Origin of the sequence: Halobacteriovorax vibrionivorans (assembly GCF_003346865.1) — a bacterium.
Taxonomy (GTDB): Bacteria; Bdellovibrionota; Bacteriovoracia; order Bacteriovoracales; family Bacteriovoracaceae; genus Halobacteriovorax_A; species Halobacteriovorax_A vibrionivorans.
In genome coordinates, this window is the sequence record NZ_QDKL01000001.1 from 1 (window position 1) to 57671 (window position 57671).

The window sequence follows — 57671 nt, forward strand, 5'->3', positions numbered from 1 at the left end:
CATGGCCAGTAGGAAAAAGTATAAAGCCTCCTCGAGCATAGGCCGGATATATGGAAGCTTATTTTAAGACCTACTGACTTAATTTATCTTGTTTCAAGGGACGGATTCATATATGGAACTACAGTTTAAAATCGAAAGTCGCCTCCCCTAAATACTTACTCTACACCTTCACTCGGGAAACAGAAAATTCACATTTATTTTGCATGAACTCTACCCTTCTCCAACAATTAGTCCGCACACCAGCGATAGACTAATTTATATAGAAAATGACTTCTAAAGAATCATTTAACAAGGAGACAATTATGAAAAAGCTAAACATTAATACTAAAGAAAAGGGGTCAGTTTAACTGGCCTTTTTTTTATTTTGATCTAGTTTGCTTTATCACTTCCTCTAGCTAAAGAAAAAACACTATTTACCGCTTTAATGAGTTAGGATAGTTTTAAACAAAATGAAAGCAGGTAAAAAAATGAATGATCAAAGTAATCGCAAAAAGGACCCTTTAGAAGGTGTGACTTTAAAGATGATGTTAACAGATGTCATCAATCTCTTTGGCTGTAAAGATATCTATAAAATGACTGAGATTAATAGCTTCAATGATGAACCGCCGATGTTCAATAAAATTTTAAAATTTATTAGAAAGAATCCATGGGCCATTCAAAAGATTGAAAAGATGTATCGAGGGAATTTAGAGACGATAGAGAAAATGAAAAGCGATGGAACTATATCAAAAAAAGACCTAGCTCTAGGTAGTGGTACTGGTGGGCGTAAGACAAAATATTAAGAGGAACTAACTTGTCCAGAAATAAGAAAAAAAAGAATAATCTAAGGGCACAATATCGCCTTCTTCATGATGAGGCCCAAAGAAATGGTGAAGACTATTATAGAGATCCTGTGACAGGAGGTAGAGTCTCAACAGAGGCCCGCTTAAAGAGAATGAGAAAGTGCTGTAAAGATGGCTGTCGCCATTGCCCATGGGGTTTCAAAAAAAGAAGTTAATAGAAAATCAATCAAATAGATACAGGTACTAACTCTCTTACAATAGGAAAAAGAAAAGCACCTGTAATAAATAATTAGAGATTTCTCTTATTCATTTCAATAAGTACTAAACTTAAAGCAGATTGAATTTTAGATAAGTCGTGCTCATACTTGCGCTTCATATCAGCATGACGTCCAAGGCTTCCAAATGCCCCCAGAAGAGTGCTTTGAGAGTCCTCTACTCTGGCCTTTAAGTATGAAAGCTTTGATTCTGACGCCTTCATTAGTTCTTCTTTTAGAGTCAATAATGTCCTATCAGAACACATTGAAGCGTCGTAGATTAGAGTATAAGCGTCTTGTTTTGCCTTCTTAAGAGACATGACCTTTTCTTCTGACATATTGTAGAAACAGCTATTAGATGCAAATGCTTGTGATGTTAAGAGTATAACGCTTAAGATGATAATTGCTTTCATAAAGTATTCCTCATTTCTTTAATTTATAGTTTTCACCAACATATTAACGCAAAATCTATCCATATCAATTCAACTAACACTTCTTATAGGAGTGTCTATTATTTAGACATAAAAGAATAATATTCAATAAAAGTCCTCGATAGATTAATTAGTGGTAAAAAAGAACAAATGAAATTAGGGGGAATAAATGAAATCATTAATTATTGGACTATCTATTATTACATCACTTACTTCATCAGCACTTGGGGTAGATTTTGATAAAAATCTAGACATTGCAATCAGAAAAGCGGCGATTGCTACAGACCTTAAATTTAACTGTAGAGGATCCCTTCAGGAAAATAAATTGAGCTCACTTTGTGATCAAACAATCCGCGATGCAATTGAAGAAGGATTTAGTGATCAAGAAATCGTAGATTCAATTATGCGAGTACCAAATCGTGGAGATGAACGAGAAGCTCTACAATTTGAAGGCATTGAAGAAGCAATTGAAGAAGTTTATAGAAGCATGTAAGTTTAATGCCCTGATAAAACAGGGCCATCTTTTAAATGAAATAAAAACTATCCATTACCTTCGCGTGTTTCTCTTTCAACCATTTCTTCGAGTTTCTTATGAAGCTCTCTATTCTTTTTAGATACAACTTTATTGAAGATTGGAAGAAACTCTTTCTTTCTCTTTTTCATAACAGGGCCAATTAACTCAGACAAAAAGTAGTTCTGATTAACATTTAGAAGCTTGTCGTATACACGGCAAAGCTCTTTTGCCAGTTCAGGAGACCATTCATCAACTAATTCATCCGAACTTTTTCGAATAAGTGTTAGAAGTTTATTATCACCACTTCCCTTGATTTCTTTAACCGCCTTGAGATCTTTTATATATGCCTCTTTCATATTCGAGCCAAAGCTCTGGTATGACATTAGCATCAACGAAAAAGAGATTAGAATATATTTTAAATATCGTTTTAAAATCATTGTGGAACCTCCTGCAGTTGTTCCTTATATGAATCCGGTATCTGGTAATAGATGGCAATCGGCCTTCTAAGGCCACCGACGCGAGTTGGTTCATCATTGATAAAGTCACTTATGTATTCATTCTCAGATGCCTTAATTTCAATATGCCCAGGTGCCCCTCTTCTGACTCCATCGACTGTCGTATTACGATTTGAATTTATTTTTTCATAAACGATAATCGCACCAGGAGGAGCAGTCTCAGGAGTTAAGTGAGACATTTCAGGATAATCGAGAATATTTTCAAACCCATGTTTTCTAAGCCAATTCCCACCTTCCACAGCATCATCTGCATTACGACTCCATGGATATTCAGAGAAGTTTGCATAACGCTCACCCTCTTCGCCAGGATATGGATAGATCGCATGCTTAACATATGCTGCACACTTTGCTATTGATCTATTTGCTGGTTTGCTATTAGAAAAGCCACTTCTATTACAAAGCTCTCGTAAGCATTTAGATGCATTGTTTCTAATTCTTGTGATCGTATCACGCATACGAGGCTCTTGAGTTGCATTTGATATCGCCTCTTCTAAGACTTTGCGATTCTGTAATCGTATGGCCTCTTGCTTCTCTTCTAATTCTTTAGCATATTGAACTGCTTTCTCACCTAATCCATTTGTTATTCTATCTAATTCATCTTGATTAAATGGGGTGATAATTTTTGGTAAGTAAGATAGTAGATTATCTTGATTTGAACATTGTACTACGACTTCAGACGTCGTCTCTAAAATCTGAACAAGTCTATCGCAATATGCAAATGGAGTGTCCTGTACTTCACAAGAGCGAAGCGTTTCTAATGTCGTGGCCAGATATTGACTAAGCTTTTCTGGATTATCAATTAGTGATTCGACATGAGCTTCTAAACTATTTGGTTGAGCCAAAAAGTCATCAATACAAGAGCTCGTTGAAAGTCTTGGGTCAGAGTCATCTGTTGTCGTACAAATACCTTTTCCATCATCTCCTGGCCCAAAAATTAAAGGGTTACATCGAAAGAGATTGGCCCCTCCACATGAATTACGATATTTTTCTCCAAAGACTTCAAGATCTGCATTATTTCGAACAGAGCGAGACCAAGGAGCTTGGCATTTACTATTTTTGATAGTCGTCATCCAACCTCCGAAGTGACAATAAATTGTCGGATCATCTATTGAGGCGTATGCACTATCGATTATACTCTCTAAAAAATAGAGTTTATTAACTGTTAAATAGACTTTGATTTTTTCTTGCTCGTAATCAGTTTTTCTAGCTTGCTGATCTAGAGAATTTAAAAGATTAATATGTAGATCTTTACGTTGGGAAGTACTTAACTTTGAGTAAGCGACGCTTAATCTCTCTTGTGTCCATTCAAACTCACTTGCCAAGACAATAGAATTAAAGCCAATGAATAAAAATATAAGAACTATGTTCTTAATGTCTCTTCTCACATCTTCCCCACGAAATATCTCTGTATCTATTTCGGTCTAAATGTGAAAGAACTTTAATAAAACACTACACTATAGACGAATCCCAAGCTTAGGTAATTGAAATCACTAAGATTATTCTATTATCATTTTCATTATTGAATAAGTAGCGTTTGAATTTAGCTGTAAGTGCGCCTCAAATACTCTCTCCTCTATCCAAGTCATACCACGGCCATCAAAGCATGTGATTGTAATCCAGCCTTTAAAAGGAACAATACTAGAATCTGGGCTTATTGAGTATTCCTTCCCCCAATGAATATTTTCTAACTTCATGCCTACAGGAAAAAGACTTTCATCTTCACAACTAATTTTTTTTCGAAAATCTGGCGTTAGTGAAAATGACTTATCTAAATAATACATTTGAATTGTTGAAAAAGTGTAACCAGATGAGAAGTTTACAACTTCAAGGCTTAGCTGTTTATTATAGCTTAAGAAATAGTCTATCCTCTTTTTATTAAGATCCATATTGGAGCTAACTTTGGCACCTAGATAATCTAAGTAATGATGATTCTCCAAACCTGTTAGATGTCCCGTTTCATGAATAAGTAGCGCAACAATTTGACCAAAGTTAATAGCAGGAATATCTCTGTTATCTATATCTTCATATAATAAGTCACTATTAATAAAAATAGGGCCATCATTTGTTAGACCGGTAACAGCAAGTCTTACTCTATTTTCACCTTCAGTGTAGAATAATTTCCCACTGTCCTTTCCTGATAAAAATATTAATTTCTCACTATCTTTAGAATTAAGACGGGCAATATTTAAGATCTTTTTTAAATCTATTTCTTCTTGTTGTGTTAGCTCACAATTTAAAGAAAGTAGACAATCTTCGATATATAAAGGCAAATTTAAAAGTGCATTAGTAAAGTCTTGCTCTACGACACCCCCACCGTTTCCGACATAATCACCCATTCTTGCCACTATATCAGGAGTAATATTATTTGGTTTTTTATAACCAAAAGCATGTGGTGTACTTAATAAAATCAAAAAAATACATTTGTAGATAATTATTTTCATCATTGTTGCTTACCTTTTTTTACCAAAGTATGTGGAAAAAACTGAATATTGAGCTGATAAATTGAGTCTGCATTCTTATCTTTTGCAAAAGTGTGATTAAATTCCTGACAAAACTCTATAATCTTATCCTTAGCTTTTGAAATATCATCATCGCTAATGGCCAGTGTTAAAGAGCTAATTTGCCTTAGGGCCATTTCTATTTCATCAATGGACTCATGCCCTCTTGAAATCATTTCCTTATGATGAGAGCGAATGGCAGAAGAAGGAATCGTATCTCCTGTAGAGTAACCCTTTGTCGGTTTTTTTAAATTGCCATCCTTATCTCTTTTTAAAACACCCATTTTCACTAATTGTTCAATCGAACTCTTAACTTTAGAAGGTTGAACTTTTTTTCTTAGCTGATTTGAAATCCAATCATAATCTTCTCTAAAGTCTTCTAAGAGAACTAAGTTTTTAATAGCAAAGAAATGCCATTGTGAAATATATGAAAATTCATCTAAACTAATACGATTAAATGTACCATGAGATTTGAGTTTATTTAGATATTGTAAAGTCCTTGAGCAATCTTTATTTTTTCGTTTTTCTTTTTCAAGCTGAACAAGTAATTGCAAATACCTTGCTTCATCTTCAGACAAATCTAAATCAAAAGCAATAGAAGCAATCAAATCATGACTAGGAACTCTTTGTCCCTTTAAGACCATAGAAAGAATTGAAGAAGACTTATAACCGAGACGTGTGGCCCACTGCTCGAGTGTCTTTGGACGTGATTTAAAATGAGACGCTGGCGAGACTACATAATTTAAGTAGTCTAAAAAATTATCAAAATTTAAAGCTGATACTTTTTCCATTGCCAATTTTTCTTCTTATAAAAACACAAAGAGGGGGCCGAGGCCCCCCTACAACACAATCACTTATTAGTTACAAGCTGGTACGCTGTAGTCTAACTCGCTAGTTCTATAAACGTTAGTTCCACCTCTTGAAGTGTACTCAACGTCTAGAGTTCCATCTAATTCATATGAACGATTTTCAATTCCGTATTGAAGACATTTACCTAGTACACGGTCATCGCTATCTCTTGTGTATTCTCTTTCAAGACATACTTTAACAGTGTAATTAATTGCAGTTGTAAGAACACCTGTTTCAAAACCATTACATACGTAATCATAGTGTCCATCTGATTTTTTTCCACTGTCTGCAACCCATACCTTTGAGTATCCAGTACAATATTTAACAGGTGATAAAGTTCTTAGATTTTCACCGTCAGTACATACCTCAAGAATTGATCCAACATGACCTTGTGCCGAAAAGAATACTTCATCACCGATGATATTTCTTTGTGAAGCAAAAGTGTTAGCAGTAAATAAAATTGCGAATAGTGCGATTAGTTTCATAAATTCTCCCTAAATATAGTTTGTTAGTATCAAAAAGTTTTCTTTATAAAAACTTTAAACTTAATTTGTTGAAAAGAATTTATGAATTCAGAAAAATAATGACAAGTGATATTTTCACAAAAATAAAAATTATTTTTCACAAAAAAGAAAATCGCAATATTTTCAACATCTTACACGTGTCACTTTCACATTTTGTGAAAAAAAATGCTAAAAAAGTAAACTACTAGAATTACATCTTCTTGTGAAAGTGTGTGAAGAAAACAGAGGGATTTTTGCGCTCAAATAATTATTTAAGCCCGTATTTTGTTCTAAACAGGGAGCTCAATATTGAAGGTTGTGCCATGCCCTGGTTCGGAATCATAACTGATTGTTCCGTTATGCTCTTTGATAAAATTGAAAGATAGAGATAGGCCTAGGCCACTACCTTTTCCAAACTCTTTAGTTGTAAAATAAGGCTCAAAGACTTTCCTTTTGATTGCATCACTAATCCCAACACCCGAGTCGGAAACTTTAATTTGCACCTTTTCATTTGACTGAGAAAGAGTGACTTTAATCTCTTTATTATCACTTCCTTCAAGAGCATCTTTTGCGTTAGATAAGAGATTCATCATTACTTGCTGAATCTTTCCAGGATTACCATTGATTTTGATATCGCCTACTTGATTTTCAAGAGTAACCTCAATTCCATAATGATCATAGATTTGCTCAACCATAGCAATACAATCTTGAACGATCTGTGCAAGATTAAATTCTACCGTTTTCACATCATCTTTACGTGCAAAGGTTCTAAGTCCTTTAACGATATTTTCAATTTGATTTGCAGAGCCTTCGATCTTTTCAAATGAATTTATAATGCTTGCTTCATTTTTATTATTCTTATAACTTTCTCTCTTTAATCTCGTTAGATACCCTTTGATAATTGTTAATGGCCCATTTATTTCATGGCCAATCCCGGCGGCCAGCTCGCCAATAGCAGCAAGCTTTGAGCTATGAGTAATAACTTGATCCTTTTGTCTTAACTCATTTAATTGCGAGATAAGTTTTTGTTTAATTGGAATAATAATTTTAAAGAATTCGTAGATTAATAAGAGAATGATTAATGTGAAAAGTATAAACTCAACTTTACTTAGATTTAAAATTCTTGATTTTGAATAATCTGCAGACTCATAAACAATATGATTCATCGTTGCTAAGAAGCTTTCTGAATGATTGACGATATTGTTAAGACTATCCTTTTGGGTCTGGCAGTTATTGATTAAACAAACAACATCCTCTTCCATCATTTTTAACACAGGATCTAATGCTAAGTACTTATCTCTTATACTATCTGTGAATGCAGGAGCGATTTTGTGATCTTCACTACCATTTTTAAGATGCTCGTGTGTAGAAAAAAGAAGCTCTTTTGTTTTTAAGATGTCTTTACTAAGAGCGAGTTTTCTTTCTTCCCCACTTAAGGAATAAAGCAAAGATTGCTTAGCAAGTCTTTGGCTTAGCATACGCTGGCGGCCGGCCAAGTTAATTATCTCAGAATAACTTTCTTGCTGAAGAATAAAGTATTGAATTAATGCCTGGGCCAAGACAGTAAAAGCAACAATTGAAATAAAAGCTACGAGATACTTAAATGTAATACTTTTCTCGTTTTCAATTTTCATTATTAAAAAATGTCCTTCGTAAATGGATAGAGAACAAAAAATTTTGAATCTACACAAATATAATAGGTTTAGCTCTTATAACGAAAATTAAACTACTTATACAAGTTTATAAACTTAAATTTAGAAAAATATGATAAAAAAACGTGTCATAACCAAAGAAGTTATAGATTCCAGTGTACTACACGTTTTATGAACTAATACTAAAATTTAGCGAAGATCACTTCTCTCATATGCATCAGTCACAAAAATTTCAACGAGTGCATTAAGAGCATCTGTAACAGTGAAGATTCCGTACACCTTTCCATTTTCATCGAGGACAATTGCTGAGCCAACTTTATTATTTGAAAGTTGATAGGCCACTTCTCCAAGATTATCACCACGATAAACAGATAAAACAGATTCATTCATAAAGTCTCTTACTCTAATTGCTTCCTGCCAACCTTTCCCATACAAGGCCATCACGTCACGCTCTGAGATAATCCCTAAGATTTGCTCTCCATCACTTACTGGAAGGTGTCTGATATTATTTTCTTTCATAATACTAAAGGCCTGATCCAATAGAGCATTCTCGGAGATGACATGAAGGATAGGTGTTGTGAATTCTTCGACTTTAATATTTTTCATTTTAAGCTCCTTGTTTAATAAAATTCTATCACTTCAAGCTACAATTAATCTGAGCTATATCAGAGAATTCATTTAAATTAAGGCATAGTTCATACGAATAAGAAGCGTGTACTACACTCTATTTAATAAGCTATTGAAAACAAACGATATTTAATATTTGATTTGAGTTAAAGCGTTATGTATTTGTAATTTAAACGGCAAAACAATATAATCTGCTTATATGAAGACGGATAGAAAGAAAGTCATACTAGTTGCCGAAGACGAACCAATCTTAAATGAGATGTATGTTGAAGCATTTGAATCACTTGGTTATAAAACAGTTGGTGTTCATGACGGCCATCAGGCTCTGGCCTTTGCAAAAGAAAATCAAGTAGACTTTCTAGTTACAGACTTAAAAATGCCAAAAATGGATGGAATAACTCTTATCGAAGAGCTTAGAAAAATTCACCCAGAAATTCCACCTGTTCTTATTATTACTGGCTTTATCGATGAAGCAAATACTTTAAGGGCCAAAGAGTTAGGCGCTCTTGATCTCATGACAAAACCATTTGATTTCGACAATGTCATTGGAAAAATTGAAAAGACTTTTGATCAAGCCAGCTAAATTTTTTCTTAAAAATATTAAATTTCTTATCTAAAGCCTTATCAAACTTTCATATCTCTTAAGGCAAAATCTATAATTATCTGATTTTTATCATGTTTTAAACGCAATGTTCTGTAACACACCATATGTTGCTCAAACTAAATAAATTCAATAAGATACATGTATGCTAGATAAAACAAGAAAGAAAGTTGTAATTGCTGAAGATGAAACAACATTGAATGAAATATATGTGGAGATCCTAGAAGATCTCGGCCATGAAGCAGTGGGCTTTGAAGATGGTGCAACAGCACTTGATTACATATTGAAAAACGAAGTTGATTTTGTTGTAAGTGACTTAAAGATGCCTATAATGGACGGTTTGACACTTTTAAAAGAGTTAAGAAAGAGGCATCCATCGCATCCACCAGTGCTCATTATAACGGGTTATTTTAACCCACAAATAAGAAAGGATGCATTGGAATTTGGCGTTGTCGATCTCATTTCTAAGCCGTTTGATTTTGAAAAAATAAGTGAATACCTAGATCGCTAAAACTCACAGCTTAGCTGGAGGAGAATATGACAAAGCTCACTCCAATTTATAAGAAAGTAAGTAAAGTTTTGAATGATCAAAATACGGCAATAAAAGTATCTTCTTTTATCGTCACTTTAATTGCCTCATCGGTAATGTTTGGTTGGATAAAGAACATCCCTTCTTTGATTCAAGTACAACCAAACTTTGTTCCAATGCAATTTAACACGGCCCTTTGCTTCATCTTATCAGCTGCAACTATTTACTTTATATCTAATAAGAAAAGAATAAAGAGCATATTAATTCAGCATATCTTTGCAACAATATTATTTTTGATTTCTTTCACAAGCCTTCTTCAATATATAATCGGCATCAACTTAGGTATTGATCAATTATTTCTTGAACATTATATATTAGTGAAGTCAGAATTTCCCGGTAGAATGTCCCCTAATACGGCAACATGTTTTATTCTAATTTCGGCCTTATCTTTTGTCAGTTTACTCAAAGTTACAGAAAGAAGACTACTCGTTTTAAAGTTAATAATCACATCAATTATTATTGCTTTTTCTGCTACTTCGTTTCTTGGATATTTATTAGGAATTGATGTAACATTTGCTTGGCAAAAACATACGAGAATGGCCATTCATACATCTTTTCTTTTTCTTACCTTATCAAGTGGATTCTTTTACTATGTAATTAAAAGATTTAGACACCGTAGCTACTTCAACTGGCTACCAATACCCACTGCATTAGTTATTTTAGTATCATTTGTTATTGCTGCTCAATTTATTAAACAAAATGAGGCCCAAACAATAGAGCAAACGATCATACACGACTCACAAGATCTTGAGAGTAAGGTATTAATCGTCATTGAAGAAAATTTAAAAGCGATCGACAGGCTCTCTCAACGACTTTCATATACTGAAGGTATTAATGAGCAGAGATGGGAAAAAGATGCTAAAGACTATTACGACGACTTTAAATATTTTGAACAATTAGAGCTTTACTTAAATGATCCTCCAAGAAGGCTTTTCTATCCTAAGCGAGAGCTATCAATCAACTTAGACCAAAAAAGAGTCAAAGAATTAACACTTTATAATACATCACAAAGTCGAAAGCTCCTAATTAGCAATGTTGTTAAAGATAACAATAGCGAGTCTCTCGTCTACGTATCAACACCAGTTATATCTGATAATCAGTTAATTGGTATTCAGGTCATAACAACGAATATTAAAGATTTTTTCAATGAAGTTTTCACAGATATTGATAAAGAGACTTTTCAAATTAGAATACTTGAAAACAATAACCTTATCTATACTTCTTCACAAAAGAGAAATAAAAATGATAATTTCACTAGCTTCCTCTTAGATACAAATGGTGGAGAATGGAAAATCTCAATTTCACCAACTGATCGATATATTGCAACTCTTTCTTCATCAACAGCTGAGCTTGTCCTAATATTTGGTTCATTTATCTCACTACTTGGAGGACTGTTAATTTATAATTATCAAAATGTCGAATTAGCAAGAAAAGAGGCCCTTTACTCAGAAAAGATAAAGTCATCAATCCTAGCAAATATGAGTCATGAGATAAGAACTCCAATGAATGGAATTATTGGTATGGTGGATATACTATCAAAAGACTTAAAGAACAAACAGGACTTAAAGAAGGTGCAAATTATTAAGTCCTCTACCATGGCCCTAATGAAGACAATTAATGATATTCTCGACCTATCAAAGCTCGAATCAAATAAGCTTGAACTAAATGAAGAAGTTTTCAATTTTAAAGAATTAATAAGAGATATTGTCACTCTATTTTCATTAGAGAGTGCAAAGAATAACACCACAATAAGCTATTCATTCTCAAATGAGTTTCCGACATGGTTTAAAGGTGACTCATATAGAATAAGACAAGTTCTAAATAATATCGTAAGTAACTCTGTTAAGTTTACTAAGAATGGAAAGGTTAAAATTATTACGGACTTTAAACCTAATGGTAATAACTCGACTAAAATTTCAGTACAAGTAATCGATACGGGAATTGGCATAAATAAGGAACAAATTCCTAAACTTTTTGAAGATTATCAACAAGCTGAGCCAGGAACGACAAAGGACTTTGATGGTACAGGACTTGGTCTATCAATAAGTAAAAGAATTATAAAACTCTTAAAAGGTAGTATTAATATTGATAGTAATCCTGGGGAAGGTACTACTGTTAAGATCGAATTTGGATGTACTCCAAGTAAAGCCCCTACTCACAATACAAGATTATTTATATCTGAAAGTTACAATACCCTTAGCGTACTTGTCGTAGATGACAGCCAGATCCAACGAAAAATTTTGAAAGAATACCTTAAGAGATTAGATATCAAAGCGTCACTCGCAAAAAATGGCCATGAAGCACTAGAAAGACTAGAACAAAAACGCTTTGATCTTGTCTTTATTGACTACCATATGCCAACCCTTGATGGGATTGAGACGGCCAAGCTTATAAATGAAAAGTATGGCCTAAAAGCTCCAAAAATAATCGCCCTTACTGGAAGTATTGAAGTATCAAAAAATAAAGATTTTAAAGATGTTGGTGTTGATTTAGTTCTCTCTAAACCAATAGATTTCGAAAGTTTAAAAGGTATTATTTCTGAAAATATTGTAACTAAGAATAATACTTATCAGAAATCAACAACGGGATATCCTTATCTAAATAAGCTCATTTCAAAAGAAGAATTACTACTGAAGTTTGATGGGGATAAGCAATTACTAAAAGAATCAATCGATCTGCTACTTAGTAGCTCACCGATGTTAATTGAAAATATAGAAAGTGCTCTTGATGAAGAAGACTTTGAAAACTTAAGAATTAGTGCTCATTCTTATAGAAGTGCCATTGCAAACTTTCATATCGTACCAGCGATTAAATATGCTGAATTAATAGAAGATGCAGCACGATCACACAAACTCTACGAAGTAACGGAAAATTTAAAGAAGCTTAAAGAGGTATCACTTCTTTCACAAGAGAAATTGACAAAGATGTCCACAGAGCTAGGTGCATAAATGTATAAGATATTAATCATCGATGATGACGAGATTTCCACTCATATCCTTTCAACAAAGTTGAAAAAGCTTCAATATACGGTGAGTGTTTATAATGACCCATCAATTGTCATGGAAGATATAAAAATAGTAGAAGATGCAGATATTGTATTATTAGATATCATGATGCCTAATTTTTCAGGCTATGACGTACTAAAAGAGATACGTCAGTATTATAGCCAAAACAATATCCCAGTCATTATGGTGACCTCACAAAATACAACGTCAGAAATTGTTGATGCTCTAACTTTAGGTGCAAATGATTATGTTAATAAGCCAATACAATTTGAAGTTCTTCTTTCTCGTATAGAAACACAAATAAAAGTCTTAGAATTACATAAGAAGGATATACACAATAAACAGATACAATTATTTCATGCGATTGTGGCAACCTACAATCACGAAATAAATAATCAATTAAATATCGCTCTAAATATTTCTAAAACATTAAGAAAAGACTTAAAAGATAATAAAGCAATAAACAGACTAGATCATGCCATTGAAAAGATTGGCCAATTTGTAAATAAGATCGAAGAATTAAATCCAACGATAGATCACTCAATGAAAGATTATTTGAATGAAGCTAAAATGCTAAACCTCAATAATGAAGAATGATTTATTACTTCTCCCAAAGAAGCTCAAGTTCACCAATTCTTTTTACAAATAAATACGATAAGACACCTGAAGCCATCGTTAGGCCAATAGCAAGACCGGCCCATAACCCAGCAGCTTCCATTCCATGATAGTAAGTAAGAAAGATTCCAGCAGGGATTCCAATTAACCAATAACCACAAAACGAATAAATCATAGGTAGCTTACTCATCCCCAATCCTCTTAAGATTCCCCACATGGTAATTTGTAGTCCATCAGGTATTTGAAAAAGGGCGACAAAGAAGAAAAGATTTGCACCGTAAGCAATAACCTCTTTATCTGTTGTGAAGAGACTAATTAATGTTTCAGGAAATAAGAAATAGAACATTGCCATACAAAGCATGTAAGCTTCGGCCATAAAGATACAACCATAAGAATAACTCTTAATCATATCCATATCTTTTCTTCCAAGTCCATATCCCACCTTAACACCAGCAGCTCCATTAATTGCCAGAGGAACCATAAATGTGAGTCCAGCTATATTTAGAACGATATTATGTGAAGCAGATGCTACGAGACTCATTCTCCCAATAAGAACAGTTACAGTTGAGAACATTAGAACTTCAATGAATGTACCAAGACCAACTGGTATCCCCAACCTAATTAACTCTTTAAATGACTTCTTATTAAAATGACTTTCAATTGGAAGAACTCGATATGCATAGACATAGAGAATGATCGCTAATACAAAGCGGGTAATAACTGTTGCAACGGCAGCGCCCTTAATTCCCATTTCAGGAATAGGGCCAATTCCAAACATTAAGCAATAATTCATAATGAGATTTATAATATTCATCACTATGATTAAGACATTTGAAAAAATAGTTTTATCAAAGGCCTGAAGGTATTCTTTAATCATTTGAAAAACTAAGGCCGGGATAATGGATATATTAACCCAAAGCAGATAGGTTTTAACGAGTGGAACTATTTCTTTATTAAGGCCAATTGCATCGACAAAATACGTAAAGATATAGAGCGCAAGACAAATAAGAGAGCCTAGGCCCAAGGCCAAAGTCATTCCACTTCCCCATACACCATTAGTATGAGGATTAGCATCCTCGCCTCTCATTCTTGCAGTAACTGCACTTACAGAAAATAAAGCTGATACACCAATCATAACAAATGGGGCCAACATTCCAGATGCAACTCCAATAGAAGAAACAGCTGCAGTGGAATAGCGCCCGGCCACAAAGATATCTCCAACGTTAAATAACATTTGCCCAACCTGTCCGATGACAAGTGGGATAGTAAAGTAGATTAATTCTTTGAGTCGTTTTGATGTTGTTTCGATAACCATAATAGCTAGGAATATACCCTAATTTTTGAATTGATGGCATATAAAAATTGTCGTCAAAATAACTTTAGTTTCAACCTCACTAGGCGTATTCTAGGGATATAAAAAAGGAGGACTTTTGAAATTACTAAATAGCGCAAAGGAAGCACTCTCTCATGTCTATTCAAACTCAAATGTTTTTATTCACGGTGGTGATGCAACTCCTACTGAGTTAATTAATGGACTAATCGAAAATGCTCAGCGCCTAAACAATGTAACACTAACTCATCTTCATACACACGGTGAAGCGAAGTATGCAGACACTAAATACAAAGATATATTTAATATCGTAAACCTCTTTGTAGGGGGAAACTTAAGAAAGTATGTGGATTATGATCGCATTGATTACCTTCCTTGCTTTTTGTCTGAGATCCCAAACCTATTTCGCTCAAGACAAGTCCCCCTCGACTTTGCTTTAATTCATGTAAGCCCTCCAGATATTCATGGTTTTTGTACTCTTGGAACTTCAGTTGATGTGGCCAAGGCAGCGGTCAATAGTGCTAAAGTTGTCATAGCGCAAATCAATCCACATATGCCTCGTGTTCATGGGGATGGATTTATTCATGTAAGTGAAATTGACTACGCTATCGAAATTAATCGCGCACTATCAGATAGTCATGGAAGCCCCCTTAGCGAAGAGGATTTAAAAATTGGTCAGCTTACAGCGACTCTCATTGAAGATGGTGCCACTCTCCAGATGGGAATAGGAAGTATTCCCGATGCAGTATTAAGTAGTTTAACTAATCATAAGAACTTAGGAATTCACACTGAGATGTGGTCTGACGGTGCCTTAAAACTAATAAAGTCTGGCGCTGTTAATAACTCCATGAAGAACGTTCATCGAGGAAAGACTGTAAGTTCATTTATTGTTGGTGGTAAAGATGTTCATGATTTTATCAATGATAACCCGAGTGTAATTCAGCTTGAAGCCGATTATGTGAATAACCCTAGTATCATTAAGAGAAATCCAAAAGTTTGTGCAATTAATAGTGCCGTTGAAATCGACTTAACAGGACAGGTTTGTGCAGACTCAATCGGACATCATATTATTTCAGGTGTTGGTGGACAGATGGACTTCATGCGAGGCGCAAGCCTTTCACAAGGAGGAAAGCCTATCATCGTCATCAACTCTCGTAGTAAAAGAGGGATACCAAAAATTGTTCCAACATTAAAAAATGGTGCAGGAGTCGTCACAACACGCTCACATATTCACTATGTTGTAACTGAATTTGGTATTGCTAACCTCTATGGAAAGACACTTAAGCAAAGAGCACAAGAATTAATTAAGATTGCTCATCCTGAAGATCGACAAGAATTAGAAAGAAAATGGCATGAACTGCACTGTAAGCTCTAGCTTACAGTGCCTCTGTAGAGGCTGTGGCCTGACAGAGTAGATCCACTATCCCATTACCTTCAAGTTTTGAATTGGCGACTTTTAAATCAATACTCTTAAAAAGACCAAATGAGATGAATGACCTTAGATTTAGAATATAAGGAACATCACTACCTTGTACCTTAACGAATTTATCTGCAACGTACTTCTCGTATATATCTCTAAAACCTGAGCTTTCAATCACTAGAAGCATAACTATAATAGTAATCTCGATACGACTTTCCTCAACTTTTTGATGAATAAAATGAGTTAATTCATCAATATTGGTGAAATTTCTTTGAGCTATTGAATCGATCGCATCAACTAAGTTTTGCACACAGAACTCACCACAAGTTGCGATGAACTCCTCTTTTGAACCAAAGTGATATAGAACAGAAGACACATTTATTTCGGCCTTCTTTGCAATATCGCGAAGACTAACACCGTAAACACCACTTTCTGCCATCATCGGTAGAGCAACATCAATTAAATTCTGTTTAGTTTTGTTTTCTTTCATATAATATTCCTAAAAGTGTTAAAGAATATTCTTGATTCACATTCGTTAACATGTTAACTATATAGTTAAGACATTAACAAATATGGAGTATATATGTCAATTGTAACATCTAACGCACTGAAGGATAGCATTATCGCAAGAATTGTTCGCACGACGCGAATAATCGATAAAATGGTCTCTGAAGAAGTGGGCCAATATAAACTAACCAAACCACAATTCGATGTCCTTTTAGTTCTTAAATTCTGTAATCAAGACTATATTACGACTACAGAATTATCAGAAGAGCTAATGGTATCTAAGGCCAATATCACAGGTATTGTCACAAGACTTGAGAAGGCCAATCTTATCTCTAAAATTGTCGATGAAAACGATACACGCTCAAAAAAGATCGCACTCACAGAAAGTGGCCTAGAGCTAATCGATCGTGTCATGCCACGATATTTTGCTATGAGTGATGAGATTTATTCTAAATTTAGTGAAGAAGAAAGACAGAAACTACTTTCTCAAATGATCTTCATTGAGGAATTCTACAATAGCAGACGTTAAGTTGTAAGACTTAGAATTTAAGGAGAGACAAATGAAACAACTAAAATATTTAGTTGCGGCAGCGCTATGCCTAATTTCCAGTGCATATGCAGCAAATTATAAATTAGATGAAAACAAAGTAATCGATTTAGCGATAAAGCGAAATGAAACAATCGGTATTGCTAAAGAAGAATTAGACCAGGCCCAAGAAGCACTAAGTAGCGCAAACTCAAACTACTTTCCTACTCTTTCGATTACAGCTGGCATAAGAAAAAGTGATGGTGAAGGAAACTTTGTTCCTTACGGATATGATTGGAATCACAACGGTACAATTCAACTTACTCAGCCAATATATACATTTGGAAAGATTAGCAATGGAAAGAGTATTGCAGAATCTGCAAAAAGAATTAGTGAACTAAATACAACGTCAACAAATGCACAAGTAATAAACGTCGCAAAGCAGCTCTACTACAGAGTTTTATTCAATGAAGAAATTGTTAAAATCACTTACGACTCATATAAGAACGCTCTTAAGAACAAGAAAGCTTTAGAGGATAGAGTTTCATACGGAAGAATTTCAAGAAATGATAATATAAAAATGCAAGCAGACCTTGCTAGTCGAAAACCAAATTGGATTATCGCCAAGAAAAATCTAAAAAATGCTGTTCTAGACTTAAAGAATTATCTCGCACTTGATTATGAAGATGAAGTTGAAGTATTAAGCACACCACTTAGACCAAAGAAGAAAATTTCAACAACAAATGATCTAAATAAACTGGAAGAGACTGTTGATATCAAAATTTTAAAAGAAAATATTCGCCTCGCAGACTTTTCGGTCGAGTTAGCAAAGTCTCAAAGGCTTCCAGACTTAGGAGTCTATGTTTCTTACGCTCCTACTCTAGCTAAAACAGATCTCTTTGCAGGAGAAACAACTCATGACCAAAAGGATTTAACATTTGGTGTTCAGTTTAGTTTTGACTGGGACCTTGGCGGAAGCAAGAACTCAGAAGTTGCAATAAAAAGAAGTGACTACAATATTGCCACACTTAAATTAAAACAAATGAAGCGTGAAATTAGAACGCAATATCTAAAGCTTAAACAAGACTATGAAGGGCTCCAAGAAAGATACGATGCGGAAGATGAAGCAGTTGAGCTGGCATCTTCTTCTTATAAAGTTGCTCTTAGTTCTTTTCGATCTGGTGGAGTTTCACAATTGCAATTGAATGATAGCGAGATCCAATTAACACAGAACCGACTAAGTCTTGCACAAACGAAATTACAAATACAAATAACACGTGCAGAAATGGACAGACTTCTGACAAAAACTAGTTCAAGAAATAAAGGAGGTAGATAATGAAGCAATCAGTCTTTGTTTTAATTATTGGCCTTATATACGGTGCGAGTCTTTTTGTTAAAGATAAGCAGATACAAAAACAAAAAATGAAAGTGACACCTACTGTTTTTACAATTAGAGAAAAAACCGGAACTCCAGTTAATATTACAAAAGTCTTAAGAAAGTCTTTCACTAATAATGTAATTGTAACAGGTAATAATCTTGGTTCAAAGATATATGCCTCTGTAGCACCCAAGATAGCGACACAAATCAAGCCAGGGGCCTTGGCCAGTATAAGGCTAAATAACGAATCCCTTTATGGATCAGTTGTCTCTGTTGAAAAACGAGCAAATCGTCTTTCAGGACTTCATAAGATTGTCGTCTCTTTTGCAAATCAAAAGCTACCAACGAATCTATACGTCATGAACATACAAACGAGTAAGACAAAGAATACTCTTGTTGTAAAAAGAGACGCTGTTTCAAATCGTGGTGGTACTGACCATGTCTATATTGTTAATGACGATAACACAGTTCAAAGAAGAGATATTGTCACAATTAGTGATAACAAGGATTACTTTGCTATTAAGTCAGGACTTAAAGAAGGTGAAAAAGTTGTCCTAAGTGATCAGCGTTATTTGAAAAATGGTGAGAAGATCAACATTGTTGAGTCCGTCTTAGAATAGGAGAAGAAGATGATTGAAATATTTGTTAAAAGACCTGCAACGACGATCATTTTCATTGCCATATTTATGGTTATGGGACTCGTCTCAATAGGAAATCTTATAATTGAGCCAACACCAAAAGTTGAGCTACCTATTATTACAGTACAAACAGTTTATGCTGGTGCATCTCCTGAGGAGATTGAATCTCAAATCTTAAAGAAAATTGAAGATGAGATTTCTGAAGTATCGCAAATTAAAAAGATAAAATCTGATGCTAGAGACAGCTTTGGTATCGTTGTGATCGAATTTGAGATTGAAGCTGATGCCAATATAAAGTCAATTGAAGTTAAAGATAAGGTAGAGGCCATCTTAAATGAATTTCCAGATGGTGCAGATCGACCGATTATTGCTAAATTTGATCCACTCATTAGACCGATTGCAACTCTTGCATTATCGAGTTCTAAACACGATTTAACTGAGACTTATGAATATGCCGATAAGAAACTAAAATCGAGGCTCTCATCAATTAATGGAGTTGCTTCCGTTGATATCTTTGGTGGACAAGAAAGAGAAATCAGTATCGAACTTGATAATAACCTTCTTATTCAGAACTACCTTTCTATAGAAGATGTTATTACTGCAATTTCTCGAAAGAACTTAAATATACCAGGTGGTTCAATCAAACGTGAAAACTCTAATATTAGTGTTAGATTTGTTGGTGAATTTGCCAATGTTGAAGAGATTAGAAACCTTGAAGTTGTCTCACGAGAAGGACAAGTCTTTAAATTAAGAGAGTTTGGTAGTGTCACAGATAGCTTTAAAGACGTTGAAACAATGGCAAAGTTCAATGGTAAAGACGTCGTAGGTCTATCGATTTTAAAGCTCTCAGATGGTGATGCGATCAAGATTGTTAACACAGTAAAAAACTCTCTTGATGAAGTTCGATCTGAACTTCCAGAAGGAATGAAGCTTGAACTAGTTGTCGATACAACTAAGATCACATTGAATGACACAAAAGGGACAATTCAATCGATCTTTATCGGTATTGGGTTAACAATTGCGATTCTTCTAACTTTCTTAGGTGATTGGCGTGGTGCCTTGATTGCAAGTATCGTTATTCCGACTTCAATTATTTCGACATTATTTATTATGGATATGTCGTCATTTTCGATAAATGTTATGACTCTCCTTGCTTTTGGTACCTGTCTAGGTACATTAATTGCCAATGCACTTATTATCATTGAAAACGTATATAAGCATTTAAAGATGGGTAAGAGTTCAGAGAATGCAGCAATTGATGGAACAAAAGAAGTTCTCTTGGCCGTAATGGCATCTTCAGGAACAAACCTTGTTGTTTTCACTCCCCTCGCTTTCATGGGTGGTGTTGTTGGTAAATTCATGTTGCAATTTGGAATGACTGTTGTTTATGCGACAATTTTCTCAATCCTAGCTTCTGTAACCCTTACGCCAATGCTTTGTGCCCTCTTACTTAAAGACCCAGATACTTTAAAAGGTCCGTTTCCAAAATTATCACATCTTGTTGATCGCCTTCTTGGTTGGGTAACAAAACAATATAAGTGGTTCTTTGATAAGTTTATGAGATGGCCGATAACTTCCATTATCATCTTAATGGGAATCTTTTTTACAATCGTCTACCCTGCTGCGCGAGTTGGTAACGAGTTTCTTCCAAAGTCAGACCGAGATGAGTTTACGGCCTATATTCTAATGCCAGACGGTACACCAGTAGAGAAAACAGCGGAAGTTTCGCAGCAGGTTGCAAAAGTTATTAGAGAATATCCTGAAGTAGTTTCAACTCTTGCTGATATTGGATATGACGGTGAAGAGCGTTCAAGAATTACAGTAAATATGACACCAGCAGCTTCAAGAAAGAGAAGCTTTAAAGACGTCATGGACGATATTCTTCCTAAAGTTTCAAATATTCCTGAAGCTGAAATTACACTTTCTGGTGGTAATAGAAACTCAGGTAACGAAGGTGATATTACCATTAATATTACGGGGCGAAATTTTGATGAAATGATTATTGCTTCTAAAAAGATGCAAGAGATTATGAAGAACTCTGGATACTTTAGTTCTATTGAAAGCTCATACCGAATTCCAAAAATGGAAATTCAATTTATGTCTGAGCCTCAAAAAGTTATTCGTCAAAATCTTTCAAGTTCTCGACTAGGTGGTACAATCCGCGCCCTTGTTAATGGAAATGACGATGCAGTCTACAAAGAAGATGGTGAAGAATACGATATCAATGTCACACTTGCTCCAGAGTTTAAAAGAAATATCTCTGATTTTGATAAATTCTTAATTCATGGAAAAGATGGTCTTATCCCAATCTCAACTCTTGGTGATGTAAAAGTCGTTGAAGCAACTTCGCCACTAAAAAGACGTGATAAAGAAAGAATTATCCAAGTTAAGGCCTATGTCGTAAAAGGTGTAGTCGGTGCCATCATGGGAGATCTTGCAGGAAAGTTTAACAAGGCGGACCTTCCAGAAGGAACGAAATTCATGTTTGCAGGGCAAGCAGAAAGCCAAAAGGAATCACAACAAGAAATGGGTAAGGCCTTTATGCTAGCAGTAATATTGACTTATATGCTTCTAGTGGCCATTTTAAACTCTTTTGTCTTCCCTATTTCAATTGGCTCAGCAATTCTAACTTCTTTTCTAGGCTCATTCTTAATGATGTTCTATACAGACCAAACAATTAATATTGGTTCAATGATGGCCATCGTAATGGTTGTAGGTCTTGCTGTAAATAATGCCATTCTAATGATTGAATTTACTCAGCAAAAACTTGATGAGGGATTTGAGATAAAAGAAGCACTATGGTTAGGGGCCAAAGAAAAGCTAAAGCCCATCCTTATGACTTCTATTGCAATTATTGCAGGAACTATGCCCCAGCTCTTTATGATCGATAAGATCAAGTCTGCAATGGGTGCAGTTCTCGTAGGAGGAATGTTAGGCTCAATATTATTTACTTACACCCTCGTTCCAACAATCCACCTTGTTATCTACAGAGTAAAGAAGTGGATCACAGGACTTGGAAAACAAAAACAAGAACAAATAGAGAGCGCTCCCCAGCCTCTCAATTAATGCAATGAATGCATAAAAACTCTCTCTTGGGCCCTGCAGGTAATGCAGGGCCTTTTTTTTTGCTTATATATTAGTCACCAGCTATGTAAATTTTCTGCAAATCACCACTAAATTCCTGACTATGATATACATGTTCATTATTTATTGAAATATGAGAGAAGTATATGAAATCACTAATTTTAACGTCAGTACTATGTAGTGGAGTTTGCCACGCAACACCTGTTAATAAAGTAGTTAAAGTAATGGATGGAAATCTATCTACTTGTAGCTCAAAGCAGGATGTCTTTAGAAATAAATTACAATCCTATCGAGTAAAGAGCTATAAGGCCAAGCAGCAAAGTGGAAGTGTTGAGTTAACAATAAATATTCAAATGCTAGAGTGTAAAGAGACAGACAAAGGCTTTGCATTCAAAGAGAAGAATATCTTTGATCTTTTCTCATATCGAACGTTTCGCAATGAAGAAGTTAGCGTTATAACAAAGTCAGCTAACCTCCACTTCTATAAAGACGGCTCATATAAAAGCCTATCTAAAGTTGCTATTAAGGATTACTCAAAAGAGTCATCAATTACTGTAAATTTCGATATTCAAGATCTTCTTACAAAGGAAGAGCTTAGAAAGTATCTAGATGGACAGGCCGTTACAACAAGCTTTGATTTCAATTTAAACCGTAAAGTAGAAATTTCAAATGATGAGATTTCAGATGAATACAATCAGAGTTATGGTGGATTTAGAATTTTCTTAGAAGTTAAATAGAATATATAAAAAAGGCCGCTATAAGCGGCCTTTCTTTTTATGGAATTACTTTTGTAACATTCCTTTAAATTTATCCTTAGACATTGTGCTTACATAAGCAGCTACATCTTTGATATCTTTGTCAGAGAGACCTCTAATTTTAGTCCACATCATTGTCGTGTACTTAGTCTTTCTCTTCTTTGACTTAATTGCTGTTACTTGCTCAGCAATATAAGCAGCATCAAGACCTGCAATTCTTGGTCCTTTAACGATTGCTAATTTTCCATCTTTTGCTTTTCCCATACCATCAGCGTTGTGGCATAGAGCACAGTTTACTTTTTTGTAGATAGCTTTACCTTTTGCAGCGTCTCCAGCGAAGGCACTAACACTAAGTAGAGCGGCAACAATAGTGATTTTAAATAAATTCACAATATATCTCCTTTATAATTATAGCGTACACATACTTTATGAAATTATCGGCAAATCGTCAGCAAAATTTAAAGAAAATATACCCTTCTAACTATAGTTTCGGCTATACTCTTGAATCTTAGTGAGGACTAATATGAACAAGAGCGTTATAAGCCTTATTTTAGGCACCATCTGTATAGGCTTAGCACCAATTTTTGTAAAAAACTTAAGTAGTGATATATCTCCTAGTATGATCGGCGCCCTTCGTTGTGGAATTGCTGGATCAATACTTCTTCTTTACCAATTATTTATTAAAAAACACTATATCAAAGATATTCGCTTCTATTCTATGACGGCCGTCATAGGAATATGTTTTGCTTTAGACTTATTTGTCTGGCATCGCTCTGTTCACTTAATTGGAGCAGGAATGGCAACAATTTTAGGAAACACTCAAGTCTTTTACTTGCTAGTTTTTGGACTTATTCTTTATAAAGAAAAAGTCACTTTAAAAAAGTTATTAGTCTTCTTCTTTGCTTTTTCTGGTGTCTTCTTAATTCTAAAGGGACAAGTCAAATTTTATAAGTCGGAAGATTTCTTTTGGGGTGTATTATTTGGCCTTGCAACTGGTCTTTGCTATTCTCTTTATACAACCTCAATAAAGAAAACAACATTATTAAACTTTAAAAATAAAATCACAGCATTAGATATCATTACATATTCTTCTCTTGTTACTGGACTTCTATTATTAGTAAGTGCTCAGTTTGAGAGCGGTTACTCACAAGTTAATATTACACATTTACCTTCAGTAATGGGACTGGCCGTGCTTTGCCAAATAATTGGTTGGTCTCTTATTAGTTACGGACTAAAAAAAGCACCCCTTTCTGTCTCTGGTCTAATTATTTTACTTCAACCAGTAATAGCAAAAATCCTTAGTATTTATCGATTTAATGAGCCATACTCATCACTTGAAATTGTGGGTGCGGCCATTCTCTTAATTTGTATATATCTCGGTACTCGACTATCAATACGCTCTTCGAATTAAGGAGAAAATTCACAAAATCTATTTAAGCACAAGGAGACAGGAGCGATTTTTTCGACTTAATTCATTTAGAAATAATTATTTTGTTTCAAAAAGCTTATTAAAGTTGAACGTTTCTTATATTTTCTCTAAATAATAATCGAACGTATCCGATTGTTAGCTCATGAATAAAATACTTTACTCTTGGTCTGGTAGTGACGAGATCGAATCATTTAGTCCATCGTGCTCAATTATTAATCGATGCTTATCATTTTTAAATATTGATTTTGATATTAAGGCCATCCCCCTTGTTTCAGAATTAAATGGTGCCAAGGATAAGCTTTCTGGCCTTCCTATTATTCAAGATAGAGATAAGAAATTCTTTGGGGTACGAAACGCTATTAAATACCTAAAAGAATTAAGAGAAGAATCTGAGCTATTCCAAGTACCACAAAGTCAAATGGTACAAGAACAAATGCTAAGAGACTGGGCACTGACAAGCCTTAGGGCCTCATGTGTTTATATGTCTTTCATCAATCCAAACGGCTACGCTACTATAAAAAAGAAGTTTCAAAAAGCGGCCAAGTATCAATTTGATAAACAAGAAGATCTCAATAAAGTTGCAGAGCCAATAAAAGAAGCACTACTACATTCAACGTTTAGTTTTGATATTTTTAGACTTGAACCAGAATTAGGGAATTCTCATCTTGAAGAGCAATTAAAATACATTGATGGCCTTGTTACCACAAATGAGTTTCTGCTTGGTAATCAGATCAAATTAGTCGACATTATAGCATATTGTCATCTTAGTTCGAGCTTACTTGCGGCCAGTGACTTTTCAAAAAAAATAAGACCGAAGTATCCTCGTGTATCTCGATGGTTACTAAGAGTAGCCGCTCAAACGAGATCAAAGAATAATATTCATCCCTCACATCTCGACTAATTAAAAGTAAGGCACAAATATTTCAATTAATGATGAAAGTATTCTACACTATTAGAGTATTATTATTTGAGGTATTTAATGAAGAATATTGCTGTAATCATGGCCATGGATTCAGAGGCCAAGCCTTTACTAGAAAAACTTAAAATTAACCCAGATCAAGCTGAGAAAATTGATGATCATCTACCAATGAAAGTCTATAAAACTCAATATCATCAGCACAATATTTCAATTATAATAAGTGGTGAATGTAAAAGAAATAAGGTTCAAAATGTTGGGACAGCACCTGCTGTTATCTCAACAATTACTGCCATAAAAGACTTTAATGCAGACTTTATAATCAATGCTGGAACGGCCGGTGGATTTAAAAAGCGTGGTGCCGATATTGGGAAAGTCTATACTGTGGAAACAACAGTTTTTCATGATCGCCGAATCCCAATTCCTGGCTACCAAGATTATGGAACATATAAGTCACAACATGATATTGCAAAGAAGTTTGCAACTCTCTTAGGTATCGAAACAGGTATTATCTCAACAGGTGACTCTCTTGATATGAGTCCTGAAGATGAGAAGCTTATCGAAAGTAATCTTGCTCTTTTAAAAGATATGGAAGCTGCAGCTATTGCATGGGTAACAGATCAGTACTCGATTCCTACCCTATTTTTAAAATCAGTTACCGATATCGTCGATGGAGAACATCCAACAGAGGAAGAGTTCTTTGCTAACTTAAAATTAGCATCAGAAAATCTCGGTGAAAAATTAATCGAATTAATCGAATTAATCGAAAAAATATAGGAGAAAACAATGATGAAGTATGCACTTGCAACACTTATTTCTTTACCACTACTAGCAGCTCCATGCGCAGGACAAGAAGGTGAATATAGAATTAATGCTGATGGATCTCAAGGTGGATTTGTCGCAACCACGGCCTATGTTTCAGATAGTGTCTACATCGGAGAGAATGCGCAGATTTGTGATAAGGCCCAAATTACAGGTCATGCTAAGATAACTGGTAATGCCATTATTTCAGACTATGCTAAAGTATGGGGCAATGCTCATGTTTATGGAGATGCAGAAGTTTTTGATACAGCTTCAGTATGGGAAAATGCAAAAGTTTACGGCCAAGCACAGGTCTATGGATTTGCAGGTTTAAAAGGAAATGTCGAAGTATATGGAATTGCCCGCATGTTTGATGCAACTTATTCTTCAGGACGTTATTACTAGGATTAAATATGAAAAACTTCTTCTTACTTTCACTTTCACTCACTTTTTTAATTAGTTGTCAGAATCAGACACAAGTTAAATTACGTATCATCGAAACAACTGATATTCATGGGTACTACAAAGATTATGATTATTATCAAAATCGTGAAAGTAAGAAGTATGGACTAGTTAAAACAGCAACCCTCATTAAGAAATACATTAAATCCGCAGATAATTATACTTTGGTCGATAATGGTGACCTCATTCAAGGAAGCCCTATGGCCGACTTTGTGGCCAGCTATGGAAAAGAAGGAACCCACCCAGCTTTTAAGTTAATGAATCATTTAAAATATGATGTGGGTAATATAGGAAATCATGAATTTAATTACGGACTAGACTTCTTAAACGAGTCCTTAAAAGATGCTAATTTCCCATATATCAATGCAAACGTTTTCAAAGACGAAAATGGCAAACCAGGTGCTCCATACTTTAAGCAATATATTATTAAAGAAAAGGAAGTCGTCGATACAAAAGGTAAAAAACATAAATTAAAGATTGGCTATATTGGTTTTGTACCACCTCAAATTATGTTTTGGGATAAGGCAAACCTTGAAGGGAAAGTGATTGCTCGAGATATTGTCGAAGTAGCAAAAGAGCTAACCGTTAAAATGAAAAATGAAGGTGCTGATATCATTATTGCCATCCCCCATTCGGGAATTAGTACTGATAAATATAAACTCTATGCTGAAGACTCTGTCTTCTATTTAAGTAAGCTACCATTTATTAATGCTATTGCTTTTGGTCATACTCATGCAGTATTTCCTTCTAAAGAATATGAAGGGATCGAAGGTATTGATGCCAAGAAAGGGACTATCAATGGTAAAGCTGCAGTTATGCCAGGAAAATGGGGATCTCATATTGGAATCATCGATTTAAAACTTAATTACGATGGAACTATTTGGAGTGTCATTGATGGGCAGTCTAGTGTCGAATCAATCTATGATCGAAACTCAGATATGAGTGTGAAGCCTGATTTAGAGTTAAGTGAGATCATAGAAGAAGATCATCAAAGAACTTTAAAATTAGCAGACAAGAAAATTGGTTCTTCAAAACAAGACTTCTATAGTTTCCTTTCTCTTATTCAAGATGATGCAACAACTCAAATTGTATCAAATGCACAAATTGACTATGTTAAAAAGGCCATACAAGGAGATGCTAACTTAAGTGATCTTCCTGTTCTATCAGCTGTGGCCCCTTTTAAGGCCGGTGGAAGAAAGAATGATCCAAATGGTTATACAGATGTCTCTAAGGGTGAATTAACCATTAGAAATGCAGCAGATCTCTATCTTTATCCAAATATTCTTTATGCCCTAAAAATTACAGGTAAAGATGTCAGAATGTGGCTTGAGTGCTCTGCTGGTATGTTTGCTCACATTGATACTAACTACTTTAAGGAGCAACCTCTTATCAACTGGGGAGGATTTCGTACTTATAACTTCGATAATATTGATGGTGTTACTTATGAGATCGACGTCACAGAAAGAAGACATTTTGACGAAGACTGTAAAGTTCTAAACAAAGACTCTTTTAGAATTAAGAACCTAAAGTACAATGGTAAACCGGTAAAAGATAATCAAGAATTTATTCTAGCAACAAATAATTATCGCGCTACAGGTGGAAAATTCTCGGGAACAATAAAAGAAAATGTTGTTATTACAGCTCCTGATACTAACCGCCAAGTACTAATAAATTACATTAGAAGTGAAAGTAAGAAAAAAGGTTTTGTTGAAGCAAAGCCCAATATGAATTGGAAAATAAAATCAGTTCCAAATGCAGAAAAACTAAAAGTATATTTTGAAACCTCACCTTCAAAAAAGGCAAGCCGATTTATAAAGGAGAATGCAATCTATCCTTTAAAGCGACTGGATGGCCTGGATGAAGAAGGTTTTGCACGCTATCAAATCAACCTAAAATAGTGGCCATACACATACTTACCAAGAGCGTCATTAAGGTGTAAGTCATTAGATTTACACCTTAACACATTAATAATATGACTTTTTATTCCTTTGAAGCTAAAATCTACGGTCCGAGAATAATTCTTGGATAGATTTATAAAAGGAATTTAATATGTCTGTTTACGTCAATAGAACATTAAACATGAAGAAGATCAAGGCCATCGGTTTTGATATGGACTATACATTAGTTCGCTATAAAACAGAGGCATTTGAAAAATTTGTTTTTGAACTTGTACTAGAAAAACTAGTTGAGATTAAGAAGTATCCAGCAGAGATTACAAATATAAAGTTTGATTTCAACCAAGTTATTCAAGGCCTTATTATTGATAAGTTAAGAGGAAATATTCTTCAAACAAATCGCTATGGAAAAGTTAAGATTGCAAAGCATGGGACAAAGTCAATTGACTTTCGTGACCTAACGGAAATCTATGGCAATAGTATTATTGATCTAAACTCAGATCAGTATCAATCACTAGATACAAACTTCTCAATTTCAAATGGAGCAATGTTTTCAAATCTAGTGGATCTAAAAGATAATGGCCTGAAATTACCAGATTATGAGACTCTATCTAGCGATATAAAAGAAGTCATTGATATTGCCCACTCTGATGGTTCACTTAAAGGTCATGTTCAAGAAAATCTTGAAGACTTTATTATTGCAGATCCGGAAGTTGCAAAACTTCTTGAGCGCTTCAAGAGATTTGGAAAGAAGCTTATCCTTATCACTAATAGTGAATGGAGCTGGACAAAGAGCCTTATGGAGCACACGATTGATCCATTCCTTAAGGAGCACGATAGTTGGATGGAGCTTTTTGACATTTCAATCTGTCTTGCATTTAAGCCACGCTTCTTTAGTGTAAGTAATATGTTCTTAGAAATTAATCCTGACACTGGATTTATGACAAATGCAGAAGGACCTCTAGAGCAAAATAAAGTCTACCAAGGTGGATGGGCAGGAAAACTTCAAAAAGACCTGGGACTAGAAGGTGAAGAGATTCTTTATCTAGGAGACCATATCTACGGTGACGTTCTAACATTAAAGAAAACTTTTAATTGGAGAACTGCCTTAATCTTCGACCCTCTTCAAAGTGAAATCGATGCAATTAAAAAATCAGCACCGACACAGGCCTTAATTGATGCCGAGATGAAGAAGAAAGAAAAGCTTGAGCATGAACTTAATAAATTAGAACTTCTTAAGCACGAAGATCCTGAAAAGTATAACAAGGAAGATATTGGAAAAATCTTTAGTGAGATTGATAAGATCAACACTAAGATTTCTCAACATCTTGAAACTTACAGACAATTTTTCAATCCTCATTGGGGAGAGATGATGCGTGCTGGTTTAGAAGAATCTCGTTTTGCTGATCAAGTTGAAAAGTATGCCTGCTTTTACATGGCAAAGATTACGGACTTACTTGAATACACTCCACGTACGTACTTTAGACCAACGAAGAGAGTCTTAGCTCACGAAATTACAGAGCCTAATTTTTAAAAGTATTTTGTAAGAATTGTAAAAAGACGCGGTATACCTCGTCACCATATCCCCCGGCCATAACCCAGGCCTGGGGAATTTTTCTCTCTTCTAAAAAGTTCTTCATAAAGAGATCACGCTTTAAACACTCTTCCAAACTAAGCTGAATTCCTTTTGCACTTTCAAGAATGTCTTTTTCATAAACATCGGCACCTTGAACGACAATACAAAGGTCGTACTTATCAGAGATTAAATCCTTCACTTTTTCTAACTTCTCTAAATAATTTTCATCAGCAGCTACAGGAATATCCCATGTACTAGGAATAAAGCTTGAATTCGTTTTGTCTGGATTATCCAAAGGCCAGCCATCTTTCATGTGAATAGAGAGACAATCAATCGTCTTATCATCTTTTAAGATCTCTGCAGTACCATCACCTTTATGAGCATCCATATCAATCACAAGGCACTTTCCTAGGCCCTTTTCTTTTTGTAATTTTCTAATGGCGATAACAATATCATTAAAAAGACAAAACCCTCCTGGTTCACTACTCTTTGCATGGTGCATGCCACCACCAAGGTGATAACTAAAACCACTTTCTAAAGCATTTTCAGCGGCAAGGTATGTCCCTTCACAGTGAGCAAGGGCCCTCATTATAAAATCTTTCAATGGCCTTTTTGCACTATCTGGTTCGTAGCGATGAAAAGATCCATCATCATTAATTAGTTCATAAGCTTGTAAGACGAGATTTGTCGAATCACCAACAGCTCGCATATAGAAGCGATCAGTATGGGCCAATAAGAGATCACTTAATTTGAATTTAGTAAGCCTACGTCTTTCAAGAGATGGATTATCTTTAAAATTATCTAGTATTCTTGTGACACGTTCATCCTTAAGAGGAACTCCAATACCGTAATCAAGATAACTTCCAAGAGAGTCTTCCATGTAGAAAATTTTTGAGCTTGTTTTGGTCATTACTAAAACCTTCGTTTTCGGACTTGCTTATCAATACTAATATTATATAGTTATACCTTAATCCCACTTGTAAATCTTACAAAATTTGGCAAATTTCAGGCCCTGAGCTTATATTTTGCTATACTTGTTAAATTATATTTGTTCGTAAATTCGACAAATTAGGGATGATATAGATGATTAGGAGATTGGATGATTTATAAGACTTTATGGTTACGCCATGAGACAAAGCCATTTGAGCAGCGAAGTGCCCTCACGCCAGAGGCGGCCAAAGCTATACGTGATCTCGGCCATGAAGTTATCATCGAAAGATCTCCAAGTCGTATTTTTAAAGACGAGGAATTTGAAAAGCTAGGCTTTAAAATGATGCCAAGTAATTCTTGGATCAATATGGCGCCTAAGAATGCATATATCTTAGGTCTAAAAGAGCTGGATGCAGAGAAGTTTCCTCTCACTCATCGCCACATTCACTTTGCTCATGTCTACAAGGGTCAAAATGGGGCCAATGAAATGCTTGATCGCTTTATTCAAGGTGATGGTAAGTTATTTGATCTTGAATACCTTGTGGATGAGAATGGAAAGAGAATTGCAGCCTTTGGTCGATGGGCCGGTTTTGTTGGTGCAGCAATTGGACTTAAGAATTGGATTGCTCAGCAAAGAGGAGAAGACTTCAATGCAAGCGCTCCTTTAAATTCATATGAAAATCAATTTAGTCTTATCAACGAAGTTGCCAAAGATCTTGAACAGCTTCAAAAACGACCTCGTGCCGTTGTCATTGGCCACCGTGGACGTTGTGGTATTGGTGCAAAACAATTTCTAAAAAGTGTTGGTGTCGAATTCTGTGCATGGGGACGAGAAGAAACAAGTGTCCAAAGACCAATTAGAGCAATTTTAGATTATGATATCTTGATAAATTGCACTTTAAATACAACTAAAGCAAAACCATTTCTTGATCTTAAAACATTAGAGCAAGAAAGAAACTTAAGTGTTATTTCTGATGTTAGCTGTGACCCAACCGGGCCATGTAACCCACTTCCAATCTATGACGATATCACAACAATTGATACGCCAACGACCAGAGTCGACTTGGAAGAGTTACTTGAGGTTACGGCCATTGATCATCTGCCTTCACTTCTTCCAAGAGAAAGTACTGAGGAATATGTTGAGCAACTACTGCCTCATATTATCGATTTATTAAACGGTGATATTGAAGACTCTCCATGGGAGAGAGCTTTAGAGGTTTTCTATGCTAAAACTATTGAACTTGGATTAGAAAAGAGACTTAGTGAAGAGCCACAATTACTTATGTAGTGTAACAAAGCTTGCAATACTCTTTACTTCTTCATAGTCTTTAAAATTTTGATGCTTCTTATAGCCTTTCATTAAATACTGACATTTTTTATGACAACTTTCTAATAAGGCCTTTGAACGTTCTTCACTAAGTGGCCTATTCTGTAATATCCATGCCATACTTTTCACACGCCAGTAATCCATGGCAAAGAACTTAAAAGAGAGTTGATCTTCATGGCCGCCATACTTATTCACAAACTCATTTTCTAAAAAACCAATATCATACAGAGAAGTTACTTTTAGCCAGAAGTCATAATCTTCACAAACCACGAAATCTTCTCTCATCCCACCTATTTGTTCAAAAAGTTCCTTCTTCATTAAAACACTAGAGGGAGAAATGACACAGCCTTGTAACGATCGGATAAACATATCACCACCATGCTTTTGGTGATGTTTTTTCTGCTTAACAACCTTTCCATCTCTTAGCCACCTCTCAGCAGTATGAACTAATACCTTTCCTGTATTTTTTAGGTAGCTAACCTGAGAGGCCAACTTATCTCGATGCCATTCATCATCAGAATCTAAAAAAGCAATATAATCACCTTTTGAGTTCTTTACACCAAGATTTCTTGCACTAGAGACTCCAGCGTTTTCTTTCTTTAAATATTTAATTCTTTTGTCTGAAAATGAGCCGACAACATCATGAGTATGATCAGTTGAGCCATCATCTACAATAATGAGTTCTAAATCATTAAAACTTTGATTTAAGACGGAAGTAATCGAGCGTTTTAAAAAATCTGCACGATTATATGTAGGAATAATAACACTAACTAACACTATTGATTATATCTTCCAACATTTCATTAGTAATGTTCTTCTCTAAACTATCGATAACACCATCTAATTGTTTTAAATTTCTAGCACCACAAAGAATCGTACTTAACTCATCATGAGAAAGGTTAAAGTGAATCGCAAAATCTAGACCTGTCATAGCGTGTTTATCCAATGCAGGTTGCATCCTTTCAACAATTTCATAACGACTCTCTTTATCCATGGCCTTCCACCATGGGGCCCACGAGCGACAGTCACTCTTATCAAATTTACGATCGCGATTAACTCGTCCAGTAAGAATCCCTTTATCAAGAGTTCCCCAGCTCATGAAGCTAATATCGTTTTCTTTAACTATTGGAAAAATATCATTTTTTACATCTTGTTCAAAAAAGTTGAATTGAGATTGAATCACTTCAATCTTATCCACTTCACTAGCAAGCTTAAACTCTTCAGGTGTAGTATTACAAAGGCCGATATGTTTGATCTTTCCTTCGTTCTTTGCTTTAGCTAATACTTCAACTGTTTTACGAATATCAACATTTTCATCAGGCCAGTGAACCATAAAAAGATCAATATAATCACTTTGAAGATCACGTAGAGATTGCTCAAGCATATCTCTAGTTACTTTTGGATCATTGCTCATATCCACACGTTTATTCTCATGCCAAGTAACACCAGACTTAGAAATGATAAAAGCCTTCTCTCTTTGTCCATTTAAAGCAAAGGCCTTGCCTATTCGCCTTTCACTTTCTCCAAAGCCGTATATAGGAGCTGTATCAAAGATACGAACGCCTCGATCAAAAGCGTGTTGTAGAAGAGTAAGAGAGTCAGACTCACTAATATCTCCAAATCCATAACCAGCGCCTTCTCCAGAGATACTTGCGCCACCAAAAGCAAATTTTCCATATTGGTCTAGTATTTTCATAATTTAAAAGTATCCTCTGTCCTAAAATGCGTAAAGACTTGACGCACCGATAGATTAAAAGTTATTCCAATGGAATGGATCTACTAGTTTTTGCACACCGCGGTGAAGCACAATGCTTCCTAAAAGAGATGGAGCTTAAGGCCCACCCATTAAATAACTCCCTCTACACTCTAGAGGATCAGAGTGTTGCGCTTATTATCACAGGAGAAGGCCATAATAACGTTCTAACGGGACTTAGCCTCGCTCTAGGGCAACTTAGTGGAAATGTTCAAAGAATCATTAACTTCGGTATTTGTGCTGCCTTAAATGAACAATTACAAAAGAATGAAATTCACTCAATTAGAACAATCTATGGCCAAGATGAATTTAAAAGCTTTCAAACAATAGACACTCAGGCAAAACACGACCTCATCACAGCAAAACAAAGACTTTTAGATACCAAAGAATCTCAAAAGCTTGAGCACATTGCCCCACTAGCAGATCGAGAAGGATGGGCCATAGGCCTTGTTGCCAAGCAAGCAAATATCGATCTTTTATCTTATAAACTTATTTCAGACCATGTTAGTGATGCACCAATATGCGAATATATTAAAGAGCTTTCTCAAGATTACTCTCAAAAATTATTTGAATTCTATCAAGAATTAGAACTAGTAGAGAAAGCCTCATCAATTGAGAATCCATTTAAAGAGCAAAGCGACTACTACTTTACACTTTCTCTTAATCGAGAAGTCTCAAACCTGTGCCAGCAACTATGTGTAAAGTACGAAAAAGAAAATATTAATGACATCATCGATACAACTTCCCTTCTAAACTTAGAGACGACCCCAAAAAAGAGGGCCTTAAAGCTAAGGGATCAACTAAAAGAGAAGCTTTATCCTACACGCACAAAAATTCTAGGACAACTTGATAGCTTTATTCAAGATGCAGGCTTTGAGAAGAAAGAGCTCACATACGACCCAGCAATTGAGAAAGTCTTTTTAAATTTAAAAATAAATATCAAAAGCGAAAAAGATATAAAAGAGCTTACTCGTAAACTTAAGAATATAGACTGGCACGAGTACCAATCAATTATGAATGGAGAAAATCTTTAATGAAGATTGAAAAGATATTCATTGAAGAAGAAGCTCGAAATGGAGAAATTGCTCTCTCTCTTCCAAAGCGCTTTCCAAAAGCACAAGTTGTATACATAGATAATCATGCAGATATCTGGGGAAGAGTAAAAAAACCTTATCTCCATAAGAGAGATTCTCTAAATCTCTTCATTGCCCACAAAAAAGGCTCTTTAGTAAAAGAAGCTCCTGATGCATATGGAATCTCAGGTGAGCCTCATTATTACTTTATCCACGCTTATAATTGTATTTATGAGTGTGACTACTGCTACCTTCAAGGATATTTTAATTCACCGGATCTTGTTCTCTTTGTTAATCATCAAGAAATTATGGCAAGCATGCAAGAAATAGCAGATAAAACAACAGGCAACCTGTGGTTTCACGCTGGTGAATTCAGTGATTCCCTAGCTCTAACACACTTAACCAATGAACTAAGCTTCTATCATGACTTTGCAAAACGTAATTCAAAGTGCTTTATCGAATTAAGAACAAAGTCGGCAAATATTAAAGAACTGATGAAGCTTGATCCCTTACCAAACTTTATTACTTCATTTTCTTTATCGCCAAAGAATAAGATTAAATCACATGATCTTAAGACACCATCTCTTGCAGCAAGACTTAAGGCAATTGAGAAGCTGTATAAAGCGGGTCACCCTATTGGACTACACTTTGATCCCGTTATTCACACAGATCAATTCGAAGAAGAATATCAAGAACTAATAAATGAAGTCTCTAATATCATTCCACTAAATAAAGTAGAATATATCTCAATTGGTGTTGTGCGCTTTACTAAAGATGTCTACTCACAAGTAAAAAAGAATTATCCAAAAACAACCTACTTTCATTCGGAGCTTACAAAAGGTGAAGATGGAAAGATTCGCTACCCAAGGCCAATGCGCCACTGGATTTTAGGTAAGATTAAAGATATGTGCTTAAAGGCCGGCGCTATTGAAAAGGCCGTCTACTTATGCATGGAAGAATAATCAACCTCTTAAAACTGAAGATAGATATCTAAGTAATTATCAATTAACTCTAAACTTCGGGCGGCTGACTGCTTCTGCCTTGCTTGGTATTCCATATATACATCACCAGGATTAACGACTTTTAAATTATCCGTTTCAGGTGCTTCATAAACAGATGAATAGACTGCTCTCAACTCATCATAAATTGACTCGAGCTCAGTAAAATAAGACTGATCCGCCCCAGATAAGAGTCCTACACCTTTTAAAAGTGTCAGATGCATTAAAATATTATCTTGTAAGTAGTCGTTAGAAAGGGACTTAAAGATTTCGGTTGTCATAAAGCCCACAATATTTTCTTTTTGAATCGCAGTAAACTCACCTTCTTCAGCTAACTCAATAATAGATTCAAAGAAAATCGTTAAGTTGGACTGACGACATACAAGAGGGGCCCTCAAGATCTTTCCAAAGTCTGTTGCGCTTACTTGTTCATAAGAAGATAATGCGTACTCAGCTCTTTCAACAAAACGAAGAGCCTCTTGCCTGGCCTTTACATCATTATAAAAAGTTACAGCTCTTTTAAGATTCATTATAACTTCATCTGGGTTTTGAAAATAAGAAGAATTAATTGGATCGATAATTTGTGATGGTGGCAGATTTGAGTTGATACTCTTTTCACAATCTAAGTTGAGCATCTCAAGTTTTTGAATTTCGCCACCTAATTGTGCAAGTTCTCCTGCAGGCAGGCCTTCAATTGTGACGACTTGATCATCACTTCTCTTATACTCATTATCTTCATGGAATTGCTTTCGTGGAACAAACTTCTTTTTAGGAGTATTATTTGAAAAAGGTTTGAGTTCTTTTTGACCTTCAGATTCGTAATGACCCCTAACCTTCTGTGGTAGATAATCATCCTGATAGAAGTGGTATAGGAAGTAGCTCACCGACATAGCTACTAGAATTATGAAAAACAATAAAATACGTTTTTTCAATCTTACAACCTCTCCTCTTCCTTTTAAGAGGATAACTACCTGAAATTAGTTATTTATATCTAATATGATATCGACAGCGTTTTGCTATGTCCAAGATTCTTTGATAACTACTTGTAAAAACCATAAGATATTGCTCATTTTGCACAAAAATGGTTGCACTTTTATGACGATATGTTTATATTCTACAACCTAATAACCCAAATATTAATGTAGAGTTTATATAAATAAGGATGAAGTGATGGCACGTACATGTGATTTAACTGGAAAAAGAAGACTTGTTGGTAATAAAGTTTCTCACGCTAAGAACAGAAGCAAAATGACTCAAAAACCAAATCTTCAAACAAAGAGAGTATATGATCCTGTAACAGGTGAAACAATTAAGCTTAGACTTTCAACTAGAGCAATTAGAACTCTAGATAAAGTTGGATCTCTTTCTAAGTTCCTTAAGAAGTACAAGCACCTTTGGAACGCTTAATTAGATTTTAATTCTAAGACTTTAAGTCATTTAGATATAGAAAAGGCCAGCATTTAGCTGGCCTTTTTATTTATGGCTGTTTATTTAAAACAAATTAGTATTGAACATCAACTTGATCAATAACAAATCCCCACTTCTGAACTGAACGGTCTGACTTAAATGTTAATTTAAGTGTTCCACCTTCAGCAAAGAAAGAAGTGTAGTTCTCACCGCTACCAGTTACCTTCTCAATTAAAGTACCTTTAGCATCTCTAATCTCGATGTAGTCATAACGATTCTCAAGGTCAAACTTACGAATTCTTAGACGAATGAATTTTGCACCTTCAACTTCGTAAACAGTTTCCATAACTTCATTTTCTGAATATGGGTGTGCTGACTCAAAAAGAGGAGCATCAACTGTTTGCCAATCTTCTGGATTTGGCTCGTTTCTTTCAGGAATTGTATTCGTTAAAAGATTGTAAGCGTTAATACGTCCAGAGTTAATAGTCTTACCTCTAAGTGCCGCTACTGGATCAGAAGTTACCATAACTTTATTTCTGATTTGTAGTGGAGTTAGATCCTTATTTTCAGCTAGGAAAAGACCAATTACACCTGAAACATGAGGAGTTGCCATTGAAGTTCCTGAGTAAGAAGCATATCCACCATTTTTAACAGTTGATAGAATCTCATGCCCTGGTGCACCAATATGAACTGTTGAACGTCCGTAACAAGAAAAGCTTGCTAGTTCATCAGCAGCTGTTGTTGCAGCAACTGAAATTACGTTATCAACATTGTAGTTTGATGGGTAGTGTGGTCTTGAATCGTTATCAGTTGAAGAGTTACCTGCTGCGGCCGTAAATACGATACCTGCATCATTAGCTCTTTCGATTGCTTCTTGAAGTGCTTCAGAGCGTCCGCCCCCTCCCCAAGAGTTTGACATAATATCAACACCAATTTTTGTAGCATAATCAATTGACTTGATCGCAGCTTCAGTTGAACCTGAACCACTATCAGTTAAAAACTTAACCGCTACAAATTGAACATCTCTCATTACACCAGCAACACCAATAGCGTTGTGTGAAGCACCGATTGTTCCTGCACAGTGTGTACCATGAGAATGTCCATCAATAGGATCACCGTCATTATTAGCGAAGTCATAACCATGGATATCATCAACATAACCATTTCCGTCATCATCAACACCTGGCTGACCATTTGCTTCTGCTTCGTTTACCCACATTTGATCTCTTAGATCTGGGTGGTTGTAATCAATCCCTGTATCGATTACAGCGATTTTAATTGCGCGATCACCTTTTGTGATTTCCCATGCCTTAAGTGCATCAACGTCAGCACCTTCGACAGCATTTACACCACGTGGCCCATTAGAACCTGTGTTTCTAAGTCCCCAAAGTTTTCCAAACTTAGCATCTGCTGGTGTATAGTATGCACCATTATCAGAAGCATCTTGATAGTTTAGAATTTCATCAAGAACATTTGTGTGTACAATTGGCTTTACGATTTCGTAAATGAAGTTAGGCTCAGCATATTCAACTTCTGCTCTTTCATTCATTTGCTTTGCAAGAGTGTCAATTGACACAAGTGATTCATTAAACTTCACAACATATAGGTCACCTGATGATAGCTCGATACGACGATCAAGTGATGCTCCCGTTAGTGAATGTCCAAAAAAGTTCTCTGCTGCAACATCTTTCTTAAGCTTTACAATCAGTTCTCCTGGAACATGATCAGCTGCAAGTGGTGAAAGTGCCATTGCTGAAATAATAGCTGGCGCTAAAATAGATTTAATACTCATTAAGATCCTCCTAATCCTTTATCTCCCCTTCCATAAGGAGACCATACTAAGACTAAAAATATGTCTGCTAACTAGTTTACCACCATTCAAAGGGCAAAAATTTCAAAAGATACAAAATATTGAAAATGTGAGAAAATGTTAGTTAATGATACACGGAAAAAGTAACGACCCAGTCCTTATAAAAAGAATACCAGTAAAAGTCTGGACTCTTCGATCTGAAGTAGAAGAGGCCGTTCGTCTTCGCTACAAAGAAGGCGAAAAGCCTGATTTAGAAGACCTAATCGAAATTTATAAAGACAAAGGTGAGCTTCCTGTTGCTGAAGAAGTTGAAGATGATAACAACGAACTTGATCCTCAAGCACTGGCAGATGCAGCAATGAATGGAGAAGAAACTGACAATGTTACTCCGATAAATGAGAAGAAAGTTATCAAGCAATTTATTCCCGATCTACCAAAAGAAAAGCTTTTTAGTGGGAATTTATTGTTATCAGAACTCTACATGGAAGGTATGTATTTCTTCTGTGAACGAGAGTTCACACAGGGTCAATCAATCGTTGTTGATATCCAAATACCAAATCGTATTATCCTAAATGGAATCGTTGTTTATTCGCGAACTTTTAATATGAAAAGTCGTATTATTTCCAACGCTTCTCTACCCTACCGTACAGGGATAAAGTTCACATTTCTTAAAGAGGGTGAAAGAACTCTTCTTAGAAACTTTATTAAGTCATTTGAACCAGAAGTGGCCCAAGAGGCTCCAAAGTCAGTAAATGCGACTCCGGCATCACCAGCAGGAGGAGATGATGATGACGAGCTGGATATCTTTGACGATCTCTAATAAGAATTCTAAAATTTCTTATGCAAAATATTAGACGTAACTATTTCTCAGCAAGCCTTGTTTCAATTCTCTTTGTGACTCTCCTATTTGGAGCTGTTATAAGCGAGTTTTTTCAAGCACCCGTGATAACTTCAAAAGAACTTTCGAATCTACAGTTTCTTTTCACAAGTGATCAAATTGATGACGTAGATAGTCTCTCTCTTGCATCAAACCTAGGACGATTTAGTCTTGCAAAGAATAATGGCCAATGGATCATTACTCAGCCTCGACGAATTAATGCCAATGAAGCGACAATCACAAAGCTTCTCGATTCACTAAAGAATGTAAAAATAAAAAAGATCTTTCCAAAAGATCCTATCAATTTATCAAACTTCTCTCTCGATAATCCAACTTCAACTATTACTCTAAAGAATGAGGATGGAATTGATGAAACAATCTCTTTTGGACTAATTAATCCAATTGATAACTCGACTTATGTTGTAAGTGATAGTGATAATGCTATCTACCACGTAAACGCTGTAAAGTTCTCTCTGGAAAAACTAGACCTTCCATCTCTAATTGATTCACGAGTCTTTAGTTATGCTCCAAGTGATATTACGGCCATTACTGTTATAAATTCAGGAAAGCTGCGTTTTGCTTTTGAAAGAAATAAGAATGACATATGGATATCTGGAAATAATGCTTTAAATGATGAATTAGTCCAAGACTTTCTTGTTAAATTAACAAGCTTCAAATCGAATCTTATTTTAGATAAGAGAACAGATAAAATGAATGAAAGAATTGAGCGCTACCTAAAGAAGCCATATTATAAAGTTATTGTAAAAATTAAATCAGGAGAAGAGATTGAATATGACCTTTCATGGGTATTAACTTCTCTACCAGACTTAAATATTGAGAAAAAAGAAAACTTTATTATTCGTGCATCAAATAGAGAACACCCGTTCCTTGTAAGTAAGGAATACCTAAGTGTACTCTACAAAAGAATAAGAAGCTTTAGACCAAGTCCACTCAATAAGATAATTTACTAAGCTATTAACTTATTAAGAATTTCAGACGCTACACCTTCAACTTCATCAATAACATGTTGAATGGCCTTACCTACTCTGTGGTGTCTGATTGGAAATTTTGAAAATGGAACAAAGATGTAATAAGTTTCACCTTTACATGTTTCCAAAGCATTTAAGTCGCTAAAGATATTATCATCAAAATCTATCTTTATACTCTTCTTCTTACTTTGGCAGATGGCCTCATCAAGTTCTTCATAAGTTTTCCCATTAGCGCTAAGGAGTCCCCCAACCTCAGCACTAAGGGAAATTTGGTCGGCCTGTGATAGACTTAAAAAATTCTTGTGCCCCTCAATTGATACAAGGATTCCCTTGCGACTCAATTGCACAATCTGTCCATCAACAGGTTTTAATATAGAATTCCAGAATGAAAACTTAGCCTTAAGATTTGTGTTCATTCTGAAGTCACGATGACTTAGTGATAGGTTTGTCAGTAAGCGATCATAGACAAATAATTTATAAATATCATAATCAACCCATCTCATTGAATGCAGATGCATAAATGGACCGGCCTTATGCTTTAGAGATATTAATGTTTGCTTATTCACATCAAACCAAAGATGCTTTAATCTCGGGTCAATATAGAAGTTATAGAGATCAAATAGAGTTGTCTCCATCTCACCTTTCTTATTTACTAACCAAACTGGAATCTCTTTAAAAGCTTCAAGTTCTTCTTTAACTTCACTGATACTCATCGAAGAAATACCACTTGAGTGACGATCTTTCATGGCCTCGATTAATTTCGACCAATTTGACCAATGTAGACTATATGGGCCGTCATCAAATAATTGAATAGATTCAAATAACTTAGGATCTGCAATATATTCTTCTAAATTCTTTAATGCGCTCATATCCGCCCTCTACTGGTCAACGATTTATTTCTTCGTATTTCCCCACTATAGCAATATGGTTAATTAAAACGAGTGGATTGCTTAACTCTCTAATAGAAGCCTTTATTTTCAATAATTTAGATACTGTAATTGACCATTTTCCCCACTTGGCAATAAAAGCGAATTATTGCCTATTTTCATTGGTATTTAATGATTTTGGTTACTTAAGTTATAATATGATCATGAATGCATTGGATATTTTCCGAAAATCCCATTTGGCCCTAAACCTCACACCTTTTACGATAAGGGAGCTCTTTAATATCCCGACAACCCCATGTGATGTTTTTATCTTTGAAGATGGTAAATTTAAGCATTCACTATATCGTGGCACCTATGTTGCTAACGATACTTTAAAGGAAATGATTGAAAGAGGTCATACTATAGTCTTTGCAAGTAATGAGCAAAGAGAAGAGTTAAAGGAATTACAACAAAATACCCTAAGACAGGTAACAAGATCCTTTTCAATGGGTGATACATATCAAAATTGCAAAAATCAGCTCAATCTTATTACCATTAATCTTCGCTATCTCTTTGAAGATCCAACGGATGATAATGCATTAAATCTTCAGTATCAAAGTCTAAAGGTTCTCGCCAACTTTCTAATAAAGAACCCAAAGATGCACGAGCCACTATATCGTTACTATGCGGCCCAAGGGCATCATTATATTTTTGCTCAACCCCTACTTTCCTCAATCTTTCTCGTAGGGATTCTGAAAACATCTCAACTCTATAATGATAAAGATATTGAGAACTTTTTTATCACAAGTTACTTTAAGGATATTGGAATGTCGGCCATTCCTATTGATAAATTCGATAAAGAGAATCTTTCTGAGATGGATAAAGTCCTACTTGCGAAACACCCAATTATTTCTGCAAGAATTCTGCAAGGAAGGATTCAGCTCTCACCTGCTCATATGAAGGTCATTGAAAACCATCACACGTTCAGTATTATCGATAAATACGACACTGATAATCAACATATCAAGAACCTGACTGTAACAGGTTTTGAAACGCTCATGGTTAACGTCTGTGATATCGTTGCGGCCATGATCTCAACACGCCCTTATAGAGAGGCTTTATCGATCTTTGAAGCCTTAGAGAAAATACGTTCACATATTGGAAGTGAGTACCCACACGAATTTAAAATTATCATTAACTACTTTCGCAATTTCTTTACAACATCAGTCAGGTAAAAAAAACTTTTCATAACGTTTCAAATATTTCAAAATAATAATTAACCAAGGATAAGGTTAATATATTTTTAATTACATATATTTAAATTCAACAATTGCTAAATGCTCCAGGGAGGGAACATGGCCAGTCAACAAATTCCAGTAAGCCCGGTAACGGGAATAATTGCAGAAGAAAACGTCTTTATCGATTTTGGTGAGCACGAAGGAAAATCTATCCTTGAGATCCAAGATACTCTTCCAGATTATTACGATTACTTAATCAACAAAAGAGAAGAAGGAATTTGCACAATTCGTCGCAACCAAGATAAGTCATTTAGACTTTACGTTTCAAATACACTTCAATAAATTATATCGTGGGGCAGCAATGCCTGCCCTACTGTTTTCTTAACAAAATCTTAATAAACACCCTTTTCTCCCTATGCTAAATTTCTTAGTGAGAACACACATTTAGCTATATTCGAGGAGACATAAAATGATTAGAAAGCTCATTATACTTTGTGCCGCACTATCTGCACTAAGTGCTCATGCAATGAAAATTAATGCTGCTGGTGCTTCATTCCCATATGCCATTTACTCAAAATGGTTTTCAGAATACTCAAAACAAAATCCTGACGTACAATTCAATTACCAGCCAATTGGATCAGGTGGAGGTATTCGCCAACTAATTAAAGAAACAGTTGATTTTGGTGCCTCTGATGCTCCAATGAAAGAAAAAGATAAGAAGAAAGCAAAGTGGCCAGTACTTCACGTTCCAATGGTTTTAGGTGCAGTGGCGATTGCTTATAATCACCCAGAAGTTAAAGATCAGCTTAAACTTGATGGTCCAACTTTAGCAGATATCTACCTTGGTAAAATCACAAAGTGGAATGCTCCACAAATTCAAAAATTAAATCCAGAAATGAAACTTCCAGAGAGTGATATTCTAGTTGTTCGTCGTGCTGATGGTTCAGGAACAACGAAGAATTTCGCTGACTACCTAGTCGACGTAAGTTCAGAATGGAAGCAAAGAGTTGGAACTGGAAAGTCTCTAAGATGGCCAACAGGAATAGGAGCAAAAGGAAATGATGGTGTAACTTCAATGGTAGAAAACACTACTGGCACTATCACTTATATGGACCTTGCTCACGCCAGAAAGAATAATATCAAAACAGTTGCTCTAAAAAATAAAGCAGGTGTCTACATTAATCCAACAGTTGAAGCTGTATCAGCATCGGCCAAAGGATTTACTCCAAAAGGTAAAGAATTAACTGGCTCACTAATCAATAGTGCCGATAAAGATGCATATCCTATTAGTGCCTTAACTTATATTCTTTTACCAATGGTTGAGAAGGACCAAAAAAGAGTCGAGATCTATAAATTTGTAGAATGGGCCATAACTAAAGGTCAAAATTACGCAAAAGAGCTTTTCTACGCTCCATTACCAGAAGAACTTTCCAAAAAGGTTGTTAAGAAGGTAAAATCTCTTTAATGAAATTATTAAAAGACTTCAGGCCATCATCTCCTAGTTATCAGGATAAGATGGCCTATACTACACTAAGATTTTTTTCACTTGTTGTAATTGTTCTCCTACTTATTATGATAGGACAATTATTCTTTGCAAGTCGCGAAGCCTTTAATGAATTTGGCTTTGCTTTTATCACAGATGACTTCTGGAATCCCATCGATGATGAGTTTGGAGCACTTCCCTTTATTTTTGGAACGGTTGTAACATCTCTACTTGCACTTTTAATTGCAGGACCAGTAAGTGTAAGTGTTGCACTTTATATTACAGAATACCTTCCAAAATCTCTTTCAAATATTTTAGGGACATTTGTTGAACTTATTGCAGCGGTGCCAAGTATTATCTTTGGTCTTTGGGGACTTTATTACTTAGCTCCTTTTGTAAAAGATACTGTTACACCTGCTCTAAAATCAACTCTAGGATTTCTACCTCTATTTCAAGGTCCAAGTTTTGGAATCGGTATTTTAACTGCATCAATCATCTTAGCGATAATGATCATCCCAACGATTACTTCTGTAGCAAGAGAAGTTTTTCGCTCTGTAAGTATTCTACATAAAGAGGCAGCTCTAGGGCTTGGGGCGACTAAATTTGAAATGATTAAAATTGCAGTACTTAAGCCAAGCTTTTCAGGTATCGTTGGTGCATTAGTTCTTGGCCTTGGACGTGCCTTAGGTGAAACAATGGCCGTTGCAATGGTTATTGGAAATACACCTCAAATATCAAAATCAATTTTTGCCCCGGCTTCAACAATGGCCTCAGTTATGGCAAATGAATATGCAGAAGCTGAAAGTGATCTTCACCTATCAGCACTGTGCCTAGTTGGTCTTCTACTTTTTGTCGTCACTTTTGTCGTCAATCTAATTGCACGAACAATTGTATGGAGACAAACTAAAGGAAGGAGTAAGAAATGAAACTATCCAAAAAAAGAGTCATAAAGAACCAACTCTTTCGAGGAACTTTAATACTAAGTTCTCTCATTGTAATAATGCCACTTATTCTAATCTTCGTTTTCCTTCTACAAAAAGGTTCCACTTCGTTAAGCTTAGATTTTTTTCTAAATGATCCTAAACCTGTAGGAGAAGTTGGAGGCGGAATGAGACATGCAATCATCGGAACACTAATGATGGTTGCCCTAGGCTCATTTATAGCTGTTCCTGTAGGGACATTATGTGGTGTCTACTTAAGTGAGTACGGTAAAGGAAAAATTGCGCAAAGCCTACGCTTTACAATTGACCTCTTAACAGGTGTTCCATCAATTGTTGTCGGTATTTTTTCTTATTTAATATTTGTTGTTAGCTTTAAATCATTTTCTGCCCTAGCAGGTGCTTTTGCTCTGAGTATTATCATTTTACCAATTGTTACACGTACAACTGAAGAGATTTTAAAACTTATTCCAAGACATGTTAGAGAAGCAGGACTGGCCCTAGGGTTACCTCGATGGCGAGTTATTTGGAATATAATTTTAAGAGGCTCAAGAAACTCTCTAACAACAGGGGTTATCCTGGCCATATCTCGTGCTGCTGGTGAAACAGCACCACTACTCTTTACAGCTTTTGGAAGTATGTATTTAAGCTTCCAAGTGACAGGCCCAATGGCATCCCTTCCTGTCCAAATTTATAATTATGCAATAAGCCCCTATAAAGATTGGCAACAACAAGCTTGGGCCGGATCATTCACTTTAATTATTATTGTTCTGGGACTAAATTTAAGTGCGAAATTTTTATTTAATACAAAGAAGCTTAAAAAATTCTTTGTGAGGAAATCATAATGTCTAATAGCGATATCATTTTAGAAGTTAATAATATTCAAGCATGGTTTGGTGACTTTCAAGCAGTCAAAGGAATTGACCTAAAATATGAGAAGAATACGGTTAATGCCATTATTGGCCCATCAGGTTGTGGTAAATCTACTTATATCCGTACCTTAAATCGTATCCACGAAGAAGTGGAAGGTGCACGCGTATCTGGAGAAGTCATATTAGATGGTAAAGATATTTACGCACCAGACGCAGATCCTGTTGAAATCCGTCGCAAGATTGGAATGGTATTTCAAAAGCCAAACCCATTTGCGGCCATGAGTATTTATGACAATGTTGTTATTGGCCCACGTCTTTGGGGAAAGAAGAAAAAAAGTGAATTAGATGAGATTGCTTTTAATTGTCTTACAAAAGCAGCACTTTGGGATGAGGTAAAGGACAAGCTTCACCAAGAAGGAACTTCACTCTCAGGTGGACAGCAGCAAAGACTTTGCATTGCTAGAACTCTTGCAACGAACCCTCCAATTGTTCTAATGGATGAGCCAACATCTGCACTTGATCCAATTGCAACGGGTAAGATTGAAGATCTGATGAGTGAATTAAAAAAGGACTATACGGTAATTGTTGTAACTCACAATATGCAACAAGCTGCTCGTATTGCAGATTATACAAGCTTCTTCATCTTAGGTGAGCTTATCGAGCACGGCCTAAGTAGTGATGTATTTACTAACCCAAAAGAAAAGAAAACAGAAGACTATATCACGGGTCGTTTTGGTTAAGGAGTAGGCCATGGATTTAACAGTTGAAACACTTAGAAAAGATATTACCGAAATGGCCGCTGTTGTGGAGAAGATTCTTCACGTAGCCGTTCAAGAAGATTCAAAGATTGAAGAGCTTCATGAATTAGAACATGAAATTAATGAATATCATAAACTAGTTGATGACCATGTTTTTAAGTTTATTGCACTTAAGTCCCCTACTGCAATTGATCTGCGTACGGCCCTTGCAATTATGAAAATAAACTCAGAGCTTGAAAGACTTGGTGATGAGGCAGTTAACTTAAAACGTTACTTAATGAGAGTCGAAACTAATCGTGACTACTGCACGATCATTCAAGCAGAAGTTTTAGAAATGGTAAGAAAAAGTCTTATTGCCTTTGCTTCAAATAATACAAAGATGGCAACAGACGTAATTAAAGCGGACCAGGAAGTTAACTCTCTTCACAGAGACCTTGTTAAGAAGTTTTACCAATTATTAAAAGAAGGAAAAGCTGAAGTCGACGAAGGCTTTGCTATTATTCGCGTTTCAAAAATATTTGAGCGCTGTGGTGACCACGCTACAAATATTTGTGAAGATATCATTTTCCTAGAATCAGGACAGGATATTAGACACTCTGAAGATTAGATTATAAAGGTTAAATTATGAAGGCCCTTATTGTTGAAGATGAAAACTCGATTGCTAAACTAATTGGTGTAAACTTAAAGAGCCTAGGTATTGATTTCGACATCGCACCAACAGGAAATAGCGCCATTGCCTGTATCGATTCAAATAACTATGAAATCTTTATTCTCGATCGAATGCTACCAGATCTAACTGGTGTTGAAATTTGTCGCTACATCAGAGGCCCAAAAGCACTAACAACGGCCGGGATTCTTTTTGTAACAGCTTTAACATCAAGCGAATCCATCATTGAAGGACTTGATGCTGGAGCCGATGACTATATCACAAAACCTTTTGATATTGGCGTTCTTAAGGCCCGTATCACAAGTCTAAAAAGAAGAATTGAAGCTATCACAAAAGAAGACGCACAGCACGACAGTAAGACTTTTCAACATATGGGAATTACTGTCGACACCGAAAGCGTGACAACAAAAGTTGATGAAAAGCTCGTAAAATTAACAGTTTCGGAGTTTAAAATCCTCTGTGTACTCATATCAAGTCCTGGGAAAGTGTTTACAAGAAAGCAAATTGTCGATTTAATAAAGGGTGAAAATATATATGTAACAGATCGAACTGTTGACACACATGTTTTTGCCTTACGAAAGAAACTCGGTGAGAAATCTAAAGTTATTGAAACAGTTCGAGGAATTGGCTATCGAGTAAAAAGTGAAGAATAACTTTTTTAATTTTCTTAAAATAAAATTCCTAAACGATATCATCTTCTATCAAACGATACTTTTTTGTATCTCTCTACTCGTTATGGGCGTTGTCTTTATTGGAAATTTTAAAGATAACTTTATTCATTCAATAATTGAACAAGAACTCAGCTTATTCAAAAAAAATAATATATCAAAAATGTGTGAGTATAAATCTCCTCGCTCACAATTTTATATACTCAATGCAAATAGAACAATTCGTTGTGGTGAAGCTAACTTTAAGATCAATGAGTTCAAAGGACTTAATCCAGGATCTTATAGAAGTGAGGAAGATCATATCTTTTATCACGAAACAATTACTTCAAAAGAAAAGGTCTATACTCTCTTTATAAAAATAAAATCAGATGCCTTGAAGTTAATGTCAAAAAGAGTATTTTCTAAACTCTTCTTGGCCATGGGCATACTTGGCTTCCTCTTTCTGGCAGGACAATTCTTTCTTTTTAAGCACTATTTCTCACCTCTATATAGTTTATTCAAGCTTTTTAGAATGAAGAATAAAATCGATACAAGCGATAGCCGCGACTACTGGGACTATATTGAATCAAAATCACAAAAGAACTTTAATAAACGAAGAGAATTAAAATTAGAGATCTTTAATACAAAACAGTACTACTCTGTCATCTTAAACTCAATTGATGACCCCGTTGTCGCTACAGATGATAAAGGAATAATTGTTTTTTCAAATGACTCCTTTCGCAAGACCTTCTCTTCATTTAATGGAAAGTATCGCGGTGTAGAAATTATTAACATTATTCGAGACTATGACTTTATCAATCTCATTAGAAAGAGTGGTTATAACGCTCACTTAATTCACAACTCTCAAGTAGAATTAAAAAGTGTCGAAGGAAGTAATCACGTCTATCAACTCAAAACAAGTAATATCAAATCAAAAAAGAAAAACCATGAGCTATTCTTTTACTTTAGCGATATTACAAAACTTCAAGATGTAAATAATATGAGAAGAGACTTCTTTGAAAATGTCTCACATGAAATTAAGACTCCCCTTACTTCTATAAAGGGATACTCTCAAACTTTACAATCGATTAATGAAGATAAAGATCAAGCCGAGATCTTGGATATCATCTCTCAGAACGTTGATCGCCTAGACGAGTTAATTAATGGTATTTTATCTCTTTCAAAAATTGAAAACGAAGGAAAGATCGAAGTCGAAGAAATTAATATCCCAGAGTTTATTAATGCACTAATCAATGATTACCAATTAAAGCTCAATGAAAAAGATATTTCGATTCAAATTAATGAAGATAATCTTAAAACCTTAAATACAGATAAGAGACTACTCTATCACTGTATTTCAAATTTAATTACAAATGCCATTAAGTACTCTCTTGAAAATACACAAATAACCATCAATTATTCTTCAAATAAAGATGGATCATATATTAGTGTTCAAGATCAAGGAGTTGGTATTCCAAATGATAAGATCGCCCGTATATTTGAGCGCTTTTATCGTGTCGATAGCTCTCGTAGCATAAATACTGGTGGAACGGGACTTGGACTTGCTATCACAAAGCATTCAGCACAAAAGATGGGTGCAATTATTGACGTTGAAAGTCAGCTTAATGAAGGAACGAAGTTTACAATCTTCTTTCCAAATAAAGTCATTGAATCTTAATCAATTTCAAACTTAATTGGTGCCTTCATAAGTTTTTCTAAAACCTCTTCAACATTAGCATCATTATAAAGGACTTCATAAAGCCCTTTAAAAATTCGAGCTCGTATATCGTACTTCTCAGCTAGAAGAAAAGCAGCTTTTGTCGTCTTATAACCTTCAACAACAGTACGCTGAGAATTAATGATATCAAGTGGCTTACGCCCTTTTGCAATCTCTAATCCAAAGGTCTTATTCCTTGAGAGGCCACCAGTGGTCGTTAAGATTAAGTCCCCCATTCCACTTAGCCCATAGAATGTTTCAGGACGTGCATTGAAGACTTTTCCAAAGCGAAGCATCTCCACAATTCCACGTGTAATCATGGCCGCACGAGTGTTGTGGTTATAGCCTAGACCTTCGACAATACCACCAGCAATAGCAAGAACGTTCTTAAGTGCTCCTCCTAAGAGAACACCTTTAATGTCATAGCTAGGAAGTGCTTTAAAATATGGAGTATCAAGCTTCGTTGCGATATCCATTAGAACTTTTTTAGATCGTCCAGCAATTGTGACTAGAGTAATCTGTTTTTCCATTATTTCTTTTGCGAAACTTGGGCCAGATAAGAAAGTAATATAGTCACGATATTGTGGGAAGAAATCATTAAAGAGGTCATCACTCAACTCAAGAGTTTCTGGATCAATCCCTTTAGATAAACTAATAATAGGAATTTCTCTTTTAAGATAGCCTTCAAAGCGATCAAGATTTTCGCTAAAGAAGGTACGAATTCCGTGAGTTGGAAGACCTGATACAACAAGTTCTAGATCATCCTCAAAATTCGTATCAAACTCATCCCACTCGATTATGGCCTTGATATTACCATCAAGTTTAATACCAGGAAGGTAGACTGAGTTTTCACGATCATCATTGATATTTTGATAAACATCTTCTGATCGAACTTTTAAAATTACATGTTCAAATTTATTGGCAAGGATTGAAGCAATTGATGTTCCAAAGGCACCCGCGCCAACAACTAGTGCTGTCTTATAAATTTTTGTCATAGAGACATTATACCATGAAGGCGAGAAACTCTTTCATAAATTGTTAACACTTCATCTGCACTATTGCATTTGACGTTGAAAGTAAAAGAAATATACTTACCTGTTTTAGACGGTCTTTCATGGTGTGGCTCTGCGCCAACGGCCATAATTAATTCATCTCGGTTGCTATCATTTCCGATAAATTTAAAATTATATTCTGCAGGCCAATCGTATTGATCATTTAATAGGCCTTTTAACTTCTCCATATCCATAATATCAACTCCTACTTTGGCCAGCTCGATTTAAAATCAATTGGTTTGTCATCAAAGTCTAAAACCTCGGGAACAATTCCATGTACGTAGCGAAAAATATCAATCATCTCTCTAGCTGCACCATGCCCACCCTCTCTTTGAGTCACATAATCACAAAACATTTTGATTTCATGTGAGGCATGAGGTGTTGTGACAGCAAATCCTGCAGCCTTTAAAAGTGGTACATCAAAGAATTCATCGCCCATAAAAAGAACCTCATGTGGTTCAAAGCCAAGATCTAAGACTTTCTTAAAAGCAACTCTCTTATCTTCATCACCTAAAAAAGCAAAGTCTAGTTTAAGATTATTCACAAAGCGTTCTTGAACACCTTTTGATGCTCCTCCTGAGATAACACCAACTTTAAAACCTGCTCTCATAAGTAGCTTTAGTGCGTATCCATCAGATGTATGAGATGAGCGATTAAAGCCCATTTCATCATCTTGATACCAAACGTGCCCCGGCGTTAGGACACCATCAATATCAAATGCTAATACTTTGATATCTTTTAATTTGTCTTTAAAATCTTGTGCTTTTGTAAATAAATCCATTAATTATTCCGTTACTGCTTTTCTTATTTTTAATAGTCTCTCAATTATGGCCCCGGCCTTATCAAGAGGAAGGCTCGTTGCTGCATCAGACTTTGCTTCATTTGGGTTAGGGTGAACTTCCATAAAGATTCCATCAGCACCAGCGGCGACAGCTGCTTGTGCAAGAGTTAAAATCTGTTCACGTTTTCCACCTGTTGCCGTCCCTAATCCACCTGGTCTTTGTACACAGTGAGTGGCATCGTGAATAGCACGAACACCAAATGACTTCATAATTTGAAAGCTTGCCATATCAACAACAAGATTATTGTAACCAAATGACGTCCCTCTTTCCGTAAGAAGGATCTTATCTTTTGAAAGAAATTCTTCCGCTTTCGTGACAATATTTCCCGTTTCTTCAGGAGAAAGAAATTGTCCTTTTTTAATCTTCAGTTGAGCATCATGCTTTTTACACGCTTGAGCTCCTGCAAGAATCATATCTGTTTGGCGACATAGGAATGCTGGGATTTGAATTGTATCCACAACACTTGCCACAGTATCTGCTTGATCCGCTGTATGGAAGTCAGTAATCAATTGAACTCCATATTCTTTTTTTACTTTTTCAAGAATCTGAAGACCTTTTTCAAGACCTGGTCCTCTAAAAGAGCTAATTGAAGAACGATTGGCCTTATCAAAACTTCCCTTATAAGAGAAGTTCACTTGATCCATTACTGGCTTAAGCATCTCTAATAAGCTTCCGCAAACGTCCATACACATTTGTTCTGACTCGATTACACAAGTCCCCATAAATAAATCAAACTTCTTATTTTCCATACTTATCTGCCTCTTTTATGAATTCACTAAAAATTGGATGGGCCGCATATGGCCTCGATTTAAACTCAGGGTGATACTGACAAGCAATGAAGAAAGGATGATCCTTAATTTCAATTGTCTCAACAAGATCAAGCTCTGGGTTTCGGCCACTAATAATAAGGCCATTCTCTTTTAATTTTTCAACGTAGAAGTTATTAACTTCTAGACGGTGACGGTGTCTTTCTTGAATATTCTTTTGTCCGTAAATCTCTTTTGTACGGCTTCCTTCAAGTAGTTCACAATCGTAACTTCCAAGGCGCATACTTCCACCTTTTGCTCCGTCACGAGTTTGCCCTTCCATATAATGAACAAGGTGATCACCACCAGTGTTGAACTCTTCTGATGTAGCCTCACTTAGGCCACAAATATTTCTAGCATATTCAATGATTGCTAATTGCATCCCTAAACAGATACCAAAGAAAGGCATCTTATTTTCACGAGCATATTTTATGGCCGCAATCTTTCCTTCAGTTCCTCTTTGTCCAAATCCACCAGGAACAAGAACACCTTGAACATCAGAAAGAAGTTTATCGGCACCTTTCTTTTCAATTTCTTCTGAATCAACATAAACAGGAACAAGCTTTAATTGATGAGCAAGAGCTCCGTGCTTAAGTGCTTCATCAAGAGATTTATAAGATTCAACTAGTTCAGTATATTTTCCAACAATACCAATCTTTACTTCTCTTAACGGGTTATTAAAGTTGTAAACAACCTTTTCAAGGTCAGCAACTTTTGGTGATGATGACCAAATCCCTAAGATTTGAGTGATCTTTTCATCTAAACCTTGAGCGTGGAAATTTAGAGGAACTTTATAAATAGAATCAAGATCTAGTGACTGAAAAACATTCTCTTTAGGAACATTACAGAAAAGAGAAATCTTATCCATAATTGACTCTTCAATTTCTCGATCACTTCGACAAATAATTACATGTGGGAATAAACCTTGCGATCTCAATTCTTTAACAGAGTGTTGAGCAGGCTTTGATTTTAACTCTCCCGCAGCATCTAGGTATGGGATTAGAACAAGGTGAACAAAGAGAACATTCTCTTGTCCAACATCATGAGCAAATTGTCTAATTGACTCAACATATGGAAGAGATTCAATATCACCAATTGTTCCACCGATTTCACCAATTAAAATATCTGCATCATCAGCGGCCAAATGAATTCGGCGCTTAATTTCATCAGTAACATGAGGTACGACCTGAACCGTTTTCCCCAGATACTTCCCTTCTCTTTCCTGTTCAATAACTTTTAAATAGACTTGACCAGTTGTGAAGTTTGACTGCTTTGAAAGAGTTAGTGAAGTAAATCTCTCATAGTGGCCAAGGTCGAGGTCAGTTTCAGCACCATCATCAGTGACAAAGACTTCACCATGTTGAGTTGGACTCATTGTTCCGGGGTCAACATTAATATAAGGATCCATCTTTAGCATATTGATACGAATCCCACGTCTTTCTAAGAGTGATGCAATTGAAGCTGCAGCTAAACCTTTCCCTAGGGAACTAGCAACTCCACCTGTAATAAAAATATACTTCTTTTGGCTATTGGCCATTAATTACTCCCTCCACAAATGGAATATCTTCTGGAGTATCAACTCCACATAATGTCATATCTGTTATGGCCGCCCCAATAGTGTGCCCATTATCTAGTAGGCGTAATTGTTCAAGGCATTCAATTCTTTCGTTTGTTGACTCACCTAGAGAACAAAAGCTCTTTAAAACTTCTGGTCTGAATGAATAAATCCCAATATGCAGATACCAATTTAGGCCTGCTTGTTTTTGACGATTAAAAGGATGAGGACTACGAGTAAAGTAGTGGCAAATATTCTTCTCTTTTGAGAAGACGGCCTTCACTTTATTTGGATTCAAATAATCTTCGTGATCGTTATCAATGGACATCTCTTTGATCACAGTTGCCACGTCAAAGTTTTGTCCGTGATGAATCTCTATCAAGTTCTTTAAAAGGTCTGCTTTAATGAGCGGCTCATCACCTTGGACATTAATAACAAAATCAAATTTTTCATCTTTAAAAAAGCGCTCATAAGCGAGATAGATTCTCTCACTTCCGGAAGGAACATCATCGTCTACTCGAACAACATTACGTCCGCTTTCTTTTAACATTTTTTCAATATCATCATTATCCGTTACGACACAAACCTTAGAACCTGGAAATACATCTGCAATAGGAGCACATCCATCGTATACATGAGAGACCATGGCCTTACCATTGATCTGTGCAAGTGGTTTTCCGGGGAAGCGAGTCGAGGCGAATCTTGATGGTATTAATACCAAAGCTTTTAAGTTCATTATTTACCTTTTTGACAGTAAATATTATCAAAACTTAAGGGCCGTTGCAAAGTGTGATATTATAAATCTATGAAATACTTCAAGTTTGCGCAAGACGCCATTCTTCCCTTCATTTTATTGAGTTCCATGATTTTTGTTGCCAATACAATGGCCCAAAGTGTTTCAGAATCTATTATTACTGATCCATCAATTTCGAGAAGATGTGACGACCTAATGCAACAAAGACAGGATAAGGTTCAACATCGCCAAAGATTACTCTTTCTCTTGGATCGCAATAAGAATCTGCTTAAGGATGCACCAGATAATAAAGTTTCCATTGCAAAGAAGCTGCGTGCCAATCAATACAAAGTCATTCAAGAATTAAAGATCACCAATCTGAAAGTCATTAAACTTGAGGAACAAATCGTTCGTCGTGGCTGCCCTGGCCTGACACTCTAAATAACCTTAAAATTTGCCATCTCGAGTCATGCAAGACATAATTTTCATGCACACATTATAAAGTTTTATTTATATTTGAGAGGGATTTCTTATATGACACGTTCTTTAGGCATTATTATCGCCTTTTGCTTGCTCTATACCAATAATTTACATGCTATAGATGATGAACAATCTCCAGAGATTTTCATACAAGAGGCAAATGACTCAACCACAACACAAACCTATCGCCCACTCGATTTCGGAACAGTCATTGAGCAAGGGATGAGAAAATACCAGGCCAATATTATTCGACGTAAGAATATTGAGATCTCAAAGAATAAGTTAAAAGATGTAAAAGAATCTTTTTGGACACCAAATCCAAAGATTACTCTTCAGTTAAACCCACAACGAATTGGAACTCTTAAGACAGGAAGTGAAAGTGCAAGTCGCATAACCAAAGATGCAAGTGGTGCCCTGGCCTTAGAATTGGGAGAATACACTCTATTTAACTGGGGAAAGGATTACTTAAACTTTAAAAATGAAAAAGAATCACTTGAAAGAGAGATACAAAGAGACAAGGAAGACCTACGTGAATTCAAACAGGAGCTTGTTCGCCAATATGTTGAACTCATTCACGCAAAAGACTTGAAGGTCATAACTCGTCAGTACCTACAAAGTGCAACGCTTGTGTATCGTCTTAACCGTGAGAAAGTCCTACAAAAGAAGATCACAAAACATGAATACTACCAAGCACGCTCTGAATACTTAAGGGCCCAAGAGCATTACACAAGAGCAAAAACTAACGAAGCGATTCAAAATGAAAATATGGCAAAGCTGTTAGACGATGCTCCAGGAACTCTATATCTGATAAAAGATGATTATGAGTATTCAAAAACGACTTATAATCGCGAGAATGCCATGGCAACGGCCAGAAAGTTTTCTCCTTTTATTCTTGATCGCCAAGTGGATTCAAATATAAAAGCAAGAGAATATGAAATCGCTTTAAGAGATAATCTTCCCCTACCAAAGATTTCAGTAAATTTTGGAACTTATGCTCACGGCTTCAGTGGTTCAAATGTCGGGACAGATTACTATACAAGCTCTGCCGGTGATTCCAATATTGATCTTGTTGCTAGCTTAAACGCGAGTTGGACCTTATTTGGTGATGGTGGACTATTTAACCGTAGAAAAGTTGCCAATGCCAGACTAGAAAAAGAGAAGGCCGTATATAACTTAAGCCTTACAAGAAGAAAGGTTGAAGAGGCCATCGTTAATATCTTCAATTTTCTAAACTCAACAGTAGAGCAATTAGAGATTATAAAAAGCCGTAATGATTCTCTTAAAAAGAGAATGGATACAGCACTAAATCAATATTCAAAAAGAAAGACTCGTTTTCTGGAATATCAAATGGCCATGGAAGATTACTATGAATCACTAAATCGTGAGTCTATTCTTAAGTATCAATATCTTGTTAAAAGAATTGAACTTGCACAGATCATCGGAGTTGAAAACCTACCGGACCAAACATTTGATAAGGCCATCGTTAAAGGTGGAGGTCGATAATGAAAAAATTACTAATTATTTTATCTTCATTTCTTTTATCTAATACGCCCTTTGCTCAAGGACTTTCACAATTTTCAGACATAAAGATTGTTGAAGAGGATTATGGATATGAATTGGAATCCTATAATGCAAAGGATGATAACTTTTCACTAGAAGTTAGCTTTGGTGCTATTACTAATATGAGTGAATTCTCTAGCA

60 protein-coding genes (1 of these 60 running past the window's edge) are annotated in these 57671 nt (G+C 35.5%); 37 read left to right on the top strand and 23 right to left on the bottom strand.

The genetic code is table 11. The annotated features are described in order from the left end of the window. The first annotated feature begins 449 nt into the window (after positions 1-449). Together DAY19_RS00005 and DAY19_RS00010 are read left to right on the top strand one after the other, a co-directional pair. Positions 450-782, top strand: coding sequence for a VF530 family DNA-binding protein (locus DAY19_RS00005; RefSeq protein ID WP_114705127.1), 333 nt, complete (start codon positions 450-452; stop codon positions 780-782). Between the two features lie 11 nt (positions 783-793). Then, positions 794-997 carry a DUF5522 domain-containing protein gene (locus DAY19_RS00010; RefSeq protein WP_114705128.1) on the top strand — a complete coding sequence of 68 codons (204 nt, stop codon included), beginning with the start codon at positions 794-796 and terminating at the stop codon, positions 995-997. A gap of 74 nt (positions 998-1071) precedes the next feature. On the opposite strand, the gene DAY19_RS00015 is transcribed toward DAY19_RS00010, so the two are convergent. Continuing rightward, positions 1072-1449: a hypothetical protein gene (locus tag DAY19_RS00015; protein ID WP_114705129.1), complete on the bottom strand. Its 378-nt coding sequence runs from the start codon at positions 1447-1449 to the stop codon at positions 1072-1074. 187 nt (positions 1450-1636) lie between these two features. Between DAY19_RS00015 and DAY19_RS00020 the strand changes: the two genes are divergently transcribed. Then, positions 1637-1960 carry a hypothetical protein gene (locus DAY19_RS00020; RefSeq protein ID WP_114705130.1) on the top strand — a complete coding sequence of 108 codons (324 nt, stop codon included), beginning with the start codon at positions 1637-1639 and terminating at the stop codon, positions 1958-1960. 47 nt (positions 1961-2007) lie between these two features. Here DAY19_RS00020 and DAY19_RS00025 read toward each other — a convergent pair whose 3' ends face one another. From DAY19_RS00025 to DAY19_RS00055, 7 genes are all read right to left on the bottom strand, one after another. Beyond that, a complete protein-coding gene (locus DAY19_RS00025) occupies positions 2008-2418 on the bottom strand; it encodes a hypothetical protein (RefSeq protein ID WP_114705131.1) in 411 nt (136 codons plus the stop codon). After that, positions 2415-3881 carry a hypothetical protein gene (locus DAY19_RS00030; RefSeq protein WP_114705132.1) on the bottom strand — a complete coding sequence of 489 codons (1467 nt, stop codon included), beginning with the start codon at positions 3879-3881 and terminating at the stop codon, positions 2415-2417. Before DAY19_RS00030 ends, DAY19_RS00025 begins: the two co-directional genes overlap by 4 nt. A gap of 111 nt (positions 3882-3992) precedes the next feature. Continuing rightward, entirely contained in the window at positions 3993-4940 is a 948-nt protein-coding gene (locus DAY19_RS00035; protein ID WP_114705133.1) for a hypothetical protein, read from the bottom strand. Beyond that, positions 4937-5785: a DUF4423 domain-containing protein gene (locus DAY19_RS00040; RefSeq protein WP_133296836.1), complete on the bottom strand. Its 849-nt coding sequence runs from the start codon at positions 5783-5785 to the stop codon at positions 4937-4939. Before DAY19_RS00040 ends, DAY19_RS00035 begins: the two co-directional genes overlap by 4 nt. A 66-nt stretch (positions 5786-5851) precedes the next feature. After that, positions 5852-6328 carry a hypothetical protein gene (locus DAY19_RS00045; RefSeq protein WP_114705135.1) on the bottom strand — a complete coding sequence of 159 codons (477 nt, stop codon included), beginning with the start codon at positions 6326-6328 and terminating at the stop codon, positions 5852-5854. A 308-nt stretch (positions 6329-6636) separates the two neighbouring features. Further along, the gene (locus tag DAY19_RS00050; RefSeq protein WP_114705136.1) at positions 6637-7980 is read right to left on the bottom strand and encodes an ATP-binding protein; all 1344 of its coding nucleotides are present in this window, start codon (positions 7978-7980) and stop codon (positions 6637-6639) included. Between the two features lie 207 nt (positions 7981-8187). Beyond that, on the bottom strand, positions 8188-8604 hold the full coding sequence (locus tag DAY19_RS00055) for a CBS domain-containing protein (protein ID WP_114705137.1): 417 nt from the start codon (positions 8602-8604) through the stop codon (positions 8188-8190). Positions 8605-8824: 220 nt separating this feature from the next. On the opposite strand from DAY19_RS00055, the gene DAY19_RS00060 reads away from it, so the two are divergent. The 4 genes from DAY19_RS00060 to DAY19_RS00075 all read left to right on the top strand — a co-directional run bounded on the left by DAY19_RS00060 (position 8825) and on the right by DAY19_RS00075 (position 13417). Next, positions 8825-9208 carry a response regulator gene (locus DAY19_RS00060; RefSeq protein WP_114705138.1) on the top strand — a complete coding sequence of 128 codons (384 nt, stop codon included), beginning with the start codon at positions 8825-8827 and terminating at the stop codon, positions 9206-9208. Between the two features lie 163 nt (positions 9209-9371). Further along, on the top strand, positions 9372-9737 hold the full coding sequence (locus tag DAY19_RS00065) for a response regulator (protein WP_114705139.1): 366 nt from the start codon (positions 9372-9374) through the stop codon (positions 9735-9737). A 26-nt stretch (positions 9738-9763) separates the two neighbouring features. Then, positions 9764-12763: an ATP-binding protein gene (locus DAY19_RS00070; RefSeq protein WP_114705140.1), complete on the top strand. Its 3000-nt coding sequence runs from the start codon at positions 9764-9766 to the stop codon at positions 12761-12763. Next, a complete protein-coding gene (locus DAY19_RS00075) occupies positions 12764-13417 on the top strand; it encodes a response regulator (protein WP_114705141.1) in 654 nt (217 codons plus the stop codon). It begins immediately after the preceding gene. Between the two features lie 4 nt (positions 13418-13421). On the opposite strand, the gene DAY19_RS00080 is transcribed toward DAY19_RS00075, so the two are convergent. Beyond that, a complete protein-coding gene (locus tag DAY19_RS00080; RefSeq protein ID WP_114705142.1) occupies positions 13422-14750 on the bottom strand; it encodes an MATE family efflux transporter in 1329 nt (442 codons plus the stop codon). A gap of 115 nt (positions 14751-14865) precedes the next feature. Between DAY19_RS00080 and DAY19_RS00085 the strand changes: the two genes are divergently transcribed. Next, on the top strand, positions 14866-16140 hold the full coding sequence (locus DAY19_RS00085; protein ID WP_114705143.1) for an acetyl-CoA hydrolase/transferase family protein: 1275 nt from the start codon (positions 14866-14868) through the stop codon (positions 16138-16140). 1 nt (position 16141) lies between these two features. On the opposite strand, the gene DAY19_RS00090 is transcribed toward DAY19_RS00085, so the two are convergent. Then, entirely contained in the window at positions 16142-16675 is a 534-nt protein-coding gene (locus DAY19_RS00090; RefSeq protein ID WP_114705144.1) for a TetR/AcrR family transcriptional regulator, read from the bottom strand. A gap of 93 nt (positions 16676-16768) precedes the next feature. On the opposite strand from DAY19_RS00090, the gene DAY19_RS00095 reads away from it, so the two are divergent. The 5 genes from DAY19_RS00095 (at position 16769) to DAY19_RS00115 (ending at position 23055) form a co-directional block, all read left to right on the top strand. Beyond that, positions 16769-17221, top strand: coding sequence for a MarR family winged helix-turn-helix transcriptional regulator (locus DAY19_RS00095; protein WP_114705145.1), 453 nt, complete (start codon positions 16769-16771; stop codon positions 17219-17221). A 31-nt stretch (positions 17222-17252) separates the two neighbouring features. Continuing rightward, positions 17253-18554, top strand: a complete 1302-nt coding sequence (locus DAY19_RS00100) for a TolC family protein (RefSeq protein WP_114705146.1) — start codon at positions 17253-17255, stop codon at positions 18552-18554. Next, positions 18554-19216: an efflux RND transporter periplasmic adaptor subunit gene (locus DAY19_RS00105; RefSeq protein WP_114705147.1), complete on the top strand. Its 663-nt coding sequence runs from the start codon at positions 18554-18556 to the stop codon at positions 19214-19216. The genes DAY19_RS00100 and DAY19_RS00105 overlap by 1 nt, the downstream gene beginning before the upstream one ends. A gap of 9 nt (positions 19217-19225) precedes the next feature. Further along, entirely contained in the window at positions 19226-22300 is a 3075-nt protein-coding gene (locus DAY19_RS00110) for an efflux RND transporter permease subunit (RefSeq protein ID WP_114705148.1), read from the top strand. A 164-nt stretch (positions 22301-22464) separates the two neighbouring features. Next, positions 22465-23055 (top strand): hypothetical protein, encoded by a 591-nt coding sequence (locus DAY19_RS00115; protein ID WP_114705149.1) that lies wholly within the window; start codon positions 22465-22467, stop codon positions 23053-23055. A 45-nt stretch (positions 23056-23100) separates the two neighbouring features. On the opposite strand, the gene DAY19_RS00120 is transcribed toward DAY19_RS00115, so the two are convergent. Beyond that, a complete protein-coding gene (locus DAY19_RS00120) occupies positions 23101-23463 on the bottom strand; it encodes a c-type cytochrome (RefSeq protein WP_158536711.1) in 363 nt (120 codons plus the stop codon). A 133-nt stretch (positions 23464-23596) separates the two neighbouring features. On the opposite strand from DAY19_RS00120, the gene DAY19_RS00125 reads away from it, so the two are divergent. From DAY19_RS00125 to DAY19_RS00150, 6 genes are all read left to right on the top strand, one after another. Continuing rightward, on the top strand, positions 23597-24484 hold the full coding sequence (locus DAY19_RS00125) for a DMT family transporter (RefSeq protein ID WP_114705151.1): 888 nt from the start codon (positions 23597-23599) through the stop codon (positions 24482-24484). 160 nt (positions 24485-24644) lie between these two features. Next, positions 24645-25403: a glutathione S-transferase family protein gene (locus DAY19_RS00130; protein ID WP_114705152.1), complete on the top strand. Its 759-nt coding sequence runs from the start codon at positions 24645-24647 to the stop codon at positions 25401-25403. 78 nt (positions 25404-25481) lie between these two features. Continuing rightward, the gene (locus DAY19_RS00135; RefSeq protein ID WP_114705153.1) at positions 25482-26195 is read left to right on the top strand and encodes a phosphorylase family protein; all 714 of its coding nucleotides are present in this window, start codon (positions 25482-25484) and stop codon (positions 26193-26195) included. Positions 26196-26204: 9 nt separating this feature from the next. After that, positions 26205-26624, top strand: coding sequence for a hypothetical protein (locus tag DAY19_RS00140; RefSeq protein WP_114705154.1), 420 nt, complete (start codon positions 26205-26207; stop codon positions 26622-26624). Positions 26625-26632: 8 nt separating this feature from the next. Then, positions 26633-28579 carry a bifunctional 2',3'-cyclic-nucleotide 2'-phosphodiesterase/3'-nucleotidase gene (locus DAY19_RS00145; protein ID WP_114705155.1) on the top strand — a complete coding sequence of 649 codons (1947 nt, stop codon included), beginning with the start codon at positions 26633-26635 and terminating at the stop codon, positions 28577-28579. A 151-nt stretch (positions 28580-28730) separates the two neighbouring features. After that, positions 28731-30110 (top strand): HAD-IG family 5'-nucleotidase, encoded by a 1380-nt coding sequence (locus DAY19_RS00150; protein WP_114705156.1) that lies wholly within the window; start codon positions 28731-28733, stop codon positions 30108-30110. Here DAY19_RS00150 and DAY19_RS00155 read toward each other — a convergent pair. Next, complete coding sequence (locus DAY19_RS00155; protein WP_114705157.1) at positions 30100-31062, bottom strand: arginase family protein; 963 nt, start codon at positions 31060-31062, stop codon at positions 30100-30102. The genes DAY19_RS00150 and DAY19_RS00155 overlap by 11 nt on opposite strands. 189 nt (positions 31063-31251) lie before the next feature. Here DAY19_RS00155 and DAY19_RS00160 point away from each other — a divergent pair, with 189 nt between their 5' ends. Further along, entirely contained in the window at positions 31252-32370 is a 1119-nt protein-coding gene (locus DAY19_RS00160) for a saccharopine dehydrogenase (protein WP_114705158.1), read from the top strand. Here the strand turns inward: DAY19_RS00160 and DAY19_RS00165 are convergent. Then, the gene (locus tag DAY19_RS00165) at positions 32359-33186 is read right to left on the bottom strand and encodes a glycosyltransferase family 2 protein (RefSeq protein ID WP_199506594.1); all 828 of its coding nucleotides are present in this window, start codon (positions 33184-33186) and stop codon (positions 32359-32361) included. The genes DAY19_RS00160 and DAY19_RS00165 overlap by 12 nt on opposite strands. After that, positions 33176-34105 (bottom strand): aldo/keto reductase, encoded by a 930-nt coding sequence (locus DAY19_RS00170; protein ID WP_114705160.1) that lies wholly within the window; start codon positions 34103-34105, stop codon positions 33176-33178. Before DAY19_RS00170 ends, DAY19_RS00165 begins: the two co-directional genes overlap by 11 nt. Positions 34106-34179: 74 nt before the next feature. Here DAY19_RS00170 and DAY19_RS00175 point away from each other — a divergent pair, with 74 nt between their 5' ends. Both DAY19_RS00175 and DAY19_RS00180 read left to right on the top strand, forming a co-directional pair. Continuing rightward, entirely contained in the window at positions 34180-35196 is a 1017-nt protein-coding gene (locus DAY19_RS00175) for a nucleoside phosphorylase-I family protein (RefSeq protein WP_114705161.1), read from the top strand. Then, on the top strand, positions 35196-36197 hold the full coding sequence (locus tag DAY19_RS00180; RefSeq protein ID WP_114705162.1) for an SPL family radical SAM protein: 1002 nt from the start codon (positions 35196-35198) through the stop codon (positions 36195-36197). Before DAY19_RS00175 ends, DAY19_RS00180 begins: the two co-directional genes overlap by 1 nt. An 8-nt stretch (positions 36198-36205) precedes the next feature. Here the strand turns inward: DAY19_RS00180 and DAY19_RS00185 are convergent, their stop codons facing one another. Next, the gene (locus DAY19_RS00185; protein ID WP_133296837.1) at positions 36206-37165 is read right to left on the bottom strand and encodes a hypothetical protein; all 960 of its coding nucleotides are present in this window, start codon (positions 37163-37165) and stop codon (positions 36206-36208) included. A gap of 238 nt (positions 37166-37403) precedes the next feature. On the opposite strand from DAY19_RS00185, the gene rpmB reads away from it, so the two are divergent. Continuing rightward, a complete protein-coding gene (rpmB, locus tag DAY19_RS00190) occupies positions 37404-37640 on the top strand; it encodes a 50S ribosomal protein L28 (protein WP_114705164.1) in 237 nt (78 codons plus the stop codon). Between the two features lie 94 nt (positions 37641-37734). Here the strand turns inward: rpmB and DAY19_RS00195 are convergent, their stop codons facing one another. Continuing rightward, positions 37735-39432, bottom strand: coding sequence for a S8 family serine peptidase (locus DAY19_RS00195; RefSeq protein WP_114705165.1), 1698 nt, complete (start codon positions 39430-39432; stop codon positions 37735-37737). Positions 39433-39577: 145 nt separating this feature from the next. Between DAY19_RS00195 and DAY19_RS00200 the strand changes: the two genes are divergently transcribed. After that, positions 39578-40270 carry a hypothetical protein gene (locus DAY19_RS00200; protein ID WP_114705166.1) on the top strand — a complete coding sequence of 231 codons (693 nt, stop codon included), beginning with the start codon at positions 39578-39580 and terminating at the stop codon, positions 40268-40270. 20 nt (positions 40271-40290) lie between these two features. Beyond that, on the top strand, positions 40291-41298 hold the full coding sequence (locus tag DAY19_RS00205; protein WP_114705167.1) for a DUF4340 domain-containing protein: 1008 nt from the start codon (positions 40291-40293) through the stop codon (positions 41296-41298). Here the strand turns inward: DAY19_RS00205 and DAY19_RS00210 are convergent. Next, complete coding sequence (locus DAY19_RS00210) at positions 41295-42185, bottom strand: hypothetical protein (RefSeq protein WP_114705168.1); 891 nt, start codon at positions 42183-42185, stop codon at positions 41295-41297. The two genes, DAY19_RS00205 and DAY19_RS00210, sit on opposite strands and share 4 nt — an antisense overlap. 221 nt (positions 42186-42406) lie before the next feature. Here DAY19_RS00210 and DAY19_RS00215 point away from each other — a divergent pair, with 221 nt between their 5' ends. The 9 genes from DAY19_RS00215 (at position 42407) to DAY19_RS00255 (ending at position 50463) form a co-directional block, all read left to right on the top strand. Further along, on the top strand, positions 42407-43417 hold the full coding sequence (locus tag DAY19_RS00215) for an HD-GYP domain-containing protein (RefSeq protein WP_133296838.1): 1011 nt from the start codon (positions 42407-42409) through the stop codon (positions 43415-43417). 120 nt (positions 43418-43537) lie between these two features. Further along, positions 43538-43762 (top strand): hypothetical protein, encoded by a 225-nt coding sequence (locus DAY19_RS00220; protein ID WP_114705170.1) that lies wholly within the window; start codon positions 43538-43540, stop codon positions 43760-43762. Positions 43763-43889: 127 nt separating this feature from the next. Next, positions 43890-44885: a phosphate ABC transporter substrate-binding protein PstS gene (gene pstS, locus DAY19_RS00225; protein WP_114705171.1), complete on the top strand. Its 996-nt coding sequence runs from the start codon at positions 43890-43892 to the stop codon at positions 44883-44885. Further along, positions 44885-45829 carry a phosphate ABC transporter permease subunit PstC gene (gene pstC / locus DAY19_RS00230; RefSeq protein ID WP_114705172.1) on the top strand — a complete coding sequence of 315 codons (945 nt, stop codon included), beginning with the start codon at positions 44885-44887 and terminating at the stop codon, positions 45827-45829. Before pstS ends, pstC begins: the two co-directional genes overlap by 1 nt. Continuing rightward, on the top strand, positions 45826-46686 hold the full coding sequence (gene pstA / locus DAY19_RS00235) for a phosphate ABC transporter permease PstA (protein ID WP_114705173.1): 861 nt from the start codon (positions 45826-45828) through the stop codon (positions 46684-46686). Before pstC ends, pstA begins: the two co-directional genes overlap by 4 nt. Continuing rightward, positions 46686-47453, top strand: coding sequence for a phosphate ABC transporter ATP-binding protein PstB (pstB, locus tag DAY19_RS00240; RefSeq protein ID WP_114705174.1), 768 nt, complete (start codon positions 46686-46688; stop codon positions 47451-47453). The genes pstA and pstB overlap by 1 nt, the downstream gene beginning before the upstream one ends. Before the next feature lie 10 nt (positions 47454-47463). Next, positions 47464-48078 carry a phosphate signaling complex protein PhoU gene (gene phoU, locus DAY19_RS00245; RefSeq protein WP_114705175.1) on the top strand — a complete coding sequence of 205 codons (615 nt, stop codon included), beginning with the start codon at positions 47464-47466 and terminating at the stop codon, positions 48076-48078. Positions 48079-48095: 17 nt separating this feature from the next. Further along, on the top strand, positions 48096-48791 hold the full coding sequence (locus DAY19_RS00250) for a response regulator transcription factor (RefSeq protein ID WP_114705176.1): 696 nt from the start codon (positions 48096-48098) through the stop codon (positions 48789-48791). After that, positions 48781-50463: a sensor histidine kinase gene (locus DAY19_RS00255; RefSeq protein ID WP_114705177.1), complete on the top strand. Its 1683-nt coding sequence runs from the start codon at positions 48781-48783 to the stop codon at positions 50461-50463. Before DAY19_RS00250 ends, DAY19_RS00255 begins: the two co-directional genes overlap by 11 nt. Here the strand turns inward: DAY19_RS00255 and DAY19_RS00260 are convergent. Genes DAY19_RS00260 through kdsB form a run of 6 tightly spaced genes read right to left on the bottom strand, consistent with a single transcriptional unit; the run spans position 50460 to position 55493 of the window. Beyond that, positions 50460-51497 (bottom strand): NAD(P)H-dependent glycerol-3-phosphate dehydrogenase, encoded by a 1038-nt coding sequence (locus DAY19_RS00260; protein ID WP_114705178.1) that lies wholly within the window; start codon positions 51495-51497, stop codon positions 50460-50462. The genes DAY19_RS00255 and DAY19_RS00260 overlap by 4 nt on opposite strands. Further along, positions 51494-51742, bottom strand: a complete 249-nt coding sequence (locus tag DAY19_RS00265) for a DUF493 family protein (RefSeq protein WP_167849468.1) — start codon at positions 51740-51742, stop codon at positions 51494-51496. The genes DAY19_RS00260 and DAY19_RS00265 overlap by 4 nt, the downstream gene beginning before the upstream one ends. A 17-nt stretch (positions 51743-51759) precedes the next feature. Then, the gene (locus DAY19_RS00270; RefSeq protein ID WP_114705180.1) at positions 51760-52335 is read right to left on the bottom strand and encodes a KdsC family phosphatase; all 576 of its coding nucleotides are present in this window, start codon (positions 52333-52335) and stop codon (positions 51760-51762) included. A 3-nt stretch (positions 52336-52338) separates the two neighbouring features. After that, entirely contained in the window at positions 52339-53145 is an 807-nt protein-coding gene (gene kdsA / locus DAY19_RS00275) for a 3-deoxy-8-phosphooctulonate synthase (RefSeq protein WP_114705181.1), read from the bottom strand. Then, a complete protein-coding gene (locus DAY19_RS00280; RefSeq protein WP_114705182.1) occupies positions 53135-54739 on the bottom strand; it encodes a CTP synthase in 1605 nt (534 codons plus the stop codon). Before DAY19_RS00280 ends, kdsA begins: the two co-directional genes overlap by 11 nt. Beyond that, positions 54729-55493: a 3-deoxy-manno-octulosonate cytidylyltransferase gene (gene kdsB, locus DAY19_RS00285; protein ID WP_114705183.1), complete on the bottom strand. Its 765-nt coding sequence runs from the start codon at positions 55491-55493 to the stop codon at positions 54729-54731. Before kdsB ends, DAY19_RS00280 begins: the two co-directional genes overlap by 11 nt. Before the next feature lie 69 nt (positions 55494-55562). Between kdsB and DAY19_RS00290 the strand changes: the two genes are divergently transcribed. The 3 genes from DAY19_RS00290 to DAY19_RS00300 all read left to right on the top strand — a co-directional run. Then, positions 55563-55931 carry a hypothetical protein gene (locus DAY19_RS00290; RefSeq protein WP_133296839.1) on the top strand — a complete coding sequence of 123 codons (369 nt, stop codon included), beginning with the start codon at positions 55563-55565 and terminating at the stop codon, positions 55929-55931. Between the two features lie 93 nt (positions 55932-56024). After that, entirely contained in the window at positions 56025-57473 is a 1449-nt protein-coding gene (locus tag DAY19_RS00295; protein WP_114705185.1) for a TolC family protein, read from the top strand. Beyond that, positions 57473-57671, top strand: partial view of a hypothetical protein gene (locus tag DAY19_RS00300; protein WP_114705186.1) — the 5' portion only. Its footprint extends 440 nt past the window's final position; 199 of the gene's 639 nt are visible here — the first part of the coding sequence; the start codon lies at positions 57473-57475; the stop codon falls past the right edge of the window. Before DAY19_RS00295 ends, DAY19_RS00300 begins: the two co-directional genes overlap by 1 nt.

Bases quoted from the DNA above. Each gene is read 5' to 3' on its own strand.
- DAY19_RS00005 (WP_114705127.1), top strand. From the start codon at position 450: ATGAAAGCAGGTAAAAAAATGAATGATCAAAGTAATCGCAAAAAGGAC.
- DAY19_RS00015 (WP_114705129.1), bottom strand. From the start codon at position 1,449: ATGAAAGCAATTATCATCTTAAGCGTTATACTCTTAACATCACAAGCA.
- DAY19_RS00020 (WP_114705130.1), top strand. From the start codon at position 1,637: ATGAAATCATTAATTATTGGACTATCTATTATTACATCACTTACTTCA.
- DAY19_RS00025 (WP_114705131.1), bottom strand. From the start codon at position 2,418: ATGATTTTAAAACGATATTTAAAATATATTCTAATCTCTTTTTCGTTG.
- DAY19_RS00035 (WP_114705133.1), bottom strand. From the start codon at position 4,940: ATGATGAAAATAATTATCTACAAATGTATTTTTTTGATTTTATTAAGT.
- DAY19_RS00040 (WP_133296836.1), bottom strand. From the start codon at position 5,785: ATGGAAAAAGTATCAGCTTTAAATTTTGATAATTTTTTAGACTACTTA.
- DAY19_RS00045 (WP_114705135.1), bottom strand. From the start codon at position 6,328: ATGAAACTAATCGCACTATTCGCAATTTTATTTACTGCTAACACTTTT.
- DAY19_RS00050 (WP_114705136.1), bottom strand. From the start codon at position 7,980: ATGAAAATTGAAAACGAGAAAAGTATTACATTTAAGTATCTCGTAGCT.
- DAY19_RS00055 (WP_114705137.1), bottom strand. From the start codon at position 8,604: ATGAAAAATATTAAAGTCGAAGAATTCACAACACCTATCCTTCATGTC.
- DAY19_RS00060 (WP_114705138.1), top strand. From the start codon at position 8,825: ATGAAGACGGATAGAAAGAAAGTCATACTAGTTGCCGAAGACGAACCA.
- DAY19_RS00065 (WP_114705139.1), top strand. From the start codon at position 9,372: ATGCTAGATAAAACAAGAAAGAAAGTTGTAATTGCTGAAGATGAAACA.
- DAY19_RS00070 (WP_114705140.1), top strand. From the start codon at position 9,764: ATGACAAAGCTCACTCCAATTTATAAGAAAGTAAGTAAAGTTTTGAAT.
- DAY19_RS00075 (WP_114705141.1), top strand. From the start codon at position 12,764: ATGTATAAGATATTAATCATCGATGATGACGAGATTTCCACTCATATC.
- DAY19_RS00080 (WP_114705142.1), bottom strand. From the start codon at position 14,750: ATGGTTATCGAAACAACATCAAAACGACTCAAAGAATTAATCTACTTT.
- DAY19_RS00090 (WP_114705144.1), bottom strand. From the start codon at position 16,675: ATGAAAGAAAACAAAACTAAACAGAATTTAATTGATGTTGCTCTACCG.
- DAY19_RS00095 (WP_114705145.1), top strand. From the start codon at position 16,769: ATGTCAATTGTAACATCTAACGCACTGAAGGATAGCATTATCGCAAGA.
- DAY19_RS00100 (WP_114705146.1), top strand. From the start codon at position 17,253: ATGAAACAACTAAAATATTTAGTTGCGGCAGCGCTATGCCTAATTTCC.
- DAY19_RS00105 (WP_114705147.1), top strand. From the start codon at position 18,554: ATGAAGCAATCAGTCTTTGTTTTAATTATTGGCCTTATATACGGTGCG.
- DAY19_RS00110 (WP_114705148.1), top strand. From the start codon at position 19,226: ATGATTGAAATATTTGTTAAAAGACCTGCAACGACGATCATTTTCATT.
- DAY19_RS00115 (WP_114705149.1), top strand. From the start codon at position 22,465: ATGAAATCACTAATTTTAACGTCAGTACTATGTAGTGGAGTTTGCCAC.
- DAY19_RS00125 (WP_114705151.1), top strand. From the start codon at position 23,597: ATGAACAAGAGCGTTATAAGCCTTATTTTAGGCACCATCTGTATAGGC.
- DAY19_RS00130 (WP_114705152.1), top strand. From the start codon at position 24,645: ATGAATAAAATACTTTACTCTTGGTCTGGTAGTGACGAGATCGAATCA.
- DAY19_RS00135 (WP_114705153.1), top strand. From the start codon at position 25,482: ATGAAGAATATTGCTGTAATCATGGCCATGGATTCAGAGGCCAAGCCT.
- DAY19_RS00140 (WP_114705154.1), top strand. From the start codon at position 26,205: ATGATGAAGTATGCACTTGCAACACTTATTTCTTTACCACTACTAGCA.
- DAY19_RS00145 (WP_114705155.1), top strand. From the start codon at position 26,633: ATGAAAAACTTCTTCTTACTTTCACTTTCACTCACTTTTTTAATTAGT.
- DAY19_RS00150 (WP_114705156.1), top strand. From the start codon at position 28,731: ATGTCTGTTTACGTCAATAGAACATTAAACATGAAGAAGATCAAGGCC.
- DAY19_RS00155 (WP_114705157.1), bottom strand. From the start codon at position 31,062: ATGACCAAAACAAGCTCAAAAATTTTCTACATGGAAGACTCTCTTGGA.
- DAY19_RS00160 (WP_114705158.1), top strand. From the start codon at position 31,252: ATGATTTATAAGACTTTATGGTTACGCCATGAGACAAAGCCATTTGAG.
- DAY19_RS00170 (WP_114705160.1), bottom strand. From the start codon at position 34,105: ATGAAAATACTAGACCAATATGGAAAATTTGCTTTTGGTGGCGCAAGT.
- DAY19_RS00175 (WP_114705161.1), top strand. From the start codon at position 34,180: ATGGATCTACTAGTTTTTGCACACCGCGGTGAAGCACAATGCTTCCTA.
- DAY19_RS00180 (WP_114705162.1), top strand. From the start codon at position 35,196: ATGAAGATTGAAAAGATATTCATTGAAGAAGAAGCTCGAAATGGAGAA.
- rpmB (WP_114705164.1), top strand. From the start codon at position 37,404: ATGGCACGTACATGTGATTTAACTGGAAAAAGAAGACTTGTTGGTAAT.
- DAY19_RS00195 (WP_114705165.1), bottom strand. From the start codon at position 39,432: ATGAGTATTAAATCTATTTTAGCGCCAGCTATTATTTCAGCAATGGCA.
- DAY19_RS00200 (WP_114705166.1), top strand. From the start codon at position 39,578: ATGATACACGGAAAAAGTAACGACCCAGTCCTTATAAAAAGAATACCA.
- DAY19_RS00205 (WP_114705167.1), top strand. From the start codon at position 40,291: ATGCAAAATATTAGACGTAACTATTTCTCAGCAAGCCTTGTTTCAATT.
- DAY19_RS00210 (WP_114705168.1), bottom strand. From the start codon at position 42,185: ATGAGCGCATTAAAGAATTTAGAAGAATATATTGCAGATCCTAAGTTA.
- DAY19_RS00215 (WP_133296838.1), top strand. From the start codon at position 42,407: ATGAATGCATTGGATATTTTCCGAAAATCCCATTTGGCCCTAAACCTC.
- DAY19_RS00220 (WP_114705170.1), top strand. From the start codon at position 43,538: ATGGCCAGTCAACAAATTCCAGTAAGCCCGGTAACGGGAATAATTGCA.
- pstS (WP_114705171.1), top strand. From the start codon at position 43,890: ATGATTAGAAAGCTCATTATACTTTGTGCCGCACTATCTGCACTAAGT.
- pstC (WP_114705172.1), top strand. From the start codon at position 44,885: ATGAAATTATTAAAAGACTTCAGGCCATCATCTCCTAGTTATCAGGAT.
- pstA (WP_114705173.1), top strand. From the start codon at position 45,826: ATGAAACTATCCAAAAAAAGAGTCATAAAGAACCAACTCTTTCGAGGA.
- pstB (WP_114705174.1), top strand. From the start codon at position 46,686: ATGTCTAATAGCGATATCATTTTAGAAGTTAATAATATTCAAGCATGG.
- phoU (WP_114705175.1), top strand. From the start codon at position 47,464: ATGGATTTAACAGTTGAAACACTTAGAAAAGATATTACCGAAATGGCC.
- DAY19_RS00250 (WP_114705176.1), top strand. From the start codon at position 48,096: ATGAAGGCCCTTATTGTTGAAGATGAAAACTCGATTGCTAAACTAATT.
- DAY19_RS00260 (WP_114705178.1), bottom strand. From the start codon at position 51,497: ATGACAAAAATTTATAAGACAGCACTAGTTGTTGGCGCGGGTGCCTTT.
- DAY19_RS00265 (WP_167849468.1), bottom strand. From the start codon at position 51,742: ATGGAGAAGTTAAAAGGCCTATTAAATGATCAATACGATTGGCCTGCA.
- DAY19_RS00270 (WP_114705180.1), bottom strand. From the start codon at position 52,335: ATGGATTTATTTACAAAAGCACAAGATTTTAAAGACAAATTAAAAGAT.
- kdsA (WP_114705181.1), bottom strand. From the start codon at position 53,145: ATGGAAAATAAGAAGTTTGATTTATTTATGGGGACTTGTGTAATCGAG.
- DAY19_RS00280 (WP_114705182.1), bottom strand. From the start codon at position 54,739: ATGGCCAATAGCCAAAAGAAGTATATTTTTATTACAGGTGGAGTTGCT.
- kdsB (WP_114705183.1), bottom strand. From the start codon at position 55,493: ATGAACTTAAAAGCTTTGGTATTAATACCATCAAGATTCGCCTCGACT.
- DAY19_RS00290 (WP_133296839.1), top strand. From the start codon at position 55,563: ATGAAATACTTCAAGTTTGCGCAAGACGCCATTCTTCCCTTCATTTTA.
- DAY19_RS00295 (WP_114705185.1), top strand. From the start codon at position 56,025: ATGACACGTTCTTTAGGCATTATTATCGCCTTTTGCTTGCTCTATACC.